58 protein-coding genes, 8 tRNA genes and 2 pseudogenes are annotated in these 40,435 nt (G+C 66.7%); 15 read left to right on the top strand and 53 right to left on the bottom strand.

Annotation, left to right across the window (positions count from 1 at the left end):
* The first annotated feature begins 434 nt into the window (after positions 1–434).
* The 3 genes from BN13_RS02510 to BN13_RS02500 are packed head-to-tail and all read left to right on the top strand — an operon-like array spanning position 435 to position 2,384.
* Entirely contained in the window at positions 435–938 is a 504-nt protein-coding gene (locus tag BN13_RS02510; RefSeq protein ID WP_157038398.1) for a hypothetical protein, read from the top strand.
* 22 nt (positions 939–960) lie between these two features.
* Complete coding sequence (locus BN13_RS02505) at positions 961–2,016, top strand: hypothetical protein (RefSeq protein ID WP_157038397.1); 1,056 nt, start codon at positions 961–963, stop codon at positions 2,014–2,016.
* 53 nt (positions 2,017–2,069) lie between these two features.
* A complete protein-coding gene (locus tag BN13_RS02500) occupies positions 2,070–2,384 on the top strand; it encodes an LSm family protein (protein WP_048544168.1) in 315 nt (104 codons plus the stop codon).
* Between the two features lie 126 nt (positions 2,385–2,510).
* Here the strand turns inward: BN13_RS02500 and BN13_RS02495 are convergent, their stop codons facing one another.
* Complete coding sequence (locus BN13_RS02495; protein ID WP_048544167.1) at positions 2,511–2,990, bottom strand: hypothetical protein; 480 nt, start codon at positions 2,988–2,990, stop codon at positions 2,511–2,513.
* Positions 2,991–3,058: 68 nt separating this feature from the next.
* Between BN13_RS02495 and BN13_RS02490 the strand changes: the two genes are divergently transcribed.
* Entirely contained in the window at positions 3,059–4,198 is a 1,140-nt protein-coding gene (locus BN13_RS02490) for a hypothetical protein (protein WP_048544166.1), read from the top strand.
* Here BN13_RS02490 and BN13_RS02485 read toward each other — a convergent pair.
* The 3 genes from BN13_RS02485 to BN13_RS02475 are packed head-to-tail and all read right to left on the bottom strand — an operon-like array spanning position 4,195 to position 5,698.
* Positions 4,195–5,124 (bottom strand): hypothetical protein, encoded by a 930-nt coding sequence (locus BN13_RS02485; RefSeq protein WP_048544165.1) that lies wholly within the window; start codon positions 5,122–5,124, stop codon positions 4,195–4,197. The genes BN13_RS02490 and BN13_RS02485 overlap by 4 nt on opposite strands.
* Positions 5,121–5,429: a hypothetical protein gene (locus BN13_RS02480; protein ID WP_048544164.1), complete on the bottom strand. Its 309-nt coding sequence runs from the start codon at positions 5,427–5,429 to the stop codon at positions 5,121–5,123. The genes BN13_RS02485 and BN13_RS02480 overlap by 4 nt, the downstream gene beginning before the upstream one ends.
* Entirely contained in the window at positions 5,426–5,698 is a 273-nt protein-coding gene (locus BN13_RS02475) for a hypothetical protein (RefSeq protein WP_157038396.1), read from the bottom strand. Before BN13_RS02475 ends, BN13_RS02480 begins: the two co-directional genes overlap by 4 nt.
* A gap of 259 nt (positions 5,699–5,957) precedes the next feature.
* Here BN13_RS02475 and BN13_RS02470 point away from each other — a divergent pair, with 259 nt between their 5' ends.
* Positions 5,958–6,896: a hypothetical protein gene (locus tag BN13_RS02470; RefSeq protein WP_048544159.1), complete on the top strand. Its 939-nt coding sequence runs from the start codon at positions 5,958–5,960 to the stop codon at positions 6,894–6,896.
* A complete protein-coding gene (locus tag BN13_RS02465; RefSeq protein WP_048544155.1) occupies positions 6,896–7,921 on the top strand; it encodes a DNA-methyltransferase in 1,026 nt (341 codons plus the stop codon). Before BN13_RS02470 ends, BN13_RS02465 begins: the two co-directional genes overlap by 1 nt.
* A 395-nt stretch (positions 7,922–8,316) precedes the next feature.
* Here the strand turns inward: BN13_RS02465 and BN13_RS02455 are convergent, their stop codons facing one another.
* From BN13_RS02455 to BN13_RS02390, 16 genes and pseudogenes are all read right to left on the bottom strand, one after another.
* Positions 8,317–8,526, bottom strand: a complete 210-nt coding sequence (locus tag BN13_RS02455) for a hypothetical protein (protein ID WP_048544150.1) — start codon at positions 8,524–8,526, stop codon at positions 8,317–8,319.
* 155 nt (positions 8,527–8,681) lie between these two features.
* Positions 8,682–8,963: a hypothetical protein gene (locus BN13_RS02450; RefSeq protein ID WP_048544148.1), complete on the bottom strand. Its 282-nt coding sequence runs from the start codon at positions 8,961–8,963 to the stop codon at positions 8,682–8,684.
* Complete coding sequence (locus BN13_RS02445) at positions 8,960–9,709, bottom strand: hypothetical protein (protein ID WP_048544146.1); 750 nt, start codon at positions 9,707–9,709, stop codon at positions 8,960–8,962. Before BN13_RS02445 ends, BN13_RS02450 begins: the two co-directional genes overlap by 4 nt.
* A 4-nt stretch (positions 9,710–9,713) precedes the next feature.
* On the bottom strand, positions 9,714–10,220 hold the full coding sequence (locus tag BN13_RS02440; protein ID WP_157038395.1) for a hypothetical protein: 507 nt from the start codon (positions 10,218–10,220) through the stop codon (positions 9,714–9,716).
* A gap of 219 nt (positions 10,221–10,439) precedes the next feature.
* Positions 10,440–12,011 carry a DUF7007 domain-containing protein gene (locus BN13_RS02435; RefSeq protein WP_048544143.1) on the bottom strand — a complete coding sequence of 524 codons (1,572 nt, stop codon included), beginning with the start codon at positions 12,009–12,011 and terminating at the stop codon, positions 10,440–10,442.
* A gap of 22 nt (positions 12,012–12,033) precedes the next feature.
* On the bottom strand, positions 12,034–12,207 hold the full coding sequence (locus BN13_RS20130) for a hypothetical protein (protein ID WP_235433907.1): 174 nt from the start codon (positions 12,205–12,207) through the stop codon (positions 12,034–12,036).
* 49 nt (positions 12,208–12,256) lie between these two features.
* Positions 12,257–12,343 (bottom strand): annotated as a pseudogene (locus BN13_RS20860) (hypothetical protein); the annotation flags it as partial.
* 157 nt (positions 12,344–12,500) lie between these two features.
* On the bottom strand, positions 12,501–12,713 hold the full coding sequence (locus BN13_RS02430) for a hypothetical protein (protein ID WP_048544142.1): 213 nt from the start codon (positions 12,711–12,713) through the stop codon (positions 12,501–12,503).
* A complete protein-coding gene (locus tag BN13_RS02425; RefSeq protein ID WP_048544141.1) occupies positions 12,710–13,063 on the bottom strand; it encodes a VVA0879 family protein in 354 nt (117 codons plus the stop codon). The genes BN13_RS02430 and BN13_RS02425 overlap by 4 nt, the downstream gene beginning before the upstream one ends.
* Positions 13,064–13,080: 17 nt before the next feature.
* A complete protein-coding gene (locus tag BN13_RS02420) occupies positions 13,081–14,217 on the bottom strand; it encodes a hypothetical protein (RefSeq protein ID WP_048544140.1) in 1,137 nt (378 codons plus the stop codon).
* Positions 14,214–14,531 (bottom strand): hypothetical protein, encoded by a 318-nt coding sequence (locus BN13_RS02415; RefSeq protein ID WP_048544139.1) that lies wholly within the window; start codon positions 14,529–14,531, stop codon positions 14,214–14,216. Before BN13_RS02415 ends, BN13_RS02420 begins: the two co-directional genes overlap by 4 nt.
* A 15-nt stretch (positions 14,532–14,546) precedes the next feature.
* Positions 14,547–15,230, bottom strand: a complete 684-nt coding sequence (locus tag BN13_RS02410) for a nucleotidyltransferase domain-containing protein (RefSeq protein ID WP_048544137.1) — start codon at positions 15,228–15,230, stop codon at positions 14,547–14,549.
* The gene (locus BN13_RS19530) at positions 15,227–15,679 is read right to left on the bottom strand and encodes a hypothetical protein (protein ID WP_048544135.1); all 453 of its coding nucleotides are present in this window, start codon (positions 15,677–15,679) and stop codon (positions 15,227–15,229) included. The genes BN13_RS02410 and BN13_RS19530 overlap by 4 nt, the downstream gene beginning before the upstream one ends.
* Positions 15,680–15,761: 82 nt before the next feature.
* Positions 15,762–16,724 (bottom strand): right-handed parallel beta-helix repeat-containing protein, encoded by a 963-nt coding sequence (locus tag BN13_RS02400; protein WP_048544134.1) that lies wholly within the window; start codon positions 16,722–16,724, stop codon positions 15,762–15,764.
* 29 nt (positions 16,725–16,753) lie between these two features.
* Positions 16,754–17,656 carry a right-handed parallel beta-helix repeat-containing protein gene (locus tag BN13_RS02395; protein WP_048544132.1) on the bottom strand — a complete coding sequence of 301 codons (903 nt, stop codon included), beginning with the start codon at positions 17,654–17,656 and terminating at the stop codon, positions 16,754–16,756.
* Complete coding sequence (locus BN13_RS02390; protein WP_157038394.1) at positions 17,653–18,087, bottom strand: hypothetical protein; 435 nt, start codon at positions 18,085–18,087, stop codon at positions 17,653–17,655. The genes BN13_RS02395 and BN13_RS02390 overlap by 4 nt, the downstream gene beginning before the upstream one ends.
* 53 nt (positions 18,088–18,140) lie before the next feature.
* Here BN13_RS02390 and BN13_RS02385 point away from each other — a divergent pair, with 53 nt between their 5' ends.
* Positions 18,141–19,217, top strand: coding sequence for a hypothetical protein (locus BN13_RS02385; protein ID WP_048544124.1), 1,077 nt, complete (start codon positions 18,141–18,143; stop codon positions 19,215–19,217).
* Here the strand turns inward: BN13_RS02385 and BN13_RS02380 are convergent.
* The 4 genes from BN13_RS02380 to BN13_RS19520 form a co-directional block, all read right to left on the bottom strand.
* Positions 19,214–19,693, bottom strand: coding sequence for an HAD domain-containing protein (locus BN13_RS02380; RefSeq protein WP_048544120.1), 480 nt, complete (start codon positions 19,691–19,693; stop codon positions 19,214–19,216). The genes BN13_RS02385 and BN13_RS02380 overlap by 4 nt on opposite strands.
* A 62-nt stretch (positions 19,694–19,755) precedes the next feature.
* Positions 19,756–20,268, bottom strand: a complete 513-nt coding sequence (locus tag BN13_RS02375) for an HNH endonuclease (RefSeq protein WP_048544118.1) — start codon at positions 20,266–20,268, stop codon at positions 19,756–19,758.
* Between the two features lie 86 nt (positions 20,269–20,354).
* On the bottom strand, positions 20,355–20,699 hold the full coding sequence (locus BN13_RS19525; RefSeq protein ID WP_048544116.1) for a WhiB family transcriptional regulator: 345 nt from the start codon (positions 20,697–20,699) through the stop codon (positions 20,355–20,357).
* Between the two features lie 53 nt (positions 20,700–20,752).
* Entirely contained in the window at positions 20,753–21,079 is a 327-nt protein-coding gene (locus BN13_RS19520) for a hypothetical protein (protein WP_048544114.1), read from the bottom strand.
* A 249-nt stretch (positions 21,080–21,328) separates the two neighbouring features.
* On the opposite strand from BN13_RS19520, the pseudogene BN13_RS02360 reads away from it, so the two are divergent.
* Positions 21,329–21,745: pseudogene (locus BN13_RS02360) on the top strand (NADAR family protein); the annotation flags it as partial.
* A gap of 145 nt (positions 21,746–21,890) precedes the next feature.
* On the opposite strand, the gene BN13_RS02355 reads toward BN13_RS02360, so the two are convergent.
* From BN13_RS02355 to BN13_RS02320, 11 genes are all read right to left on the bottom strand, one after another.
* Positions 21,891–21,966 (bottom strand) — tRNA-Gly (locus BN13_RS02355).
* Position 21,967: 1 nt separating this feature from the next.
* Positions 21,968–22,043, bottom strand: a tRNA-Glu gene (locus BN13_RS02350).
* A 4-nt stretch (positions 22,044–22,047) separates the two neighbouring features.
* Positions 22,048–22,120, bottom strand: a tRNA-Asn gene (locus tag BN13_RS02345).
* Positions 22,121–22,135: 15 nt separating this feature from the next.
* Positions 22,136–22,495 carry a hypothetical protein gene (locus BN13_RS02340; protein ID WP_048544112.1) on the bottom strand — a complete coding sequence of 120 codons (360 nt, stop codon included), beginning with the start codon at positions 22,493–22,495 and terminating at the stop codon, positions 22,136–22,138.
* A 44-nt stretch (positions 22,496–22,539) separates the two neighbouring features.
* Positions 22,540–22,615: transfer RNA gene (locus BN13_RS02335), tRNA-Pro, on the bottom strand.
* Positions 22,616–22,619: 4 nt separating this feature from the next.
* Positions 22,620–22,690: transfer RNA gene (locus BN13_RS19105), tRNA-Gln, on the bottom strand.
* 7 nt (positions 22,691–22,697) lie between these two features.
* Positions 22,698–22,964: a deaminase gene (locus BN13_RS20720; RefSeq protein ID WP_321162921.1), complete on the bottom strand. Its 267-nt coding sequence runs from the start codon at positions 22,962–22,964 to the stop codon at positions 22,698–22,700.
* Positions 22,850–23,104, bottom strand: a complete 255-nt coding sequence (locus tag BN13_RS20715) for a hypothetical protein (RefSeq protein WP_321162920.1) — start codon at positions 23,102–23,104, stop codon at positions 22,850–22,852. The genes BN13_RS20720 and BN13_RS20715 overlap by 115 nt, the downstream gene beginning before the upstream one ends.
* 57 nt (positions 23,105–23,161) lie before the next feature.
* Positions 23,162–23,234: transfer RNA gene (locus BN13_RS02330), tRNA-Lys, on the bottom strand.
* Between the two features lie 4 nt (positions 23,235–23,238).
* Positions 23,239–23,327, bottom strand: a tRNA-Leu gene (locus BN13_RS02325).
* A gap of 186 nt (positions 23,328–23,513) precedes the next feature.
* A tRNA-Trp gene (locus tag BN13_RS02320) sits at positions 23,514–23,586 on the bottom strand.
* Positions 23,587–23,933: 347 nt separating this feature from the next.
* Between BN13_RS02320 and BN13_RS02315 the strand changes: the two genes are divergently transcribed.
* Positions 23,934–24,386, top strand: a complete 453-nt coding sequence (locus BN13_RS02315) for a hypothetical protein (protein WP_048544110.1) — start codon at positions 23,934–23,936, stop codon at positions 24,384–24,386.
* Positions 24,387–24,811: 425 nt separating this feature from the next.
* On the opposite strand, the gene BN13_RS02310 is transcribed toward BN13_RS02315, so the two are convergent.
* Complete coding sequence (locus BN13_RS02310) at positions 24,812–28,558, bottom strand: SdrD B-like domain-containing protein (RefSeq protein WP_162199903.1); 3,747 nt, start codon at positions 28,556–28,558, stop codon at positions 24,812–24,814.
* A 248-nt stretch (positions 28,559–28,806) separates the two neighbouring features.
* Here BN13_RS02310 and BN13_RS19095 point away from each other — a divergent pair, with 248 nt between their 5' ends.
* Entirely contained in the window at positions 28,807–28,956 is a 150-nt protein-coding gene (locus BN13_RS19095) for a hypothetical protein (RefSeq protein ID WP_157038392.1), read from the top strand.
* 48 nt (positions 28,957–29,004) lie between these two features.
* Here BN13_RS19095 and BN13_RS02305 read toward each other — a convergent pair whose 3' ends face one another.
* Positions 29,005–29,193: a hypothetical protein gene (locus BN13_RS02305; protein WP_048544107.1), complete on the bottom strand. Its 189-nt coding sequence runs from the start codon at positions 29,191–29,193 to the stop codon at positions 29,005–29,007.
* Here BN13_RS02305 and BN13_RS02300 point away from each other — a divergent pair.
* Entirely contained in the window at positions 29,188–29,424 is a 237-nt protein-coding gene (locus tag BN13_RS02300; protein ID WP_048544105.1) for a hypothetical protein, read from the top strand. The genes BN13_RS02305 and BN13_RS02300 overlap by 6 nt on opposite strands.
* A 35-nt stretch (positions 29,425–29,459) precedes the next feature.
* A complete protein-coding gene (locus BN13_RS02295; RefSeq protein ID WP_048544103.1) occupies positions 29,460–29,885 on the top strand; it encodes a hypothetical protein in 426 nt (141 codons plus the stop codon).
* Between the two features lie 182 nt (positions 29,886–30,067).
* Here the strand turns inward: BN13_RS02295 and BN13_RS02290 are convergent, their stop codons facing one another.
* Both BN13_RS02290 and BN13_RS02285 read right to left on the bottom strand, forming a co-directional pair.
* Positions 30,068–30,772, bottom strand: coding sequence for an HNH endonuclease family protein (locus BN13_RS02290; protein ID WP_053079698.1), 705 nt, complete (start codon positions 30,770–30,772; stop codon positions 30,068–30,070).
* A 102-nt stretch (positions 30,773–30,874) separates the two neighbouring features.
* On the bottom strand, positions 30,875–31,252 hold the full coding sequence (locus BN13_RS02285) for a hypothetical protein (RefSeq protein ID WP_157038391.1): 378 nt from the start codon (positions 31,250–31,252) through the stop codon (positions 30,875–30,877).
* Positions 31,253–31,357: 105 nt separating this feature from the next.
* Between BN13_RS02285 and BN13_RS02280 the strand changes: the two genes are divergently transcribed.
* The gene (locus BN13_RS02280) at positions 31,358–31,681 is read left to right on the top strand and encodes a hypothetical protein (protein WP_048544099.1); all 324 of its coding nucleotides are present in this window, start codon (positions 31,358–31,360) and stop codon (positions 31,679–31,681) included.
* Here BN13_RS02280 and BN13_RS02275 read toward each other — a convergent pair.
* From BN13_RS02275 to BN13_RS02255, 5 genes are all read right to left on the bottom strand, one after another.
* Positions 31,678–32,583 carry a hypothetical protein gene (locus BN13_RS02275; RefSeq protein ID WP_048544097.1) on the bottom strand — a complete coding sequence of 302 codons (906 nt, stop codon included), beginning with the start codon at positions 32,581–32,583 and terminating at the stop codon, positions 31,678–31,680. The genes BN13_RS02280 and BN13_RS02275 overlap by 4 nt on opposite strands.
* A gap of 196 nt (positions 32,584–32,779) precedes the next feature.
* Positions 32,780–33,043: a hypothetical protein gene (locus BN13_RS02270; protein ID WP_162199902.1), complete on the bottom strand. Its 264-nt coding sequence runs from the start codon at positions 33,041–33,043 to the stop codon at positions 32,780–32,782.
* Complete coding sequence (locus tag BN13_RS02265; protein WP_048544093.1) at positions 33,040–33,366, bottom strand: hypothetical protein; 327 nt, start codon at positions 33,364–33,366, stop codon at positions 33,040–33,042. The genes BN13_RS02270 and BN13_RS02265 overlap by 4 nt, the downstream gene beginning before the upstream one ends.
* Positions 33,367–33,457: 91 nt before the next feature.
* Complete coding sequence (locus tag BN13_RS02260) at positions 33,458–33,811, bottom strand: DUF3846 domain-containing protein (protein WP_048544091.1); 354 nt, start codon at positions 33,809–33,811, stop codon at positions 33,458–33,460.
* 4 nt (positions 33,812–33,815) lie between these two features.
* Positions 33,816–34,193 (bottom strand): hypothetical protein, encoded by a 378-nt coding sequence (locus tag BN13_RS02255; protein WP_157038390.1) that lies wholly within the window; start codon positions 34,191–34,193, stop codon positions 33,816–33,818.
* A 46-nt stretch (positions 34,194–34,239) separates the two neighbouring features.
* On the opposite strand from BN13_RS02255, the gene BN13_RS02250 reads away from it, so the two are divergent.
* A complete protein-coding gene (locus tag BN13_RS02250) occupies positions 34,240–35,001 on the top strand; it encodes a hypothetical protein (RefSeq protein ID WP_157038389.1) in 762 nt (253 codons plus the stop codon).
* Positions 34,998–35,180: a hypothetical protein gene (locus BN13_RS19090; RefSeq protein WP_157038388.1), complete on the top strand. Its 183-nt coding sequence runs from the start codon at positions 34,998–35,000 to the stop codon at positions 35,178–35,180. The genes BN13_RS02250 and BN13_RS19090 overlap by 4 nt, the downstream gene beginning before the upstream one ends.
* Here BN13_RS19090 and BN13_RS02245 read toward each other — a convergent pair.
* The 9 genes from BN13_RS02245 to BN13_RS02205 all read right to left on the bottom strand — a co-directional run bounded on the left by BN13_RS02245 (position 35,177) and on the right by BN13_RS02205 (position 40,200).
* Positions 35,177–35,689, bottom strand: a complete 513-nt coding sequence (locus tag BN13_RS02245) for a hypothetical protein (protein WP_157038387.1) — start codon at positions 35,687–35,689, stop codon at positions 35,177–35,179. The two genes, BN13_RS19090 and BN13_RS02245, sit on opposite strands and share 4 nt — an antisense overlap.
* A 134-nt stretch (positions 35,690–35,823) precedes the next feature.
* Positions 35,824–36,120, bottom strand: a complete 297-nt coding sequence (locus tag BN13_RS02240) for a hypothetical protein (protein ID WP_048544084.1) — start codon at positions 36,118–36,120, stop codon at positions 35,824–35,826.
* Positions 36,117–36,299, bottom strand: coding sequence for a hypothetical protein (locus tag BN13_RS02235; protein WP_048544083.1), 183 nt, complete (start codon positions 36,297–36,299; stop codon positions 36,117–36,119). The genes BN13_RS02240 and BN13_RS02235 overlap by 4 nt, the downstream gene beginning before the upstream one ends.
* Before the next feature lie 24 nt (positions 36,300–36,323).
* Complete coding sequence (locus BN13_RS02230) at positions 36,324–36,695, bottom strand: hypothetical protein (RefSeq protein ID WP_048544082.1); 372 nt, start codon at positions 36,693–36,695, stop codon at positions 36,324–36,326.
* A gap of 44 nt (positions 36,696–36,739) precedes the next feature.
* Positions 36,740–37,612, bottom strand: coding sequence for a hypothetical protein (locus BN13_RS02225; protein WP_162199901.1), 873 nt, complete (start codon positions 37,610–37,612; stop codon positions 36,740–36,742).
* On the bottom strand, positions 37,570–38,004 hold the full coding sequence (locus BN13_RS02220) for a hypothetical protein (protein ID WP_048544078.1): 435 nt from the start codon (positions 38,002–38,004) through the stop codon (positions 37,570–37,572). Before BN13_RS02220 ends, BN13_RS02225 begins: the two co-directional genes overlap by 43 nt.
* On the bottom strand, positions 38,001–38,933 hold the full coding sequence (locus BN13_RS02215) for a hypothetical protein (protein ID WP_048544076.1): 933 nt from the start codon (positions 38,931–38,933) through the stop codon (positions 38,001–38,003). The genes BN13_RS02220 and BN13_RS02215 overlap by 4 nt, the downstream gene beginning before the upstream one ends.
* Entirely contained in the window at positions 38,930–39,337 is a 408-nt protein-coding gene (locus BN13_RS02210; protein WP_157038385.1) for a hypothetical protein, read from the bottom strand. The genes BN13_RS02215 and BN13_RS02210 overlap by 4 nt, the downstream gene beginning before the upstream one ends.
* Positions 39,334–40,200: a nucleotide-binding protein gene (locus BN13_RS02205; protein WP_048544072.1), complete on the bottom strand. Its 867-nt coding sequence runs from the start codon at positions 40,198–40,200 to the stop codon at positions 39,334–39,336. The genes BN13_RS02210 and BN13_RS02205 overlap by 4 nt, the downstream gene beginning before the upstream one ends.
* Between the last annotated feature and the right edge of the window lie 235 nt (positions 40,201–40,435).

The following is a 40,435-nucleotide window of genomic DNA, read 5'->3' as shown; positions in this document are numbered from 1 at the left end:
GTTCAGCCACAGCAGAACCGTCCTGTCGCCGACCAGCCACAGCCGGAGAGTCGTTCTGTCGCTCCCCCGGTTCAGCAGCCGACTGGTCGCGTAGCCGCCCCCGTCCAGCAGTCCTCGGGTGGCGCAGAAGCCCCGACCAGTCGTCCTTCGCGCTTCGAGTCACCGTCCCCTCAGTCGGATCAGTCTGCTGCGGCTCCGCAGGAAGCTCCGAGTGAGCCGTCGATCCACGGTGCGCCCAGGTTGCGGCCTGATATAGTCGCGCCGTCAGAGCCCGGACGCCGGGTTTCGCAGCCCGGCGGTGGCACCCCGCCCGCAATAGCGGAAACGACACGAGGTGATGAGTGACGATGGCGGTGCAACAGCCGGTCCGCCGCCCGCAAGGGGCACCGGGTGGCGGCCAGTTCGCCCCAGGAGGCGGGTCGGAGCCTGCCCCCTTGAAGTTGTGGAACGACGGCGAGGGAACCTACGAGTTTCCGCCGTACTGCTACACGGCTAGGGAGGCAATCGAGTTTTGGAGCAAGGTCGAGATTTCGGATCGGACGCTCAATCACTTCATCTCGGGCTACGCCATGCTTCTCAACGAGCACAAGTCGTATCTGCGCTCGGAGTGGGAACTCAAGAACCCCCAACCACGACGCGACGTCGAAGGGTGGAAAGCGCGGCGGGACGCCGCGATCAAAGAGGGGATGTCGTCGTGGCCTCGACTGGATGCGCCGATGGTTCGCCCCGTGCTGCGCATCATGCAGATGCGCCTCTCGTCGCGCACCATGCCGCCCGATGAGCGTCAGCGATTGTTTGACACGCTGGTTTCCCTCCCCGGTTACCCAAGGCCAGCCACAATCGAGCGGGTATACGCCTCTTACCGGGGGCACTTGCTGATCCCTTACATGGTGGACCCCGAGTTTTACGACCTGCCAGAGATTCCTCAGCGCCCGTGAAGCCCCCGCCCGCAATATGGGCATGAGCGGAAACAACCAACCTCGCGTCCCGGCGGGCAACCCGAACGGCGGACAGTACGGATCAATGCCCAAGGGCGAGCCGACCCCCGGCCAGTTGCGGTGGGCCGCACGCGGCGAAGACCTCGAAGCGGGCCGATTCGTGCCCGCGATCACGCACGGCACCACGATCGACCCCCGGCGAACCAGCCGACGCAAAGAGTGGTGGGACTCCCACTTCTCTGCGGCGCAGTGGGGTGCCCCTCGGGGCGACTATCCGAAGATGCCGGATGACTACACCCCCGGAAACACCGGCGGTCAGGCGTTGTCGGGTGGTCGGCGCACCCACCGGATGCGGTATGAGTCGGATGGCGTCTCGGTGCGGATGCCGTCGAAGACCTCGATTCGGCGCTTCGCCAAGGAAGGTCACGGGACGTTCGACGTGCCCTACTCGGTGACCGGCGAAGACGGCAAGGCCCTGTCTGGGTGGGCGCGCGTTTCGGGGCCGCAGAACGGCTTGTGGGACGTCCAGATCGCCGGCAACGGCTCGAACGCCACCGAACTGGCGGCCCGCGAGATCATTCACGCCACCCTGGAAGGCCGCCGACCGTCCGTCCCGGTCTCGGACGTCAACGCGATTGTCGAGCAGCGTCGCCGGGAGAAGCGGGCTGCCGGTGTGCCGGTCGCCGAGGTGAAGTCGACCTGGATCGACGGAACCGGGTTCGCCGCGGACCCGGAAGCCAAGGATGGCTCCGGCCTGATGGTGATGACCACCAACGGCAAGAAGTACGGCTACAAGGCGACGTTCGCCGACTACGAGGCGGTGCGCGATTCCCGGTCGCCGGGTGCCACATTCACGGCCCGGATCAAAAAGCAAAAGGAGCGGATCAACGTCGAGCAGTGCCCATCCTGTCAGTGGTTCACGCCCGACATCGAAGCGCACCGATGCCAGATTCGGCGCGGCGACGTGGAGTCGACACCGTCGACGTTCGCGCAGAGCGCCCGCGGCGCGGCGACGACCGCCTTGGGCCGGTTCGCCCAGCGCATCAGCGGACGACAGGCAGATCGGCAGGCCGGTTGATGGGGCCGGACGGCCCCGGCGATTCGTCGGGGCCGCCTGCGCTCAGCAGAGGCATGAACTCTGATGTATTCGCAATCGCCCTGGCCGACGAGGCTGCTCGGGCCGTCAAGGAAAGCAAGATCGTCGTCGCCATGCAGCCTGGCTCGGATTGGGCGGCAGGTCTTCCTCTCGCTGTCCGCGCGATGGCCCAGTACGTTCTCGCTGATGGCGAGCCGGTCGAGCGGGTGACGGTGATGGTCGATCAAGCCGGTGTGGCCGAGAAGTTCGTCGGCACACTGACCGCGGTCGATGACGCCACTCTCGCCTTGCGGTGTCCGGCATGGGAGATCACCTTCCCGTTGGATGCGATCGTCCTGATGGTGCTCTGACGGAGATCGTCGTTCGCGCGCAGCCGACGGTGACGCGCCAGCTAACCCTTATCGGCCCTGAGCGGGCGCGTCGAACGCCGCCACGTCGGGCAGGACGTGGCGGTGTTACCGGCTGGCGGGAACCGACTAGTCGTCGTCGTTGTCGCGGACGGCGAACCAGATCGCCCCGAGCCCATGCAGGCAGGTCAGGAACGACCGCTCGTCGGCAGCGTCGAAGGTGACGACGCTGCCGCTCGGCAGCGGGACGTCGGTGTAGGGCTGGTAGTGGTGCGCCATTTCCAGCAGCGGCATGTCGAGAGTCCACTCCGTCAGCGGGAACGGTTCAGCCTTGTCGCGCGCGATTGCCGTCAACTCGGCGTCGGTCGGGGTCGGGTCGAACTCGGCCCCTTCCAGGGCGTTGCGGGAGGCTGCGGTGACGACGCCTGACAGAACTTCGGCGCGGGCGGCGAGTGCGTCCTTGTCGTCCATCGCGGCATAGCCGTCAATGAACTGGTCGATGATCTCGGCGAGGCTATCCGCGAAGAATGTCTCGGACTCGGGGGCGTCGGGTCGCCGGAGCGCGTAGGTCTCGGCGAGGTCTGGGTCGGTGGACGGTAGGGTGCTCATGCTCGTTCTTTGCCGACCGCCCCGCCGGCGCGGCCGAGAGATGCGGACCGACTGCGCTCAGAGACGGCATGAACACCTGGACGTTGACCCCCGCCGAGTATGCCGCCACCGTCGCCAAGGTCGCGGCCATCAACAAGCGCGCCGCGAAGCGCGGGTTCACGGGCCGGTTCGAGTTGTCTGGCACGACGGTGACTCGCAAGGCTGAGAACGGTGTCGGCGAGTACGTCTTCGTGGAGGCGACGTTGACCGGCGAGCCGCCCTGCTATGACGGGTGGACGTTCTTGGCGGCGATCGACGCGGTCGCCACGGATGCGGGAACCGAGTTCTTGGTGCGGTGCGCGCCGGGGGTGGACGAGAGCCTGGTCGACCGTTCGGCCCTGCGCGAGGGAGCCTGCGACCACTGCGGCACCAAGCGGAACCGTCGCCGCGTCATGCTGGTGACGGACGGCACCACGGTCAATCAGGTGGGGGCGACCTGCATCAAAGACTTCCTCGGATGGTCGACCCTGCCCGCGTTCATCGACACTGAGTCGGTTCGGGACGGTTTCGGTGGTCTTGGCGGCGGAACCCCGTCCGCCACCGTTGAGACCGTGATCGCCGTCGCCTACGCCGCCGTGCAGCGGTTCGGCTGGGGCTCGACGTACAGCAAAACCCCCACCCGCATGGTCGTCTCGGATGTCCTGTTCGGCAGCCGGAAGAAGGACGCCGAGCTTCGCGCCGAACTTGCGCCGTTCATCGAGCAGGGGGAAAGGATGGCCCCGGCCATCACCGAGACGGTGCTGGCTCACGTCGTCGAGTCCGGTGACTCGTTTGAGGCGAACCTGGCGGTGATTCTGCGCGCCGAGTATGTCCCCGACAACGGTTACGGCATCCTGTGCGCGGCCATCCCGGTCTACGACCGCCTCGTCGGGACGAAGAAGGCCGAGACCGAGCCCGTGGTCGACGCCTGGATCGGCACCAAGGGCGAGAAGGTCACGGTGACGGGCCGCATCACGACCGCCCTGACGGTCGACGGTTACGCCTACGGCAGCACGCAGCGCCTCGTCGTCATCGAGACTCCTGCCGGGGTTGTGAAGACCTACACGGCGGCGGCGTGGGCCTACGACGTCGACTCCGGCGACGAGGTCACCGTCACGGGGGTCGTGAAAGAGCACGACACCTACCGGGACCGCAAACAGACGGTGCTTGTGCGGCCTAAGCGGGCCTAGCCTGCGGCCTTGCGGTTGGCGTTGGGGCGACGACGAGCAGCCAGCCGTTCCCGCTCTGCGGCCCACCACGCCTGTTCGGACTCTCTCGGGATGCGGACGTTGCTGTAGTAGTCGACGTGGAAGTAGTCGGTCATCGAGTCGATCTCGAACCTGCCGTACCGTCTCACGATCTGCTCGACGCGACGCTCCAACTCGATGAACTCGTCACGGTCGGTGCGTCGGAAGGCCCCGTGCTCTTCGGCGACCTGGGCCTTCCACGGGTCGACCCGGTCGGCGTCTTTGACGCCTTCGATGTCAACACTGACGCTTGACCCGTGGCGCGTCTTAACCCGATAGGTCAGGTTCGATGGCAGCCACCCGACGGCGATCGCGTCCTTGATGTCTTGTCGAGCCAGAGCCGCCACTTCGGTGACAGGGCGTCGTCCGTCTCCGCGTCGGGAGCCAATCGGGACGGGGCCGTAATGCCCTTGCTCGGTGCCGATCACGGGAACCTCGAAGACGACTTTTCCGCGCCGCAACCGCACCGGCCTGCCGTCTTCGCCCCGGTCCACCTGGACGGCGACGTCGCCATTGTCGGTGACGTAGTCCAGTCCGGCGGCGCTCAACTGGAACTCGTAGTCGAGAGGTTCGGGGTCTCGCTCGACGTCGTCGATGACCGGCGTGGGCGTGTCGGCCACGTCGAAGTCCGGGAACGCCGTCGCGCCGCCATAGTCCGGCAGGTCGTCCCGATCACGGTAGTCGTGGTCGGTGGTGAACGGTTCCCCGTCAAGTCCGACGTGCGCGGGGACGCCGTCACTCTCGACCACCAGGTTGCCGCCGCATTCCACGCAGACCAGCGCCCCGAGGCCGGACCCTTCGCTGCGGGCGTGGGCGCGGAACTGGCCGCCTTCTCTGACGCCTGCCGGAACCCGAACGTGGTTGCTCATACCCGTACTGCGGGCGGGGCGGTCCTGGACCGGGGTCGGACGCCGCACGCCAAGAAGTAGGGGCGCAGCAGCCGCATCGTCACCAGCGGGTCCACGAACCCGAGGCTGGCTTCGGCCAAAGACTTGTCCCGGAGCAAGTCGCCGACCGGGCCGGGGAAGTCGGTGTAAAGGTCGGGGTCGATCCCCGATTCCCACGAGCCGATGGTCGCGGCGTCCCGGTCGGATCGGCGTTGACTCGAATCGCGTCGAATCCACGTCAAGGCGGCGTCTAAACCGGCGAGGTTGAACGATGGCGGCGTGGTCACTTGTCCACCGTCCGAGCCGCCGAGATCAATGCGGCGTCGATGATTTCGCGAGCGTCGTCGTGGTGCAACTTCCCGTTGTGGAACCGCAGCAGCCGCAACACTTGCCGCCCCTGGCACATCAACTGCCCGTCGACGCAGTACAAAACGCCGGTCACGGACGACGCTGGGCCACGCCGTCGCCGCCGGTAGGTGACGGTCGCCTCGTCTTTGGGCAGCCGGTAATACTTGCCGGAGCCGATGTTGAGGCTTTTCCCGTGGTTGAGACCCATGCCAATTCTTTGCCGGTCCGTCGGCCGCCGTGGCCGCTGGTCGAAGAGCGCGCTCGCCTGGTGCAGGCGGGTCGTCTTGACCACCCGCATCTGGGAGGTAGACGGCGAACTCCACCGTGAGGGCGACTTGCCCGCCATCGTGTGGGCTGACGGGTCCAAGGTGTGGCGGGCCGTGGCGGCGGCCTCCCCGCGATCGTGTGGACGGGAGCGTCGAGTGTTGGGTCAATGGCGTTCGACACCCCCCGCCCGCAATGAAGGCATGAGCGTTCACGACGAGTCCCAGCATCCCCGAGGTCGCGGCGGGAAGTGGGTCGCCAAGCAAGGCGGCGAGCCCGACGTTGATCTGGGGGCGGTCGAGAATCCCCTGGCTCCGGAGGGCGTGCGCGCCGCGATGACGACCGACGACCTGTCCGACGAGGTCGTCGACTACGTTCTGACCCACGACCAGGACGGAGGCCCCCGCGATTTCGAGTTGCCGGAAACGGGGCATCGTCTGCGGTCGGGGGACTACGCCATGCTGGAAACGTTCACCACCACCTCCTTGGCGATCGACAACTGGGGAACTCCGGTCGCCGGGATCGGGCACATCTGGGACGAGGACGACATCGTTGGCGTCGACATTCTCGCCAACGGCACAGGCCCGCGAACCGCGTCTCTCACCACCGAGAGCATTCGCTGGGACGACATCGTTCCCGACGCCGACGCGACGCCGCGGACGGTGGCCCGCGAGATCGCCCGCAAGATGATCGTCGCCGTCAACCGAGCCGACGTCATCGCCACCGTCGCCGAATCCCGGCGCAACACCGAACGCGCTCGGCTCCGGAACGAGCGTCAGTATTCCGTCGGGTGGTCCTACAACGACGCCCGACCGTTCAAGGATGCGATGCTTCCCTTCCCTGGCGAAGACTCGCCCCACGCCAGCGCTACCGGGCCGTGGTCGTGGAACGATGACGAATGGGCCGCCATCGACGCCCACGCGACACAAGCCGAGCGCGCCGAAGGGACGATTGCGACCGACACCGCCAGGGTCGCGGCCCTCGACCGGCTCAGCCAGTCCGGTCGATCCGATGCGATGCGGATGGCGTTCCCGCGTGTCCCCGACGACGTTGCTGCGTCGCTGTTGGACGGCTGGAGCGACGCCGACCACGCGACGAAGATGGCAACCGTCTCCCTGATCGCCGAGATCGACGCCAACTGATGGTCGAGCCGTTCTTCCGCGACGATCGAGTCACGGTCTATGCCGAGAGCGCCTTGGCTGTCCTGGGCGACCTCCCTGCCAACAGCATCGACGCTGTCTGCACCGACCCGCCGTATGCGATCGGCTTGATGCGAACGTCGTGGGACACGTTCCGCAGCGCCGCGCGCTTCCAGGAATGGTGCACGCAGTGGGGCGAGCAATGTTTTCGCGCGATCAAGCCGGGCGGGCACGTCGTCGCGTTCGGCGGAACCCGGACCTGGCACCGGTTGACGTCCGGGCTGGAAGATGCCGGGTTTGAGATACGGGACTCGCTAGCGTGGCTGTACGGATCAGGGTTCCCGAAAGCCGTCAACCTGACCGACGACACCGGGGACCGCACCGGGTGGGCGACCGCGTTGAAGCCGGGATTCGAGCCGATCGTCTTGGCGCGTAAGCCGGTCGAGAGGACCGTCGCGAGTAACGCCGCCGCATATGGCACGGGGGCGCTGCGTGTCGACGCCTGCCGTCTGCCGACAACGGACTCGCTCGGTGGCGGCAGTAGCGCTAAAGGCCGCGTCATGTCCACCGACGGGTGGACTCGACCGTGGATGGCGGACGCTGTTGCCGTTGCCGCCAGCGCGTCTCGTTCTCGCGCGTCGACAGCCCGATCGGAAGCGTTGGGCCGCTGGCCTGCCAATGTTGTCCTTGACGATCAGCAGGCCGACATTCTCGATCAACAGGCTCCGGGGGCGTCCCGTTTTTACTATGCGGCCAAGCCTGGAACGGCAGAGCGCCCCCGCGTCGACGGCGTGAGCCACCCCAGTGTGAAGCCGTTGGCGTTGATGCGCTGGCTCATCCGTCTGGTCACCCCTGCCGGTGGCGTCGTCCTCGACCCGTTCGCGGGATCGGGAACAACGGTGGAGGCATGCCTGCTCGAATCGCGACGCTGCATCGCGATCGAGCGCGATCTCTCCTTTCTGCCGCTGATCGAGCACCGGTTGACGCGGCAGGCCGACCTTCTCCGAACGGAGAGCGAAAGTGCTTGACACCTACTGACCGACGCCACGGCACCTGGACTCGATCCCCGACGCACCGCGAGGTGTGCTGTCCATCGCGCCGCGGGTGCTCGCGTGCGAGCAGTGCCACGTCCGTGCGGACGCCGCGTCGGCCGGGAACCCGGCAGTGGTCGACCGACATCCCAGCATCGTCGAGACGTTGTCCCACTTCGGGTTTCACCGCGGCGGCTGGTCGAGCTCGGACGACGATCCCCGCCTGTGCAGGCCGTGCCGGTTGGCCCGCGAATGCGGCTGCGATCGCTGCGAGAACGAACGGTCGGCACGGCGCTAGAGCCGGTGGTGGGTGGACCTGGACGGGTTTCTCGACGTCGACCACGCCATCCCCTCGCGCGGCAACGGAGGCGTCCAGGCCCGCCCACAACGCCCTATGCGGCAAACGGAAATGCAGCCCGCCAGGCCACCCCGAGAGCGCCCATCGGGACATCTCGTGCCGTCATATCAGGGTGGGTCTCGACCATGCCCACGGCGATCGCCACGGGGTGCTCTCCACGGTCGATGAACAGCGTCGGCTGGCTCGGAGCGCCGTGCTTGACGACCTCGACGGACCAGTTGCGATAATGCCGGGGCAGCGCCACCGCGAGATAGCGCAGCGCCCAGGCCGCACTATCTGCGGCGTGCGCCCCCCAATGGGGAATCGAGAACGTGGTCGACGCGGGCGGGGTGGCCGTCGATGATGACGCGGGCGAGATCGGTGCCGGTGCTCATGTTCTTCACCGAGCGCAGCGAGGCCCTAGAGCCGGTTTTCGCGACGGGTGGTGGCGGCGAACTGCCCTCCCCGAGGCGTTCCCGCCGGATGCCGCCCCCGCTGCGCCGACTTGCTGGCAACCAGCATGTCTGCCCAGGCTTGCAGGGCGCGCTCAGATTCGCTGGCGTCGAACGGCTCATCCGAGCCGAAGCCAAACCTGCTGTCGACGTCAACGTCAACACCGTCCCAGGACAGCCGCTCGTCCCAGTCCGTCAAGGCCGCTTCGTCGGCGTCAGCGCACCCTGCGTGCCAGGAGTCGGCGCTCATCGGGCCATCTCCGTGACGGGGAGACGGACCAGTGAATCCATCGTTGCGACGAACCAGCGCTGACCAGCCCACCCCAGGCCGACGAACTGTTCGGCGGTCGAGGCGATCTCGGCCTCCGTCATTGACGGCCAGACGAAGCCGACGATCAACCGGGCGACCTCGCCGTCGCCGTTCGTGGCGGCGAGCATGTTCGCCAGGCTCCCCGCCCGCGACATCACGGTGATCGGAGTCTTCGCGCGCGGCCCCAACTCCCCGAGAAGTAGATCGACGTAGGTGCGGTTGTCGGCGTGGCGGATACGGTCAGCCGTTTGACGCAGAATGACGTCGTCTCGGTCGGTGTAGACGACCGACAGGAGTTCGGCCAGCCACCGCCTCGCGAACGTCGGCGCGAGCAACTTGATCCGCCGCACCGATTCGGTGGGGCGACTCAACGCCTTCTCGACCGCGGAGACGATGGCGTTGATGGCGACGACGACGGCCTGTTCGCCTGTCTGCCCCTGCCGGACTTCCACCTGGTCGGCGGAAACCGTGGTGACCAGGACGCCGTGGTCGCGTATTTGCACCGCGATCGGATCGACCTCCGTGCAGACATCCCCCACATGGTCGGCGTCCAGGATGAACGGGACCAGGGCGGCAGCGAACGCCAGAGCCCAGTTGGCTTCGACGTCGAGGTTGGTCCCCAGGGTCTTGTCAAGGTCGTGGGAGGCCCGGTCGGGGTGCTGGTCGATGGCGTCGCTGATTGTCATGCGTTCACTGAGCGCAGTGGTCGACGCCGAAGACATACTCGATGGCAGACTCGAACGGCGGGTTGCTTCGGTCGAGCGCGTCGTCCGCCATCGCGCCCCAGTGGGTGGCGGTCCACCAAGACAGGTCGGCGACTACGCCGCCCGGTTCCGTTACGGACAATTCCGGGTCGGGACCGTAGCCTGTTTCGTCGCCGCCGAGATACACCAACGACTGACCGTCGTGGTCGCAAACTCCCGTCAACTGGGTCGGTCGCTGGTCGCCGACAAGAATGCTGAACGTCTTCGCCTTCGGGTACGCGGTGCGAACCTGAGTCGCCGTCAATGCGACGACGGCGCGGTCCAAATCCTCATCGGGGCAGTCGAGATAGTCGCGCCAGGCGGTCGCCAACGGCCCGGACGGCTCTGCGGCAACGTCCGGGCCGAAGTCAACAGTGGGTTCCGACTTGGGGTGGGTCGCGAACTCGCCGCCCCGCTTGGTGCCCGCGGGCACTCTGTGGATCGTCGCCGTCATACCCGTATTGCGGGCGGGGGCTGGCGGACGCCGTGGACCCAATACTCGGTGGTCCCGTCCGCCCGCATGACGGCGGGGAGCCCGTTGTCGCGGTGGGGTTGGCCGTCGACCTCCCAAAACTGGTCTCCGTCGGCGTCGATGCGGGTCGGTGGAGCGCAGTCGCTCCACATCGGTGGCCCAGGACGGACATTCACCGGAATGGGGTCTGAGGCAGCGGTGTCAGGAGGTGGCGCGGCGAAGAGCTTCGATCCGGGCTGCCGTGCGCTCTCGTTCCTCCCGCGTTGTGGCGTGTTCGTGCTGCCACATGGCGACTTGGATCGCTTGCGACGCCAACAGGGCTGGTTCGCGGGTGTCGGGGGCGTCGATGGCGTCCCAAGTATCCTTCGAGACAGGAATGACCAGGGTGTCGTCCGGCTTGGCGCTGTTCGGGTCGCCAGCGTCCTGAATGTAGTAGTTCCGCTTTCCGTTGCTGACCATGACGGTCTTACCGTTGACATAGCCGTCTTCGACGAGCTGGCGCAGCGTTCGGACGCTGCCGTCCTGGTCGAGCCACCGCTTGTTCAGTTCGGATTGAATACGCAGCGCCGTCGCGGCCGGCATCGCGTCGAAGTCGGCAGTGATGGTGCGCACCCGCGCGGACTTCACCACGGGTTTCGGTGGGGGCGTGACGTCTCGGTAGGTCGCATCTTTGGGGACCGCAAAGACGCCGCCCGTCCACGCGCCGTGGCTGTATTTCTGTCCGCTGTCATAGTCGTCTTTCGGCACCAGGATGACGCGCTTCTCGGCGTCATCGCCCCGCTTGCCGCCGCGCGCGACGGTGACCGCCACCATGCCGTCTGCGTCGGTGAACTCGCCAGGGTCGGCCATTCGGGCCGAGATGGCGATCTCCCGTTCGGCGTTGGCGGCATACCAGTCGGCTTCGTCTTTGAGGCGTGACTCGCCGAACGGGATCGTCTGCCCTGTCGCTTCCTCGTACTCGTCGGGGAACCAGTTCTTGACCCCGGCAGTCATCTCGTTCACGAGCGACTGCCGAGACCTCCGGCCAGCCTGAGCCGCCGCCTCCGGAAAATGCATCAAGGCGATGTACGACTCGCCATCCTCTTCGTACCAGCCGCCAGGTCGACGCAGCGGCGCGGGAATCATCGCGTTGCGTTCCCGCGACAGCTTGACGCCGCCGTGCCCAGCGGTGGACACGACAGCGACGCCGGGGGCCGGGTGGCTGACGTGCTGCGCCGGTCCCCACGGGGTCTTCGACCCGTAGCCGAGCTTCCCGGTGGTCCCCCAGCGTTGCGGGTGGGTGTCCTGGTCCCAGGCGACTAAGGCTGCTTCGGCCTCGGCGAATGTCGCGTGCTCGCTCGTGGTGAAGGCGAGGGTGTCGGAGCGCCCCATCGCGCCCCATCCTCCGTCGAGACTCTGCAAGAGCGCGCCGCGAGCCCGCCCCGAAGCCAGCCGCTCAGTCGCGCCGATAGGCAGATCGCTGTCCGGGGCGATGGCGTGGCCGCCCGCGAGCAGTTCCTCGGAGGTGACGACTTCCCCGCTCGGCGACCTCCACATTCCGTTGCCGAAGCGAACCCACGACTCGCCGTCGCATCGGATGGCCTCGATGTTGGGGTCGTCCAGAACGACCTTGCTGAGCGCCAGGACGATCTGTGCGTCTTCGTCGGAGACTCCTTGGCCGTCGTCGAAGCCGGTCCCGACGATGTCTCCGAGACCGTCGGATTCACCGCGCCCCCAGGGTGCGTACTGGCCCCCGGTGGGGACGCCGGGCTTAACGCGAGGTTGAACACTCATGCCCGTATTGCGGGCGGGGGCGTCAATCGTTGTCGAAAGATTCCCGGACGATGGCGTCGTTCTCGCGCGTCAGTATCCCGACAATCGGGTAGTCCGGCTCCCAGTCGTCGTCGAGGTTGTGTCCGAAGACGACCTGCCAGTCTCCGTCCGGGACTGCCCCGTGGGCGATCGCCGCGGTGCCGGAGTGGTCGATCAACGGCAGCGACAGCCTGCCAACGCTTACCCGCCGTGACGTCGAAGTGCTCGAACGGGCTACCTTCGCGCTGAATCCAGTTCCGGCGCAGGCCAATCCGGACCGCGAATGCCACGAGTTCGGCGTTGCCGTCCGCCATCAGGTGGCACCAGGTTGAGGTGTGTGTCCGCGGCCCGTTCTCGACAGAGGCGGCGACGTGGGCGGCGTCGACATAGACCGTCACGGGGTCTTCTCACATCGGACCATGCAGGAACCAGGATGCCCAACGACCCGGTCGCACTCGGCGCGGCAGCCGGTCACAGCGCGGCCAGCGTGCGGAACGCCACGTAGACGAGAGCGACCAGGGACACCATCGACGCGATCCCGCAGACGGCGCTGATCGTCAAGGCGGCGACCCTGGCCGCGATACCGAGCAGACTCGGGCCGCCGAATGCGGGACTGATGAGGGCTAGGCCGACGCACCCTGATGCGCCGAACATGGCGACGAGGGCGCAGGCCAGGACGGTCATCGCGCGGCCTGGGCAGTGTCGGCGAAACGGAACGAGAACATCGGCGGTCGACCGTCAGGCAGGGTCACTCGCACCGGCCCCCGAAACAGACCGTAGGCGGTCCGGTCGCATCCGCGCGTCGGCTCCGTGCCGCCGATGGCGCGACCGACACACCACGACCCGAGCAGGTCGAGTGCCTGCACGACGGAGCCGTCCAGCCGCGTTCGCGGGTTCTCAGACAAGGCCGCGGCGAAGTCGTGGCCGTTGGCGACGTCCCCGCAGGCGGGGCAGGCGAACCGCCACGACATTAGGTCGCTACCGAAGAGGTCTTGACCGGCGGCACGCCAGTCGTTGTGGGTGAGTGTGGTCATGCCGGTGTTGAGCGCAGTCAACGACGCACCAGCACGACAGCGTTGGAGCCCGCAGCGAACCCGTGGGTCCGCTTGCCTTTCGGCAGGACGCCGATGAACTTGCCGCCACGAACGACGACCCGTCCGCCTTCGAGGTCGGTGACGGTTCCGTGGGTGCCGCCGTCGTATTGCCCGCCGAAGACCGTGATGTTGGCGTAGCGGTGGGTTCCGTCGAGCAGGTCGGCGGGGACGTCGACGTAGCCGTCCTGTCGGCGGCTAGTCATCTCGGCCTGGTAAGCGCGGACACTCTTCCGCTTCTGCAATAGATAGATCGCGGTGTCCTCGCCCTCGCCTGCCAGGCTCGGCCCGAGACGCCCGGTGTACTCGCCGTTGTAGGCGAACCTCCCTGCCGCTTCGAGTTCGGCGGTCCGGGCGTCAAAGGCTTCCGCGAACGGCTCAACCTGGTCAAGGTTCTCGTAGTCGCGATCGAACGTCCACATGCCGGTCCGTTCCGTCCGGGCCTGCGCCAGGTGCGGCCAACCAACCCGCTTCCTGCCTTGCCCGGAACCATCGACTCGAACACCGTGGACCCACGACTCGTCGTCTTTGGTGAAGAAGCCCTTCCTGGTCACGACAGCGGGGCCGTCTTCGCGGTGCGCCAGACCGTCAGCATCGAAATAGCGCTCGGTGCTGCCCTCCGTCACGACCGTGGTGTAGCCGCCTCTCGGGTGCGGCAAGTACGTCTCGGTGACGGTGGTGTCGCCGTCTTGCCGTGTCTGGCAGGACGTTTCCCAGTGTTCCAGCGCAGCCGCTTCCAGTTTGTGCCGGGGAACTTCGACGCCACCGACGAAGAACCGGTTGGCGACGCCGGGGCCGTGAACCGCCGGGCCTTCCAGTCGTGACCGTTTTCCGTGCTGGAAGAACTCTTCGCCGCCGTCCGGGTAGACGACCGCGGGGCCGGAAGGGTTGTGGAAGAAGCCGAGACGGTCGCGGAACTCAACGGTCCCGTCGTCGCGGCAGTAGCGTCGGTGGTAGGCGTGCGAGGCAGGGCTCGCGTCGTCGCCCCATTCGGAGGCGTCGGCAGGCAGACCGACACCTTCGCCTTTGCGTCCGGCGGCGAACTGCCCGCCTGCCGGGATGCCGCGAGGGTGCCGGTTCGGCGTCGATGTGCTCATGTCTCTGCTGCGGGCGGGGACGGGTTGGCTAGGACGCGGATACCGTTGACAACATCGTTTGTGGGATGGCCCCACGGGACGGTGCTGCGCCAGCACAGCACGACGCTGCCAGGCAAGCGGATGGAGGCCACCTTGCGGGCCGTCAGGATGGCGGCGGCGTTGCGGACGCGGAAATCGTCGTCGTGGATCGCCAGTGGTGGGCGCTTCGGCCACCACCGGATGACGGCGCGGACGGCCTGGGCCAGCATCCAGGCGGCGACGACGATGACGGGGCCGGACGCGAGCCCCGTCAGGAAGACGGGCAGGTTGGACATGAGCGGTCTTCCTGGTCAGCCGAGTCGACGGCGGACGTCGAGCAGGTAGGACTCGACGGCGGCGCGGTCGGGAGTGTCGGGCAGGATGGTGGGCTTGTGGAACTCATCCCCCAACCAGTCCACGAGTTTCCGCGCCCGCTGGTGGTCTCCGGCGGCGACGGCTTCGCCGAACGCGAAACAGCCGTCCCGGTCTGCGCGCACCACGACTTGGCCGGTTCGCCACAGCCGGGCTCCCTGATGGGCGAGCCGGTAGGCGTGCCGTGCCGTCTTTTCACGGCGGGCGGGGTTCTCGGACGCCATCGCTTTCTGGATTTGCGCGTTGGCGTAGCCGTAGAAACTGGTCTTGATCGCGGGGGCCGACAAGACTGCGCCGCGCAGGTCGCGTATCCGGTAGGTCTCGTCGGTTTCGTCGGTGTAGGCGTCCAAGTTCAACGTCTCGATGACCGTCGGGTTGCCGGACAGGCAGAGTCCGAGAAACTTGCCCACCTCGTGGACAGTGATGTCGCCGATGGAGGTCTTGCCGTGAAAGGTCAGCGCAGACCCGGTCGGCGGGTTCAAGCCGAGGAAACGGGACGACGGCAGGATCGCAACGCGGATCAAGTCGACGTCAGATTCGGGGTGGTCCAGGCCGTAGGCGCGGGAGCCGACGACGCCGGTCAGTAGTCGGCGGGCGGTCAAGAGTGGCGATTCGGTGTTCACAGCGTCTCTGAGCGCAGCGGCGCATACCGAGACGCCAGGACCATCAACAGTTCGGCGGACTCGACCGCGGTCAACGGGCGGACGGCCCGCTCGAACAAGGCGATGCCGGGTGCCCATTCGGCGGGTCCGCCGTCAGACGAGACGTGCTGCCCGTCCAGGATCACGGCCACCAGGATCGCGACGACAACTTCGTCGTAAGGCCGCATTCCCGTCTTGACGGACCCGAACTCGTGCCGGTCACGGTTGTGCGGCGAGGGCAGGAGGAAAGTCTCGTAGTCGTCCGGGGCAACCCCGTCGAGCCAAATGCCGTCGGCCTCGCTGATCCGCGGACCGACCGTCCCCTCGAAATTGCCGACAAGCGGCACGGTGGTGGCGGCGATGATCTTCTCGGCTTCGGCGACGACGACGGGGGTGGCGACGGAGTCGTGGAAGTAGTGCGTGTATCCCATGCCTTGGTTGAGCGCAGCAGGGGCCGAACAGGCGCACGGCCCCGGTCGGGGGACAACCGGGGCCGTGCGGGTTCGAGGCGGATCAGGATTCGACGGAACAGCCGACCGCCGACGGGAGCCGCTGACCGACAATCTGAACGTCAACGCCGGAGTCGACCACCAACGGCGTCTCGTCGCCGTTGTCGTAGTTGCCGAACTGGCAGACGTCAGTGTGTCCCGCCGTCAAGCCCGCAATCATGGTGTTGCGGGTGACGCCGTAGTTGAACGACGGCTGCGGGGCCGAGTTGGAGAACCGGACGTCCGCGACCTTGTTGTTCATGGCGGTCCAGTTCGTGCCGAGGCTGTAGACCGCGCCCTGGACGAACATGCCGTTGCCGCCGTTGCCGTTGGTGACGACATTGGTCAGGTTGATCGAGTAGACGTTGCGAATCCAGACGCCATTGCCGCCGTTGCGGGAGGCAATGATGCCGACCGCCGACGCTTCGGAGTGGTCGATCGTCATCCCGCCGGCGCGGCAGCCGGTGGCCCGGATGTCGGTGTAGGTGACCTTCCGGGTGCGCAGGCCGTTGTAGACGCACCAGCCGCCACTGTCGCGCCCGGTGACATTCGCCCACGTCTGTCGCATCGTGTACGGCGAGTTTTGGATGCCGCGGTGCTCGATCGCGTTGCCGGTCGTGTTGTAGACCTCAACGTTCTTGACGACCAGGTCGTCAACGGCCTTCAAGTAGATGCCGCGGGAAGCGGTGCCGGAGCCGTCAACGGACAGGTCGTGAATCTCGACACCAGGGTGGTGGACGGGGTTCGCCTCACCGACCCCGGCGTTGACGATCAACATTCCCTTGTAGCCGGGGGCGGCCTTGAGAATGGTTTTGCCGACGCCTGCGCCGCGCAGGATTTGCCAGTCCTGCAACACGATCGGTCGGTTGAGCAGGTAGACGCCTTGGCCGTAAGACAGCACCTTGGCCTGGGCAGACGATGCGGCCCCGAACAGGCCCGTGATGATGAGCGTCGCCGTGAGGGCGACCGCCGTGAGCACGCGATTCATTGTTAGGTTCTCTCTCTGGTTCGACCGGCTCAGTTGCCGGTCTTAGGGACGACGCAGTAGTCGTTCGTCTTCTTGTTGACCCGCAGGCCGGTGACGGGTGCGGACGCGGTGGCGTCGACGCGCCACGGGTTTTCGCGCCCGCCCTGGAACGCCCCGAGCCCGCACGGAGTCCACCCGACGACGACGCCGGTCAGCGACGCGGCGCGCGAGTTCCCCTCGAACCAGACGTCGTTGGTGCCATTGGCGCTGGACAGCCACGCGCTGCCCGCGGCGATGGTGGAATTGGTGATGCGGATGCCGGTTCCGGAGTTTCCCGCAGAGCGGACGTTGATTATCGTCGCACCGGAGGCGTTGCGCAGGACGAGGCCGTCGCCGCGGGTGTTGTTGACGGTCTGCACGGCCACGATGGCCGCGTTGGCGTGGGAGATGACCATTCCCGCGCCACAGTTCTGCACCTTCACGTTCGTGTAGTCGGCACCGCCGTTCGCGCCAGCGTTGCTGAACCCGAGGCCAGCGCAGTCCTTGATCGTGACATCGGTGAACTCTTGCTCACCAACGCCGACCGACGCGGTTCCGACGATGCCGACCTGGGTCGTGCCCTTGACTTCGACCGACTCGACGGTCACTTGGCTGGCGTCGGTCAGTTGCAGGCCGATCGTCGCCTGACTCTGACCGTCCAGAGTCAGGTCTTCGATGGTGGCCCCCGGACCGGCGGTCATCAGTGGACCGGTGTAGCCCGCGGCGGGAGCGATGACGGTCTGGCCGGAGCCGGAGCCGCGCGCGAGGCCGAAGGCCGGGACGACAATCGGCTTGTCGACGCGGACGACGCCGGTCGGCAAGAACATCGCGTCGGCTTGGCTGGTGGATGCGCCGAGACTCAGCCCGGCGATGGCGAGGGGCGGAACCGCCAACGCCATCAGGGTGCGCTTCATGATTTGTTCTCTCTCTCGTGGGTTCCCTCGCCCTTACTGCGGGCGGGGGCTGATTCGGGGTTCGGCAGACGCGCCGGAACGGGGTTGCCGTCGCCGTCGACGCCGGGGTCGGCGGCCAGCAATGCGACGGCGTCGACGAGCCCGCAGCCGTCCGGGATGGCCCCGGCGGCGGTGTAGATGTCGGGGGAACCGACGTAGCCGATCAGGACGTGGACGCCGTCGAGGGTCCACACGTTGAGGTGGCCGGTGATCGCGCCGACTTCGACGGTCATCACACCACCGAGGGGAGAGACGATTCCGACGCGGCCACGTTCGATCGGAGTTTTGATGTTCATCGCGGCTATGAGCGCAGTCACCCGGCGTCGGACGCGCCCCGCTGCGCTCATTGGAGGCATGCACATCGAGACCGTCGAGAAGACCATGATCGTCAAGACCCGTGGACGGGTCTGGTTCACCGGGGTGATGGGGGGGCACCAAGGCCCAGTTGGCGATCAACGACGTCAGCACCGACCTGCCGCTGGACAGCATCGTCACCTTTCGCGGCGACGACCTGTCCGTGCGAACCCGGTATGGCGTGACGCTGAAGTTCTCCGCTGGCGAGATCATCAGCGTCCGTGACGCGGCGCAGGCGCGCGAAGAGGCAGCCGCGCTCCGCGAGATCGAGAAGTGGGTCGGCTACGCCGAGGCCGACATCGCCCGCGACCTGGGGTATGTCTCCAACGCGATGAAGCAGGCCGTCACGCTTGGGGCGGGGCATCCCACGTTCGGCGCCCGCGTCGTGGAGATCGCGAAGCGCGCACTGGCGATCCGGGAGGCGGAACCGCGACGAGAGGCTGAGAAGTGGCTGGGTTGGGCCGAAGAGCAGGTCGTGGACGGTTTGACGTCATCCCGCAGCCTCGACGAAGCCCTGCGCCTGTGCGGAGCCTTCCCCGAGTTGGCCGACCGTCTGGCCGCGCTGCGGGGAGCGGTCGCCGCCAACCAGGAGAAGCGCCGGGCCACCGAGCCGAAGACAACCCTGCTGGCCGGGCTCGGCACGCTCGGGGTTCCGGTGCGGCACCGTGACGCGTGGGTGGTGTTCACCAAGGTTCTACGCCGCAGGGTCATCGACAGCGACGACCCTGCGGTCTACGGCGGGCACTTGCTCGGTTTCGAGGGGTCGCGCGGCTACGTGGTGGCCTACCGGGACGCGACGCTCGAAGAGATCGCCAACGCCGAGCAGGCGCGCAAGAGCAGGCCCGGTTGTTGCGGACGGAGCACCGCGTCCGGAAGATGGAGGCCCGCGCCATCGCCCGCACGATCGAGACCGACGGAGAGCGTCCCGAACGTGCGGGCTACCCGGACGGGGACCACTTTCTGGGTGAGCGGACCTTGTATGGCGGCGGGCAGTGGGTCGTGGTCGACGCGGACTACATCTGGTCGATGCACGGGAACGGCGCGGACGGCGACGACTGGTCGGCCAACAATGTCGGCGGCAACATCGGCTGGCGTATTCCGCGCACAGACAAGATGGTCGCCAGCATTCGCGCGCTTCACGACGCCGGAGCCCGGCTCTGACGGCTAACGCGGCAGGCGCTTAGCCCACGTTCGTGCCGCCGCCAGGTTGCGCAACGTCAGCCCAACTCGGTCGTCGACATGGACGACCAGGTTAGGGACGGCGACTAAGGCGAGTGCTTCGCAGTCGTCAAGCCACGCGAACGGGCGATCGCCGACGAAGTCCAGGATGCCGGGAACCTTCGAGTAGTGCGTCCGCAGGTTGAGCGAGGCGACCGGCAGGGACGGCAACCCGAGGATGGGGCCGAACTCGCGGTCGGCGATGCCCTCCCAGGTGGTGGCCCAGGCCAACTCGAACCGGTCTGACATCGCGGACAACCAGGCACCGTGCTGCCGGTGCAGGAACACTCGGTAGCGCCATCCTGCGCTGTCGAACGTCCGTTTGGTCACGAACCCGGCCCGTTCCGCTTGCCGGTTGGAGATGGACGGGTTGAGGACGCCGTCGACGTCGATCAGCAGGTAGGGCTTGGGGCGAGTGGTGCTCATGGTGATCCTCTGCGCTAGGGCCGGCCGCGACGGCCACGCCCGAAACTGGGCGTGGCCGTCGATCAGCGCCGGAGCCGGTCGAGGCTGGCGGCGGTGGGAGCGAACGGCTGCCACAACAGCGGCATCCCCGCCTCGTCAGGGGTCCGGTCGCCTTTGATCCAGTTGTCTTCCTCGCACGCGGCCACCGTGTTCAACCAGGCGGTCGGGCCGCCGCGAGACTTGGGCAGAACATGGTCCGCCGTGGTGCCGTTGAACTGGCCGCAGTACGCGCATTGCCCCCGGTCCCGCACCAACAAGGCGTCCTTGGAGTAGACCGCGATCCGGTCGGCGAACCGGCCCACGTTCTGCTTCACCGGGCCGTCGAATGTGGCGGTCCGGCGGGGGCGTCGGCCATACCGGAATCGTTCGGGAACGTACCGGCGCAACAACAGGACGCTCGGGGTCGGTGCGCCCGCGAACATGCCGGGGCCTTCCTCAACGACATCGGCCACGCCACGCCACAGCATCGTGTGGGCGTGCCGGACGGACACGTCGTGCAAGGGCGTGTAGGTCGTGTTCAAAACAGTAACGAGCATGGCGGCGCTCCTTTCGATGCGTAGAGGCTTGGGGGCAAGAACCCGGTGGAATGCGAGAGGGGAGCAGCCTCCCGCCGCCTGGAGGTCTAGGCGGCGGGAGGCTGGTTGGCCGGTCGACCGACGGGGCGCATGTCGAACGGCTTGCCGTTCTTCAAGTACCTCCCGCCCCACACCCCGACAGCCTGCATCGCGATGCCGCCGTTGAGGCAGTCGACGATGCGGGGGCAGGTCTGGCAGATCGCGACCGGTTCGGCGAGACCGTCGGGGGTGATCGGGAACCAGAGTTCGGGGTCGTGGCCGATACAGGCCGAGGCTTCCAAGCCCGCGAACGATCCGGCGGGGGCGTCGTTCGCAGCCCGAAAGTGCTTCGCGGACGCCAGCACGACATCGGGGCGACGCGGCTGCTGGGCGGTCATGGGCATCGTTTTCATTGCTGGCCTCCTTCGGGGCTGGATTGGGGTTGAAACGATGTTCGGTGGTGGTGCTAGATCAAGACGACGTCGATGCCGTCCGGGGTGATTCGGGTCAGGCTCATGCGCCAGGTCGGTTCGGGAAGCATCCAGGTCCACTCGTCGTCCGGGTCGATGTCGGCGCTGTCGTCCAGCATCAGCGGCTCGCCGTCGCTGCCGAGAGCCGACGACAAGACGCCGGAGCAGAGGTAGATCGGCAGGTCGGAGCCGACGAACGGCAGCGCCGAAAAGGCGTCGATGCCGCGCAAGTCCAAGACCAGCCGGGTGCCGACCTGCCATCCGGGATAGACGCTGACGCCTTCCTCGACGCCGTCGTCGCGGTGATTTCGGGAGCACCGCATCGCGTGGTGGGTGTTGAACTCGGGCAGGTCGCCGAAGGGAAGAACCCGCGGACGCCGTCGCGTTCGGCGAGGTCGAGGATTGCCTGCTGGGCTGGGCTGCGGTCCATGACCGTGTTGAGTGCAGCGACGCCGCCGCGGCCGACTGCTGGGCAAAGAGTCGGCATGGAAGTCATCGCGTTTTACGGTCATCGGCCTGCTCCCCGCGGCCCTATTGGGGCGCGCGCCTGTCTCTCGTAGTGGTATGCCGCTCCGTTCGAAGTCGACGGGATTACCTACCCGACCGCCGAGCATTGGCTGATGCATCAGAAGGCCCTGGCTTTCGGGGACTCGAAGTCAGCCAACCGCGTGCTGCAATCGCCGAACCCGGCGCACGCCAAGTCGGTCGGACGAGCGGTCACTGGCTACGATGACGCTTTCTGGTCCAGCATCCGCCGTAGCGTTGCGACATACGGCAATCTGGCGAAGTTCACACAGCATCCCGCGCTGGGGCGCATCTTGCTGTCGACCGGCGACGCCGTCCTGGTGGAGGCCAGTCCGCGGGACCGCGTCTGGGGAGTCGGACTAGCTTTTGGTGATCCGCGCCTATCCGATCCGGAGCAGTGGCGAGGATTGAACCTGCTTGGTCAGGCGCTGATGGCGGTGCGGGACGAGCTACGCCGTTCCTAGTCGTCCTCGCGCAGCAAGACCAGGTCGTTGCATGCCGGGCACCAGGTCGAGACTTTGACGGGCAACACCGGGATGCGGTGGCCGCATTCGGCGATCTTAACGACGGTCACGGTCTATCTCCTTTCTGTGTTTCGTTGGATTCCGCTGGAGCCCCAAGCCGGGCTCGAACCGGCGCATACCGCTTGGAAGGCGGTCTCTCTAGCCATCTAAGACATTGGGGCGTGGTGCCGTCGACGGGAGTTGAACCCGCCCTGTCCGGATTGAAAGTCCGGCGTCCTGACCGATAGACGACGACGACGTTGCTCCCGCACTTGGACTCGAACCAAGAACCTGACGATTAACAATCGCCTGCGCTGCCAATTGCGCCATACGGGATAGTTGGGCCGTTTCTCAGGCCCAGTCTTCGCCCTGCTCAATGAGATGGACGAAGCAGGAGTCTTCTTCGACGGTGGAGACGAACCGGAGAGGGCACGAACTGCCGAACCACCCCTTGACAACGCCCAGCACCGCCTCCGTGCGCTCTTCGGCGCTCCCGACAAAGTGCGAGTGTTGTTGCTTTCGGGCGGAACAGCACACGCCGGGACGATCGAGACGCAGGAGGCGGTGGCGATCCCGGCCCGGTTCGCCATCGAAAGACTCTTCGTCCATAAGAACGTAAATCTTGTGGCAGCCATCCCACGAGATCGCCACCGCCCGACGGAGCGCGTCGCGGATCAGGTCGTCGGTCGAAGATACGGGTTGGTCAGCCATGTCGTCTCTGAGCGCAGCGACGCTGGTCGACTGGCCTGCGGTGGTGGTCGGGGTGACAGGGCTCGAACCTGCAACTTCCTGCTCCCAAAGCAGGCACGCTACCAATTGCGCCACACCCCGCGGGCTGGGTTGGAAGGACTCGAACCTTCGTACACGAGTTCCAAAGACTCGTCGGGGACCGCACCCCACAACCCACTGCGCGTCAGGCCGACCAGTCCGTCATCCTCACGCGGTCAAACTCTCCGTCCGGCCAGACCACGCGGACGATTCCCGCCGCAGCCATCGCCTTCCGACACCCCGCGCACGGCGGGTCGGTGATGTATACCGTGGCCCCCGTGGTGTCTCGGGGGGCGTTCAGCAGAGCATTGACCTCCGCGTGGATGGCGATACAGAAGCCGGGCGTGCCAGGCCGGTCATAGCCCCCCCCAGCGGCGGCATTTGGTCCAGACTCGGCCGACCGCGCGGGCAATGCCCGTCCAGGCACTCCGGCTCTCCTGCCGCCGCGCCGTTGTAGCCGGTCGCGATGATCCGGTGATCCAGGACGACGACGGCACCGACGGTTCGTCGGGTGCATTTCGCCCTGGTGGATGCGGTGGCGGCGAACGCCAGGAAGTAGTCGTCCCACGATGGGATAGTTCTGGTCGTGGCGCTGTTGAGCGCAGCTTGTGCCTCCGGTAGGGCTCGAACCTACGACCCGCCGATTAAAAGTCGGCAGCACTACCACCTGTGCTACGAAGGCAAAGTGGTCTCGCCCAGAGTCGAACTGGGACGCCCCTCCGTCGGGGGCACCGGGGTTTGAGCCCGGCGCGGCTACCAATTTCGCCACGAGACCATGCGCGCGAGAGCGGCGTTGGCCGTGCTCGCGCGTCGCATTCCACTGTGATGTTAGCCCCGACCGGAGTTGCCCGGTCGGGTCGAGGAATGGGTCTCGCAGCCGTGTGACTGTTAGCCCGGTGCGTGCCCGCGCGTCTCGCGACGAGGCGGGTATCCGGTGCCTGCGAGGCATCCTCTTGTTGTGCATGGGCGGAAGGACTCGAACCCTCAACCGGCGGTTTTGGAGACCGCTGCGCTACCTGTTGCGCCACGCCCATAGGTGGTTGTCGGGCAACGAAAAACCGCCCCTGACTGCCGGAGCAATCGGGGGGCGGTTTCGCGCTAGGCGACACCTCGATGTCGCCTAAACGGCCCACCCCCGAGAGGTCCAGTCATTCGTCGGCAGCCCCGCCAAGCCACACGACGGCATGACGAATCCGGGGTACGCGGTGGTCCCCTGTTCGCTGGCGCGTTGGTGTTTGGTGGGCATTGCCGTTCCTGACTGGATCGAAGGTGGAGGTTCAGTATCGCCGATCCGCGCTGGCATGCGCCAGCCAAAATCGACAACCCGAGAACGATAGCACACAGTTCGTGGAATACATGGGTTTAGTGGAATCATGTGTCGATGCCTCGCGGACTGACAATCCGAATCCCCCACCGCGACGTCGTGATTCACGCCTTGACGCTCATCGGAGTGCCCGCCTCGACCGCGTTGGTCTCCGCAGTGATCGAAGCGACCCATCCTGGACACCCGCCTGTCCAGTACGCAGGTTTGCGGCGCGACGAAGCTCGCGCCGGGAAGCCGATCCGGGTGGTTGCCGCCATCGACACGAGCGGCGAACCGGTCCGGGCAACCCTGGCACTGTCATCGTGGCCGCTGGCCGACCAGATCATCGCCCACACATCACCACCGATTTACGCCGCGATCTCGACAGCCAACCTGACGGCCGCGGCGGCCGGCTACCCGGAACTGAGCGATATCGCGGCTCGATTGTCCGTCCAGCCACCCTCTCGGCGCATGGTCGACGTCGACCGGCATGTCCGAGAACAAGCCGCACAACAGATCGCCGGGAAGTAGTCTCTGCGACGCAGACCAGCCCCGGACCGAAGAATCGTTCTCGGTCCGGGGCCGGTCTGACCAATCAACGGGGCTGGCGCAGCACGCACGGCCCGTCATCGTCGCCGCTACACGGGTAGTCGGCGCAGTCGTCGTGGGCATCGTGGACCGGACACAGGCTGCCCGACCCGTGATCGTCCACCATCGCCGTCTCGACGCTCACGGCATCGCAGTCCGCGCAGAAGCTCGGCTCCATATCCACGTTCGCTCTCGATTCTGTCTCGTTGTTGTGGATCGAGGGATGGTGTCTCCCCGGAGGCGACACGCGCATACCGGCAACCGGGGAGACACCTTGCAACGTGGTCGCGTCCCTCTCCCTGTCGCGACCACGCCGAACCGGCCCGGAACAGGGACGTTCCGGGCCGGTTCGAGTGTCAGACCGCCGGTTACTTACCGGCGACCAGGGAGCGGCCCAGGAAGACCTGGGCAGCCTTGGTCGGACCCCACGGGTCAACCGAGGTCGCGCCAGCGGGCATGATGAAGGCGTCGGTGACAGCACCGGAGCCCTTGACCGTGCCGAGCTTGGCGGTCGTCGCCAGGGTGTTGAACCCGCCGACGATCACCTTGTTGACGGCGTCGATGATGTCCTGGTTGGACGCATCGACAGGGACCGTCACCCGAACGACGGCGGTCTTCTTGTCGGTGTAGGGCTTCGCGAGCCCCTTGCCGACCCAGAAGTCCTCGCCGTAGGCCAGGCGAGCGTCGTCGTCCATCGCGGCGATCTTGTTGCCGTACTTCACGGACGGAGCCTTGCCAGGGATGGCGTTACCCCACCGGTAGCGGTCCAACTGAACCTGGACGACCTTGTACTCCTTGGTCTTGGCCCAGTAGTCATCCCGGTCCTTGACGGGGATGCCTGAGACCGCGCCGGTGCCGGTGACGGTCGCACGGTCCTGGTGCAGGACTGCGCCGCCTTCAACGCCGACGAGCATCGCGGTGCACTTGAACCAGCCGCCGACCGACAGGGTGCCGGTCCACGTCAGGCCCTCAGCACCGTCCGGGAAGGTGCAGGACAGGTCTTCGACCGTGCCGTTGGAGATCACGACGTCCGAGACGGTCGGGTTCTTGATCTGCTCGTTGCCCTTGTTGGCGATCGTGAAGACGAGGGCGCGGCCACCCGGAGCCATACCAAGATCGACAGCCTCCGCAGCGGTGTTGGCGTCATTGCCCTTGATGTCCTTCTTCACGATGTCGATGACCGGGGCGGGCTTCCAGAACCCGAAGTCCAACGTCCGGTCGGCGTCGCCGTCCTTGGTCAGGTCGGTGGACGTCGCGAAACCGGTGGACGAGTCGGTGGCCGTGGTGCCCTGGCCGGTGATCGTCGGGTAGAAACCGGCAGGGACGGTGTCCATGTCGATCGTGACCGTGTACTGGACACCCGCAGGCAAGGCCGCGAGACCGGCGTAGGCGTAGCCGCCGTTGGCGTCCGTGGTGACCACGGACGGCGTGGCTCCACTGGCGTACAGTGCGGGCTTGCCGTCGGTCCGGGTGACCGCCAACTGGACGCCGGGGATGCCCTTCTCGCCGGTCTCCTGGACGCCGTTGTGGTTGCTGTCGAACCACACGTAGTCACCGATCGAGACCTTCGCGGGCTCGATCGTCTTCGCCCAGTAGTCGTCGGCGTCCGTGACCGGGGTCTTGGACAGTTCGCCGACCGCGTTGACGGTCGCAGTGTCCTGGTGCAGGACCGCACCAGAGACGACGCCGGACAGGGTTGCGTGGCACTCGAACTGCGCACCCGGCGCGAACGGACCAGTCCAGGACAGGCCGACCGTGTTGTTCGGGAAGGTGCAGGACAGGCCGGAGATCGACCCGTTCGCCTTCACCACGTCGCTGACGCTGACGTTGGTCAGGGCCTCCGTGCCGGGGTTCTTGACGATGAACGTCAAGCCGGTGCTGCCGGGGCTAACACCCAGGTCGACGGCCTCAGCGGAGGTGTCCGCGTCGTTGCCCTTGGCGTCGATCTTCTCGATGTCGACCTGCGGGGTCGGCTTCCAGAACCCGAAGTCGAGGGTGTCGTCCTTGGCTCCGTCCTCGGTCAGGTCGGTGGAGGTCGCCGATCCGGTGGAGGAATCGGTGGCGCTCGTGCCCTGACCGGTCAGGGTCGGGACGTAGCCCGCCGGGTAGGTCGACGGGTCGACGGTGACGGTGTACTGCACGCCCGTGGGGAGAACGGACAGGCCGCAGAAGTGGTAGGAACCATCCGCGGCAGACGTCTGCCCAGCCGGGGTGGTGCCGTCCGCGTTCGTTGCGGGCTTGCCGTCGGTGCGGGTGATCGCCAGCTTGACGCCGGGAACCCCGATCTCGCCGGACTCCTGGATGCCGTTGTGATTAGCATCGAACCAGACATAGTCACCGACGCAGACGGACGGCGTCTTGGTGGTCTTCGCCCAGTAGTCGTCGGTGTCGGTGACCGGCTTCTTGGACGTCTGACCGACCGCGGTGACGGTCGCACGGTCCTGGTGCAGGACAGTGCCAGCGGCGACACCGGCCAACTTGGCGGTGCAATCGAACTGGACCGCAGGTTGCCACGGACCGGCCCAGGTGGTCCCCGTGGAACCGTCCGGGAAGGTGCAGACCAGGTCGGTGACGGTGCCATTGGAGACGACGACGTCCTTGACGGCGACCGTGGTCAGCGGCTCGTTGCCGGGGTTGGTGACGGTGAACGCCAGGTCCGTGCTGCCAGGCGACATGCCCAAGTCGACAGCGAGGTCGGAGGTGTCGGCGTCGTTGCTCGCCGCGTCAACCTTCTCGATGTCGACCTGCGGGGTCGGCTTCCAGAACCCGAAGTCGAGAGTGTCGTCACGATCGCCGAGCGCGGTCAGTCCGGACGAGGTCGCCGAGCCGGTGGAGGAATCGGTGGCGCTCGTGCCCTGACCGGTCAGGGTCGGGAAGTAGCCCGCCGGAACCGTGTCCGGGTCAATCGTGACGGTGTAGTTCACGCCCGCCGGAGGAACCGGGAGGTTGGTGAACGTGTAGAGACCGTCAGCGCCGGTCGCCGCGTCGGGGACATACGGGTTGCCGAGGTAGTCGGTGACCGGCGCTCCGTCGGTGCGGGAGATCGTCAGTCCGACGTCGGGAATGCCCTGCTCGGTCGACTGCTGAATGCCGTCATGGTTGGCGTCCAACCAGACGTAGTCGCCGACGCTGACGAACTGGTCACCGGTTCCGGTGCCGCCCGCCGCCGGATACTTGACGGTGTACTGCGTGTTCTTGGCATCGCCGTCGATGTCGATGACGGCCCGGTTGGTGAACGGGTCACCTTCGGTCGCGCCTGCGGGGAATACCGACTGGCCCTGGATCAGCATCGACTGCCCGACCGTCATGTTGGTGCTGACGACCAGCTTGGTCGGGGTGCACGAGTCGATCGCCGCCGGACGCAACGTCCCTGCGACGCGAACCGTGATGGTGGCACAGTCGAGAGTTAACGGGGCGACCGGAGTGTCGGTGACCGTGACCGTCTGCGCGGACGTGACCTCGCCGGTCTTGATCTTCCAGGCGAAGAAGGGAAGACCCGTGGTGGCGTTCTTCTCGACCGAGCCGACCTTGGTGTTGTCACCTTGGCTTGCGCCCGCGACGACGGTCACGTTGTCGGTGAACGTCTTACCGGTGGTCTGAATCACGGGCGTCTGCGCGCCGAGGGTCGCGTTGTTGGCAACCTTCGCCATGAACTCTGCGGTGCCACGGACGTTGACGTGATTCGCCGCGTAGGCCGTCATCGTGAAGGTGACGGTCCGCCCGACGACCACGGCGTTGGCGACGACGGAGCCATCCGTGTCCGTCAACGTGAAGTTCGGGGACGTGATGCCGCTGAACGGGTCCGCGGGAAGGACCACCTGGAAGGTGTCGCCAGCCTGGGTGCCATTCGGCACAGCCCAGTTCGTGGTGACCTTCGTTTGAGTATTGGTCTTGATCGTCGTGGCGACGATGTTGACCCCCGTGACTGCGCCGTTGATCTCCGCGGCCTGAGCCACGGGCGGGGTCAGCATCGTCGTGGTTGCCGTGCCGGCGAAGACGGCGACAGCCGTCACCGCCGAAAAGCTGCCGCGACGACGCTTCAAGGTGTTGGTGTGCAAGGGGATGAACCTCTCGTTGTGCGTGAACCCGGCAGACCAGGGGGTCTGCTGGCGCACGACGCGGATGAGAAAACCGCGCCGTACACCAAGCCCCATGCGGCACCCGCATATCCGCAGGTCAGCAAGGGTTTGATCGGGTCCGAGGTGGGCGTGGCACCCGCTCTCAATTACTCCTTTGCTTGCTGGGCCGCCACGGCGGCCCAACTGCGCCCAGAGACGGCATGGGAATCCACCTCGGCGCCCGAAGAGGCGCGTCCGAAACCGCCTACTAGCGCCGTCTCGACTCGCGCGAATCGACCATCACCGTGCTGGGCAACGGTGTTTCCGGCAGCCTGTCTCCGGTCGTCGGCGGACGGCCTCTCGAAGACCTGGTTGACGCCGCCAAGCGCGCCTCGCCGCCGGTGTGGACGTTTAACCTCGACATGCTTGACTCGCTCGCCCGCGACGAGGAGTGACAGGACCGGAAGGTTCCGCTCTCGATCCTGGCCGGTGTCGTCGAGCGGCTAAACAGCGACGACCTGGCCCTGATCGTCAAAGTCGGGCACGCCGTCGAAGCGGACGGCAGCCTGGTCCGCCATCGCGCCGCCCAGAAGGCGTTGGCGGCCCTGGATTTCGCCATACAGCAAGAGGAAGACGAGCGCAAGGCTCGTGGCCGGACCGACCTCGCCGCTGCGCTCAGAGTCGGTATGCAAAGCAAAGACATCAAGGCTGGCTCCAAAGTTCGCGGCCCCTATCCCAACCCGGACTTCTTCCGAGGCGTCCCGCCCGGCCAGCCAGGACTGATCGCCGTCGGCGGCCGGGGGGTGCAAGCCCGCCAGGAAAGCCCCAGCATCGTCTGGTACCGCATCGGGAACACCGATGACTGGCACCTAGCCCTGTCCCGCCTCACACGGGAAACGTTCACCCCGGACACCAACCGCTGATCCCGAAACCACCCCTTCCGTGCTTGGCGGCGCTGATGGGTTGGGCTGGCGGTAGTGGTGCGCTGGCTGGGCCGGACATCAACACTGCCGGTGTCGCCACCGTCCGCCAAGGACGAGACAAGACGATCCTGTTCGACCGGGAACCGCTGGGCGCCAAAAACCCCAGCGAGGTGTGGGTGATCGACTCCGCAGACACCGAGAAGGTGTTGGCTGCCGCGCCCTCGCTGAACCGGCGCGACCTGGCTCTCGACGTCGTGGTGATCTTGGCGGTCGTTGACCTCTGGACCAACAGCGCCGCTATCGCCATCCTGGTCGGAGCCGTCGGAATCTGTCTCGACACGGATTGGCGGTTGCGAGACCCCCCCGCAGCCCGCCGGGCAATCGTCGTGCTGCGGGATCAGGTCGCGGCGGTCACCGCTGCGGTCCGCAAGACGAACCAGGCCACCTTGGACTCGCTTTGAGCACTGAGGGCCGTGGCGAAGCGTCACCGGAATGGAGTCTGGGGCGGGAACCCCCCCCCACAGTACGGTGGCGGCGCGGCGGTCGGGGTGACGGTGGAAGAGTTCTACCGCGAGAGCGATCGACCCAGTTCTATGCTCTACGCCGACGACGTCGCCTACGTGCGCCAACGGTTCCGGTCCCGCTAGGCCGGGCAGGTCGCCAGCATCGAGGTCAGCGCGGCCTTCTCGGCGCTGTTGACGCTCAACTTGTACTTCGACTTCACGGCAGTCCACCGGATCGCGTAGAGGCAGTAAGCGGCCTTGTTCGGGGGACGCCACGCCTCAGGGCCTTTGTCGCCTTTCGCCGAGTTCAGCCGGTCATAGGACGAGACCAGGACTAGCGGATCGTTGGCGAACTGCGTGCGCTTGGTGGGGTCCCACGACGCCGCGCCGGAACGCCAGGACGCCGCCAGCGGCACCATGTGGTCGATGTCGATGTCCGCGGTCGCGTCGTAGCGCCGAGCGCCATACGGGTCGACCCACGTCCCCTTCAAGTAGGAACAGGTGCTCGACATAGTGACGTTCTTGCCGTCCCGATACAGGGCCGCATTGCGGGCGTCGCAGGAGTTGTTGGGCGCGACCGGCCACCCCCACGTCGAAGCATCCCGCCAGTGCGGAAACAAGTCCCGCGAGTAGCCGGTCGTCGACCCGTCCGCGCGCACCAGAAGCGTCGACAGGGCCGCCTTCGCCGACGCTGGGGTCGCCGTTGACGGCAGCCCGAGCCGCAATTGAGCAGCGGCCGTTGCGGCCGGCACCGCGCCGATGTCGGTCCGGGCGGACGCCAGCGAGGGCGCAGCGATCAGGGCGGGGGCGGCCAGGGACGCCAGGGCGATGAACGGGGTTCTCATGCCTGTGCTGCGGACGGGGCGGTCTCTGGGTCGTAATCGAGCAGGTCAATCACCCATTGCGGCGTCGGTTCTTCCATTGCTGACGGTCGCTCGCGCCGGGGCTTAGGCCCCCTGTTCGCGGCAGCCGTTCGGCCCCTCGATCGCCGAAAGACCGTTCTCACGGTGCAACCGATCGTAGACCCAATACTCTTTGCAGCCTGTCGGCTCCACCGCCGCAGGGAGACCGTCATCCCCGTGCCTGCCGCCGTCGACCCAATATTCGACGGCCCCATCCGCCCTTTCGACCGCCGGAAGCCCGCCACTGCGGTGCGACTTGCCGTCCACCTCCCACAACTTGTTGCCGAGCTCATCGACATAGGTCGGCGGGGCGTCGGCGTTGTCGAACCTGTCCAGCGAGACGTCGCTGGTGCCGCCCGGTCGCTGCGCGGAAGACGTGTCATCGTCGGAACCGAAGACGACAGTGGGTTCGCTGCCCTGCATGGCGGCGAACCTGCCGCGGGCGTCGCGGCGGTGCTTGCTGGCGTCGAAAGTCGTCATACCCCCGTTGCGGGCGAGGGTTCGTCGATCGCTGCGCTCAGTGAGGACATGGACAGCATTGACGGAGCCGAGGCTTACTACGGCATCCGGGGCGACCGTGACCCCGCCGAGGTTGCCGCCCACGAGTTCGAGCACTTGGAAGGCGACCCGCGCGTCTTCGCCGGGGCGATGGCCGAGTGGCTGGCCGACGCTCGCGGCGACGCCATCTGCGCGATGGAGGAAGGCGGCTTTGCGCGGTGGATTCCGATCGTCAGCGGCGGGGCCGACCTTGACGGACACGACTACGACGAGTTGGTGGAACAGAACAAGGAAGAGTGGGCGCGGCGCGAACTCGACCTTCTCGCCGAGGCGAACGCGCGACGGGCCAGTTAGCCGCGCCACACGTACACGACGGGCCGTTCTCGCAGCGGGGCGTCGCGCGGACCTTTGATGTAGCCGGGAATCCACGTCGTCTTCACCTGGCCCAGTTTCGGGCCGCAGCGTTGCTGGCGCGGGTGCGGCCTGACCGGCCAGCGGTGGGTGTAGGTCCGCTTGCTTGTGCTCTCAGTCTTCTCCGCATGCTCGGGGTGGTCTTCCGGCGCGCGCAATGTCAACAGGCGAACCGGCGACGAGGACTGCTTACTGGCCGCCTTGCGGGCTTTCCTTGCCGTCGGTGGCGGCGCATCCTTCACTTCCGTCATCGACGGCGTCTGCATCAGCGACCAGATCGCGGCAATCAACGACAGGATGCCCGCCGACGCAGCGTCACTCCGCGCCAACTCGCCGAGGTCGACGACCTCAGGATCGACCAACGCGCACATCGACAGTTCCCATTCGCCCATCACCGCGTTGGGCGGGCAGGTCCGACCGTCTTTCAGGACGACGTCGTCGCACCGCGAAAACAGCGCGACGTGGACTTCTTCGTGGCGGCTCGGGCTTGGCACCCAAGTCAGAATGCACGGGGCCGCGCTGCGATAGGACGCCGTGGGGTGCCGTTCGACGGTGACGAGCGGCAGATGCCGGGCGAACACCATCACGCCAGCCTCAGACGGTCGGGTGGCGGGATCGAACCACTGCATGTCGTGCGCCGCCTCGACCGCCAGCGTCGTGGCGTCCGGGGAAGCAAGAAACATCTCAGCATCCGCAAGCCGCGGCATGGAGTCGAAGAAGTCAGCCAGCTCAGGGTCGATGTCCCAGCGCCGGGCCGACTTTAACCGGGACAATTCTCGACCGGCGCGGGCGAAGCCGTCGCGGATGCCCGGCATCTGCGCAGGACGCACCCGGACGACGCTCACCCCGACCGCCGTTCCCGGTTGGCGACACGCTCGAACGGTCGGGCTAGGTCGGGGCGACGAGCCCGATACATTCGCCGAGACAGCGTCGCTGGCCGGATGCCCAGGCGGTGCGCGACGTTCTCGGCAGAGCCGCCAGCACCGAGCAGCACTTCCAGCTCGCACACTAGGTCGGCTCGGCGCCACGAGAGATTGGACATCACGCCACCGGCCAGACGAAAACCGCTGTCGCGACCGCAATCCGACACCACGCGCAGCAACCGGTATCGCCGCAGTCGGCGTTCGCGGCACCACACCCGTAGCAGCGCTTGCCGTCGACCAGATGGGGGTCGTGCGGTTGTCCGCTGCCCAGGCACGCCTTCCCGTCCGCGTCGTGGACGGTCAGGGTGTCGTCACGCTCCACCGGTACCACGACCGTGCAGGCAGGGCAGCCGGATTCGGAGACCACCGGGCCGGGCATCACGCGACCGCCATCTCGGGACGCAGGGGGACGTGCGGGCCGACGATGATCGCGGAACCGTACACCGCGGGTGCGTGCGGGCTCCCCGCGGTGTACAGCATTTCGCGGATCGCGTTAGTCGTCGGGGGACTGAACGGGGCACGTTCCGATTCCGGATCGGCGGACACGAAGGCGACAAGCGCCGCGGCGGCAACGGTCTCGACCGCGCGGCACCCCAGCGCGGACCGAACCGAGTCCGGGTCGAGGAAGCCGTCGGCGTCCAGGGAGAGGGCCGTCAACGACAGCATCCCGTCCTGGTTGAAGAGCAAGGCGTTGGCGGTGGTCATGCCCTTGCTGAGCGCAGCGACCGCCCCCTAAACGCCAGGCACCCCGGCCTTCTCCTGGGCCGGGGTGCCTGGCGTTTAGGGGGGGGGCTTGTCAGGCGACCGCGTCAAGACGCGCCGTCATCCAGTCGGGAACGGGGGAATCGTTGCCGTCACGATCCACCGGACCGAAAAAGGCGACCTTGCCCGCAAGAATGTCGCCGGGCATGCCGACCCAGCCGAAAGAGTTCGCGATCTCCGTCGCCAAGAGGTTCGGCTCCTTGCCGGTGATCTTGCCTTCCTCGTCGAGGTAGGCCGACCAGCCGGAGCCGCTGATCCCCTCGACCCATTCGCAACCAAGCGCGTCGTAGAGGGCGTCGAGACGGACGCCGCCACCGCGTCCGGCGGGGAGGGTGACGATCTCGTGGGAACGGTCGGGGTTGACGATGAGGACGTTGATGGTTGTCATGTCGTCACTGAACGCAGTGGTCGCGGTCGACCGGAGCCAGCGCACGGAAGACCAGCCGCGAGGGAACGCGACCCGGCAGTCCGCCAGACTCGGGCTCAGACGGACCCACGAAAACCACCTTCCCCCGCAAGGCGGGACCAGATCGACCAGCTTCCGCCAGTATGCCGGTCGCCACCACGTTGACCAGATCGGACAAGCGGTCTTGGGGGTCCGCGAAGACGGCGGTCCATTCGGCGGTGACGAAGGTCTGCCGTTCCTGGCCGACGATGGCCGCCAGATAGCCGTTGATGCCGATATCCGCGTCGGGGACGAGCGTGCTTACCTCAACGAGGTCGTTCGGCCACACGACGGCAACTCTCACATTCCTGTTCGCAGTAGTCATGCCAACAGTGGGCGCAGCAAGGGTGTCCGCTGCGCTCACCCTTGACATGACTATTGCGCCCAGCGCGTCCCGGATGGCTCGCCGCACGATCGCCGCCGACCCCCTCGGAACCAGCAGACTCCTGATCGCTGGACCCGGAATGGGCAGCACCAGCCTGCTGCGGCGCTGCACCGGTGACGCCACCCGGCACGGATTGACCGCCGTGACGGCCGGCCCGGCCACGATCTTTCGGTCGTTCGCCGACATGCAGGGCCACATCTACCGGGCTGTCGGCGACGCCGCGCCGGCGTCACTGTTTTTGGCGTTCGACCGTCCATCGTTCGTCTTCACCGACGACGACCACGAACAGTTCAACCGGTGGGTAGACCGGAACCGGCCCAAAATCGTTCTCGCGCAACGCTCTGTCCCGCTCGAACTCACCAGGGCCGCGGCGATCGGGCGTTGGCGATTGACCTACCTGACTCCCCTGTTGCCCGACGAAGCAACAGCGTTGCTGCGCGAGTACGCCGTCGTCAACGACCGTCCCGGATTCGCCGGGTGGCTCGACAGTCCAACCGGAAGCCAGCGGGTGACCGAGTTGTCCCGCGCTGTCGGCGGTCGACTCGACGTCTGGGACGCCATCGCATCCAGCGACAAGGTGGAGACCCTGCGCGCGGGCATCGACCAACTCATCGAGGTCGCCCTCGCCGTCGGGCGATTCGAGAACGAACTCGCCGCACACCTCCTGGACCCCGACGGAACCGACACGCTCGCGAAAATCGACCCCCTATTCGCCACCTTCCGAGCACTGCGCTCAGCAGCGGCATGAACCCAGACACCATGCTCGCCATCGCGGGCGTCATCGCCGCCTGTCTCGCCGTCGCCGGACTCATCGGATTTGTCGGCCTGATCGGGAGCGATGTCGCCCTCCGGATGCGGTCCCATATCGAGAAGCGGCGTCGGCGCGAAACCCCGACGCCGCTGATCCGACCTGGCGACAACGACTAGAGCAAGCCCAGCGCGGACGCGGCAGCCTGATAGGCCAACCAATCCTCGGTCGACCCGCCCCGATCAGGGTGGGCGTTGCGCCGCGCCATGTTGTTGATCCGAGCGAGGGTGTCCTCCGAGCCTGGCAGCGCGCCCGACAACCGGAACAGGGTGTCGAGCGGGTCTTCCGGTGCTGCGCTGTGCGGTTGGGCTTCGATCTGCCGCCACCCGGCATACTGCTCCCCCGAACCGGCGACGCCATATCGGTCGATCGAACGCAGCGAGTTCAAGGTCAGCACGATGGCGCGCAGATTGTGCAGCCAGTCGGCACCCAGACTGCGTGACGGGGATACGAACCGGTCCAGCCGGTAGCGCAGCGGGCCAACCGTCGAGGCGAAAGACAACTCGACCGCCGGGGACGACGGACGGGCGTTCGCCCGCATTTGCCCGCCGAGCCGAAGATCAGCCTCGGAGACATCGAGGCCCAGAATCACGTTCTCGGCGCGCAAGGCCCGCAGTTCGACGTTCAAAGCGTCGAACGTGCTGGTGCGCCACGCAGCGAGACCGCTCGCTCGGGCCGGACCGAACTGACTGCGAACGCGGCTTCCCTCAGGGGTCAACCAAAGACGGTCGGGCAGCGGTCGGACGCGATAGTTGAGGTTGCTCATGGTGTCTCTGGGCGCAGTGGCGCGTCTTGGGGACTCGGCGCAGCGACAGCCACGCCGACGTTGAGGCCGACGAAGGCGAGGGCGCTGACTGCTCGACTACGCCACTGATTGCGCGCCGAGCGTCCGATGGTGGTCCAGGCGTGCGCGGGCAGCGCCGACTCGCGCAGAAACATCGACCGAGCACACCCGTCGACCAAAGCCCGCAGCAGCGGCTCCTTGGGGATGCCCAGGCCAAGTTCGGTCAGGTCGGCTTCCGTCAGCGGCAACCGGGCAGAGCCCGTGTGCGCGTTCATGCGGCTCGGTCCAAAGATTCGGCGTCGCTGCGCCGTTGTTGGTCTCGCTGGAACGTGATCACGGGTGCGCCCGCGGCGAGCCAGATCGCCGTCAGAACGGCAACGGCCAAGGTGATGAGGAACGCCCACGAGGTCAGCGGGGTCATCCCCGCGCCGGTGGTGACGATGATGGTGTCCATGACTGCTCTGAGCGCAGTGCAGTCCTAGGCAACCGCGGTGGTGTCGCCACGCGCTTCGATCGCGGCGACCCACGCCAGGGCCGTGCCCGCCAACGCCACCAAAGCCTCAGTTGCGTCGTCGTCGTCGACAGGGCGCGCCAAGACGTCGCCGAGCGAGGCGATCAAGACGTCGGCCCAAGAGGCATCGCCGTGGCGTTGCGCCCGCAGTAGCGCCCTGCGGAAAGCGTCGGCGTTCTGCTCTGCGGTGGCTAGGTCGATGTACGCACCCTTGCCTTTGAACGGGGTGCTCGACGGGCCGATCCCGTCGGGAAGGTCGCGGTCCACGCGAGACCACGCAGCCGCGATCTCACCGGCAATCCAGTCCGCCATTCGCGGCGTCAGCGTCAACGTGGTCACCCCAGTTCTTTGCCCGCCAGCCGGACGCCGCGGCGCGGGCTGGCCTAGGGCATCCCGCATTCTTCGCGCAAGATCGTCACGGCGAGACGATGAAGCTCTTTCCGGCAGTCTTCGACCACTTCTTCTTCGACGCCGACACTCTTGGCGACCGCCGCGCTGGTGGCAAAAACACCCGTGCGGACCGCAGGCAGCAGCAGGGCCTCGGCAACCGCAGCCAGGAGCGCATCCTCGCCTTGCTGGGCGCGAGCGACCACGAGGTCGATCAGGTAGGTCGCCGTCGGCTCGACCACCGGATAAATGTCTGTCGTCGCGCAGGGATCGGAGTGGACGAGATCGCTGACGTCGACCCGGTATTTGTCCGGGTCGACTAGATCGGCGGCGCTCGCCAACGCTCCCTGCCGGGCGGCGTCGACGCGACGCTCCCGCACTCTCGCGTTGTAGAGGTCGATCAACTCGCCGACGCCCGGTTCTCTCCCCCACGTCGCCGTCAACTCGGCACGCAAAGCCAGCAGCGACCGGCGTCGACGATGCATCGACGACATGCCGGTGAAGCCGTTGAACCACGGCGATTCCCGCAGTTGCTTGATCCGATCTTTCGACAGGAAATGCAATGCGGTCGGGAAGTCCTTCTTGCTCCGGGCGCGGGCGGCCACTTCCGGATTGGTCAAGATGGTCAACGCCACGACGACGATCTCGGAGCGGACGTCATCGCCGTGCCCGCCGGGACCGAAAGTCAGCCCATAGTCCTTGCAGTGGCGAGCGACCAAGACTTCGATCAGGCGAACGACCGTCTTGTTCGCCAGGAAGTCCGCCAGCCCAGGGTCCGAAGCGGGCACCAGTGAGTCGCCCAGGAGAGCGTCTACGCCATCCCAGGTCAGGTCCACGCGATCACGCCCGGTGCGCCACCATAGGGCCATCCGTCCCACGGAAACGGATGCCCGACAAGGGCTTCCGACAATGCGGCGACACGGCTCAACGTCGTCTCAGCGCGACCGTCGATCAACCAGGCTACCGTCGGGAAAGGTCGACGACGATGTTTTCCGATCACAACTGGATCAGGGCACTTCGCTAGGTCAAGCGCCCGCGTCACAAGCGCGACCGCCGCCTTCTGCGAGACATTCGGCTGCGCGCCGATGATGTCGACAACAGCCAACCGGCGACAAGGGTGCTTAGGGTTAATCCGGCACATCTCCACCACATCCCAGACGGTCGCGCTACCCGCCGCGACCGTCATCAGCCACCGCGCCCGCGTTTCGATGGCGTTGGCGCGCGCGACGAGCGCATCACTGGACGTGTGAGCGCCGATCACGCCGACACCCCCAAGACGTCGACGTCACGAAAAGGGACGGTCTCCGCTTCGGGGATCGACCCCGTCGTCAACGCCAGCCGCACCGCGTTGACACTGGGGATGGAATGGCGATCCGTCATCTCCTGGATCGCCGAATGCACAGCCTGCGGGTCGACGCTGCCGATGTCGCGCGAAACCCGTCGCACCAACGACCCGAGCCGGGGGTCATCGACTTTGGCCCGAAGAAGCGGATCGGCGTCCCGGACAAGGTTCTTCCACAGGTAGCGCAGCGGGTCGACTCCACGAAAACAGCCGGGGCGCAACGACTTTTCGATGATGCGTTCCGCAGACGAGAGCCCCCTCACCGTCTTGTCGTCGTCGCAGACGCCGAAAACGAGGGCGTGCGAGATCGCCAACAAAGACTCCGCGTCCACGAGGTGGCGCGACGTCCGATCACCAAAGACCGAGCACGACAAGGCGTATTCGGCGTGCTTGACCGCCGCCAGCGCAAGCGGTTCGGCTTGCATCAGCGCCTCCCACCGCGCCCGCTCTCCGGCCTCGACTAGCCCCCCCAGCGTCTCCTGTGTCGACTCGTGGCAGGACGTGAAAAACCACGCCCCGACATCCTGCTGGCGCGGGTCCACAATGACGACCTGGTCGACTGTCAGCCCTAGGCCGACACCGTGAACGGCCTGGCGGCGCGACGTGGTCACGAACTGTACGGGGCCATCGGTGTAACCGACTCGCAGCGGCATCGGCAGCCGTTCGCCGCTAGGCCCTCGATCCTTGCGGCCCACATTCACCGCAGCCTGCACCCAACGAAAGACCGGCAAAACCACGACATAGCCGCTGTCCGCCGGTGCCGATGCCGCGAGCTTTGCGGCAGCGTCGCCGACGATCATCGCGGTCAGGGCGTTGGTCCAGGACTCGATCGGTCGACAGAGCGTCATCGCTTCCCCCCAGGGATCAGTGCCGTCACCGCTGCGGCAATCGCCGTGGCGGAAAGGGCAGACGGGATCGCGGTCGCGACGAGACCCGTGACGACCGTGAAGTAACCGAAGACGGCGCGCAGTTTCCCGGAGCGGAGGGAGACGAGCGTCGTCGCGACCCAGGATGTCGCAGACAGCGCCGTAAGTCCCGTCCAGCCGATAGGGCTGTGGATAGCGTGCGAAACTGCCAAAAACGACCAGGGGATAACTGCGGCTGACGCTGCGGCAAAGACACTTTCCGGTGTCACCGCCAGGCGTCGGCGCTGGCGCGGCGGCGCGGCAAACGTCCGCTCGTAGTCATCGACAGGGCCGGTCCGTCCCGATTCCTGCGTTCCGGCGAACCAGTCGCCTGACGGGGTGCTCATCGCGCCCTCCGCAACCACCCGAAGAGGCCGCCGTTGCGGCCGGCGACAACATACCGATCGGGATGCTGCTCCGGGTCGAACTCTGATTGGCCGGTCGCCGCGTAGAGCAGCCCATCCAGCACCCGAGCCAGCGACGGGGTGTCGTGCGGGAAAGAGCCGAGCGCCATCCCGTTGGCGATGCGGTCGTCGTTGTCGATGATGCCTGCGGCCTGGAAGCCCGTCGAGATGCTGTCCAGCATCTTCGCGGCGTTGGCTGCGCTGGTGTCTTTCGCCCCGTTGAGGACTACCCGGATACGTCCTGACGGGACGCAGCGCAACACGAGGTCTCGAACCCGAGCCATCAGGTTGCGGCCAGACGGCAACGTCAAGTCGGACACCGCGACAGCCAACGCAGAGCGCGACTGGTCAGCCAGGATGGGGATGACGAAGTCGGTCACCATACCGGAAGAGTCGACCGATTCCATGATCTGGGTGTCGACGATCACCAAGTCGACGCCATCGTGCTTGCGCAGACGGGCGACCAGGTCGGCGTAATGACCGGGAGTAACGACGGACTGATCCACGTTGGGGTCGGACCCGTCGTGCGGAGCGAGGACCACTCCGAACAGCGGCATCTCCATGCCCGACGGGCGAAGAGACGCCAACCGGCGAGGCGAGATCACGACGTCCAGGGCAGACCTGCCCATAGCCATGTCCAGCATCGACGGCGTATCGGCCTCGCGGAGCCGAAGAAACTTCGTGGCATCGGGTTGCCCCAGATTGCCATCCACGAGAACGACTTTCATGCCACTACCGATTCTGGCCGCACGCTGTGCGAGCAGGATCGACAGTGTCGTCTTGCCAACCCCACCCTTGCCAGCCATCACGACAATGACAGGTTCGCCGATCTGTCGCCCGATCCTGTCAGGCGAACTCGCTGCGACGAAGTCGTAGTCATCGTCTCCGGTTGACGCCGGAGGGGAACTATTCAGCTTGCTCGGGTCAGTCTGTCGACCCGGAAGGTTAACGCTCAATGGTTGGTTCGGGTCAGTCTGTCGACCCTGGGGCTCAGCCTGTCGGCCCCGGTTAACACCCTCTGGTTGGTTCGGGTCAGTCTGT

This window comes from Nostocoides jenkinsii Ben 74 (assembly GCF_001046875.1).
GTDB classification, from domain to species: Bacteria; Actinomycetota; Actinomycetes; order Actinomycetales; family Dermatophilaceae; genus Nostocoides_A; species Nostocoides_A jenkinsii.
This window is presented reverse-complemented; position numbering and strand designations above follow the sequence as displayed.

Excerpts from the sequence above, each read along its gene's own strand:
- BN13_RS02420 (WP_048544140.1), bottom strand. The coding sequence starts at position 14,217 with ATGAGCACATCGACGCCGAACCGGCACCCTCGCGGCATCCCGGCAGGC.
- BN13_RS02445 (WP_048544146.1), bottom strand. The coding sequence starts at position 9,709 with ATGACAATCAGCGACGCCATCGACCAGCACCCCGACCGGGCCTCCCAC.
- BN13_RS02255 (WP_157038390.1), bottom strand. The coding sequence starts at position 34,193 with ATGACTACTGCGAACAGGAATGTGAGAGTTGCCGTCGTGTGGCCGAAC.
- BN13_RS02490 (WP_048544166.1), top strand. The coding sequence starts at position 3,059 with ATGAACACCTGGACGTTGACCCCCGCCGAGTATGCCGCCACCGTCGCC.
- BN13_RS02290 (WP_053079698.1), bottom strand. The coding sequence starts at position 30,772 with ATGAGAACCCCGTTCATCGCCCTGGCGTCCCTGGCCGCCCCCGCCCTG.
- BN13_RS02285 (WP_157038391.1), bottom strand. The coding sequence starts at position 31,252 with ATGCAGGGCAGCGAACCCACTGTCGTCTTCGGTTCCGACGATGACACG.
- BN13_RS02265 (WP_048544093.1), bottom strand. The coding sequence starts at position 33,366 with ATGACCACCGCCAACGCCTTGCTCTTCAACCAGGACGGGATGCTGTCG.
- BN13_RS02440 (WP_157038395.1), bottom strand. The coding sequence starts at position 10,220 with ATGACGGCGACGATCCACAGAGTGCCCGCGGGCACCAAGCGGGGCGGC.
- BN13_RS02505 (WP_157038397.1), top strand. The coding sequence starts at position 961 with ATGAGCGGAAACAACCAACCTCGCGTCCCGGCGGGCAACCCGAACGGC.
- BN13_RS19530 (WP_048544135.1), bottom strand. The coding sequence starts at position 15,679 with ATGGGATACACGCACTACTTCCACGACTCCGTCGCCACCCCCGTCGTC.
- BN13_RS02340 (WP_048544112.1), bottom strand. The coding sequence starts at position 22,495 with ATGGCTGACCAACCCGTATCTTCGACCGACGACCTGATCCGCGACGCG.
- BN13_RS02225 (WP_162199901.1), bottom strand. The coding sequence starts at position 37,612 with ATGGCCCTATGGTGGCGCACCGGGCGTGATCGCGTGGACCTGACCTGG.
- BN13_RS02400 (WP_048544134.1), bottom strand. The coding sequence starts at position 16,724 with ATGAATCGCGTGCTCACGGCGGTCGCCCTCACGGCGACGCTCATCATC.
- BN13_RS02395 (WP_048544132.1), bottom strand. The coding sequence starts at position 17,656 with ATGAAGCGCACCCTGATGGCGTTGGCGGTTCCGCCCCTCGCCATCGCC.
- BN13_RS02495 (WP_048544167.1), bottom strand. The coding sequence starts at position 2,990 with ATGAGCACCCTACCGTCCACCGACCCAGACCTCGCCGAGACCTACGCG.
- BN13_RS02215 (WP_048544076.1), bottom strand. The coding sequence starts at position 38,933 with ATGACGCTCTGTCGACCGATCGAGTCCTGGACCAACGCCCTGACCGCG.
- BN13_RS02450 (WP_048544148.1), bottom strand. The coding sequence starts at position 8,963 with ATGAGCGCCGACTCCTGGCACGCAGGGTGCGCTGACGCCGACGAAGCG.
- BN13_RS02375 (WP_048544118.1), bottom strand. The coding sequence starts at position 20,268 with ATGCTCGTTACTGTTTTGAACACGACCTACACGCCCTTGCACGACGTG.
- BN13_RS02470 (WP_048544159.1), top strand. The coding sequence starts at position 5,958 with ATGAGCGTTCACGACGAGTCCCAGCATCCCCGAGGTCGCGGCGGGAAG.
- BN13_RS02260 (WP_048544091.1), bottom strand. The coding sequence starts at position 33,811 with ATGACAACCATCAACGTCCTCATCGTCAACCCCGACCGTTCCCACGAG.
- BN13_RS02465 (WP_048544155.1), top strand. The coding sequence starts at position 6,896 with ATGGTCGAGCCGTTCTTCCGCGACGATCGAGTCACGGTCTATGCCGAG.
- BN13_RS02430 (WP_048544142.1), bottom strand. The coding sequence starts at position 12,713 with ATGACCGTCCTGGCCTGCGCCCTCGTCGCCATGTTCGGCGCATCAGGG.
- BN13_RS02205 (WP_048544072.1), bottom strand. The coding sequence starts at position 40,200 with ATGGCTGGCAAGGGTGGGGTTGGCAAGACGACACTGTCGATCCTGCTC.
- BN13_RS19090 (WP_157038388.1), top strand. The coding sequence starts at position 34,998 with ATGAACCCAGACACCATGCTCGCCATCGCGGGCGTCATCGCCGCCTGT.
- BN13_RS02295 (WP_048544103.1), top strand. The coding sequence starts at position 29,460 with ATGGGTTGGGCTGGCGGTAGTGGTGCGCTGGCTGGGCCGGACATCAAC.
- BN13_RS19520 (WP_048544114.1), bottom strand. The coding sequence starts at position 21,079 with ATGCGGTGCTCCCGAAATCACCGCGACGACGGCGTCGAGGAAGGCGTC.
- BN13_RS02500 (WP_048544168.1), top strand. The coding sequence starts at position 2,070 with ATGAACTCTGATGTATTCGCAATCGCCCTGGCCGACGAGGCTGCTCGG.
- BN13_RS02485 (WP_048544165.1), bottom strand. The coding sequence starts at position 5,124 with ATGAGCAACCACGTTCGGGTTCCGGCAGGCGTCAGAGAAGGCGGCCAG.
- BN13_RS02435 (WP_048544143.1), bottom strand. The coding sequence starts at position 12,011 with ATGAGTGTTCAACCTCGCGTTAAGCCCGGCGTCCCCACCGGGGGCCAG.
- BN13_RS02250 (WP_157038389.1), top strand. The coding sequence starts at position 34,240 with ATGACTATTGCGCCCAGCGCGTCCCGGATGGCTCGCCGCACGATCGCC.
- BN13_RS02425 (WP_048544141.1), bottom strand. The coding sequence starts at position 13,063 with ATGACCACACTCACCCACAACGACTGGCGTGCCGCCGGTCAAGACCTC.
- BN13_RS02240 (WP_048544084.1), bottom strand. The coding sequence starts at position 36,120 with ATGAACGCGCACACGGGCTCTGCCCGGTTGCCGCTGACGGAAGCCGAC.
- BN13_RS02315 (WP_048544110.1), top strand. The coding sequence starts at position 23,934 with ATGCCTCGCGGACTGACAATCCGAATCCCCCACCGCGACGTCGTGATT.
- BN13_RS02415 (WP_048544139.1), bottom strand. The coding sequence starts at position 14,531 with ATGTCCAACCTGCCCGTCTTCCTGACGGGGCTCGCGTCCGGCCCCGTC.
- BN13_RS02235 (WP_048544083.1), bottom strand. The coding sequence starts at position 36,299 with ATGGACACCATCATCGTCACCACCGGCGCGGGGATGACCCCGCTGACC.
- BN13_RS02300 (WP_048544105.1), top strand. The coding sequence starts at position 29,188 with ATGCAAAGCAAAGACATCAAGGCTGGCTCCAAAGTTCGCGGCCCCTAT.
- BN13_RS02280 (WP_048544099.1), top strand. The coding sequence starts at position 31,358 with ATGGACAGCATTGACGGAGCCGAGGCTTACTACGGCATCCGGGGCGAC.
- BN13_RS02380 (WP_048544120.1), bottom strand. The coding sequence starts at position 19,693 with ATGAGCACCACTCGCCCCAAGCCCTACCTGCTGATCGACGTCGACGGC.
- BN13_RS02475 (WP_157038396.1), bottom strand. The coding sequence starts at position 5,698 with ATGGGTCTCAACCACGGGAAAAGCCTCAACATCGGCTCCGGCAAGTAT.
- BN13_RS19525 (WP_048544116.1), bottom strand. The coding sequence starts at position 20,699 with ATGAAAACGATGCCCATGACCGCCCAGCAGCCGCGTCGCCCCGATGTC.
- BN13_RS02210 (WP_157038385.1), bottom strand. The coding sequence starts at position 39,337 with ATGAGCACCCCGTCAGGCGACTGGTTCGCCGGAACGCAGGAATCGGGA.